This window comes from Mesorhizobium sp. YR577 (assembly GCF_900116595.1).
Classification (GTDB): domain Bacteria; phylum Pseudomonadota; class Alphaproteobacteria; order Rhizobiales; family Rhizobiaceae; genus Mesorhizobium_M.
In genome coordinates this window covers 115,344-171,818 of record NZ_FPBI01000016.1, presented here as the reverse complement: position 1 = coordinate 171,818, position 56,475 = coordinate 115,344, and the positions used below count along the sequence as shown (strand labels likewise).

Annotated in this window: 55 protein-coding genes and 5 pseudogenes (1 of these 60 cut by a window edge); 35 read left to right on the top strand and 25 right to left on the bottom strand. The window is 60.4% G+C overall.

The window, feature by feature from the left end; translation table 11 throughout:
* Positions 1-258: 258 nt before the first annotated feature.
* The 9 genes from BM413_RS34025 to BM413_RS22665 all read right to left on the bottom strand — a co-directional run bounded on the left by BM413_RS34025 (position 259) and on the right by BM413_RS22665 (position 9,129).
* Positions 259-495 carry an SDR family oxidoreductase gene (locus BM413_RS34025; RefSeq protein WP_280141849.1) on the bottom strand — a complete coding sequence of 79 codons (237 nt, stop codon included), beginning with the start codon at positions 493-495 and terminating at the stop codon, positions 259-261.
* Between the two features lie 103 nt (positions 496-598).
* A complete protein-coding gene (locus BM413_RS22700) occupies positions 599-1,273 on the bottom strand; it encodes an RraA family protein (protein WP_091917132.1) in 675 nt (224 codons plus the stop codon).
* An 11-nt stretch (positions 1,274-1,284) separates the two neighbouring features.
* Positions 1,285-2,301, bottom strand: a complete 1,017-nt coding sequence (locus tag BM413_RS22695; RefSeq protein ID WP_091917131.1) for a hydroxyacid dehydrogenase — start codon at positions 2,299-2,301, stop codon at positions 1,285-1,287.
* Complete coding sequence (locus BM413_RS22690) at positions 2,294-3,169, bottom strand: HpcH/HpaI aldolase/citrate lyase family protein (protein WP_175544407.1); 876 nt, start codon at positions 3,167-3,169, stop codon at positions 2,294-2,296. Before BM413_RS22690 ends, BM413_RS22695 begins: the two co-directional genes overlap by 8 nt.
* Positions 3,166-4,389 carry a CaiB/BaiF CoA transferase family protein gene (locus BM413_RS22685; protein ID WP_244537971.1) on the bottom strand — a complete coding sequence of 408 codons (1,224 nt, stop codon included), beginning with the start codon at positions 4,387-4,389 and terminating at the stop codon, positions 3,166-3,168. The genes BM413_RS22690 and BM413_RS22685 overlap by 4 nt, the downstream gene beginning before the upstream one ends.
* A 9-nt stretch (positions 4,390-4,398) precedes the next feature.
* Complete coding sequence (locus tag BM413_RS22680; RefSeq protein ID WP_091917130.1) at positions 4,399-5,475, bottom strand: ABC transporter ATP-binding protein; 1,077 nt, start codon at positions 5,473-5,475, stop codon at positions 4,399-4,401.
* Positions 5,468-7,186, bottom strand: coding sequence for an ABC transporter permease (locus BM413_RS22675; protein ID WP_091917129.1), 1,719 nt, complete (start codon positions 7,184-7,186; stop codon positions 5,468-5,470). Before BM413_RS22675 ends, BM413_RS22680 begins: the two co-directional genes overlap by 8 nt.
* Positions 7,187-7,252: 66 nt before the next feature.
* Positions 7,253-8,395, bottom strand: coding sequence for an ABC transporter substrate-binding protein (locus BM413_RS22670; RefSeq protein ID WP_210188954.1), 1,143 nt, complete (start codon positions 8,393-8,395; stop codon positions 7,253-7,255).
* Positions 8,392-9,129 (bottom strand): IclR family transcriptional regulator, encoded by a 738-nt coding sequence (locus BM413_RS22665; RefSeq protein ID WP_091917128.1) that lies wholly within the window; start codon positions 9,127-9,129, stop codon positions 8,392-8,394. Before BM413_RS22665 ends, BM413_RS22670 begins: the two co-directional genes overlap by 4 nt.
* Positions 9,130-9,353: 224 nt before the next feature.
* On the opposite strand from BM413_RS22665, the gene BM413_RS22660 reads away from it, so the two are divergent.
* Both BM413_RS22660 and BM413_RS22655 read left to right on the top strand, forming a co-directional pair.
* Complete coding sequence (locus BM413_RS22660) at positions 9,354-10,238, top strand: SMP-30/gluconolactonase/LRE family protein (RefSeq protein WP_244537970.1); 885 nt, start codon at positions 9,354-9,356, stop codon at positions 10,236-10,238.
* The gene (locus BM413_RS22655; protein ID WP_091917126.1) at positions 10,235-11,098 is read left to right on the top strand and encodes an aldose 1-epimerase; all 864 of its coding nucleotides are present in this window, start codon (positions 10,235-10,237) and stop codon (positions 11,096-11,098) included. The genes BM413_RS22660 and BM413_RS22655 overlap by 4 nt, the downstream gene beginning before the upstream one ends.
* Here the strand turns inward: BM413_RS22655 and BM413_RS22650 are convergent.
* The 4 genes from BM413_RS22650 to BM413_RS22635 are packed head-to-tail and all read right to left on the bottom strand — an operon-like array spanning position 11,095 to position 14,692.
* Positions 11,095-11,844 (bottom strand): SDR family NAD(P)-dependent oxidoreductase, encoded by a 750-nt coding sequence (locus BM413_RS22650; RefSeq protein WP_091917125.1) that lies wholly within the window; start codon positions 11,842-11,844, stop codon positions 11,095-11,097. The genes BM413_RS22655 and BM413_RS22650 overlap by 4 nt on opposite strands.
* Positions 11,841-13,124 (bottom strand): TRAP transporter large permease, encoded by a 1,284-nt coding sequence (locus BM413_RS22645; protein WP_175544406.1) that lies wholly within the window; start codon positions 13,122-13,124, stop codon positions 11,841-11,843. Before BM413_RS22645 ends, BM413_RS22650 begins: the two co-directional genes overlap by 4 nt.
* Complete coding sequence (locus tag BM413_RS22640; RefSeq protein ID WP_091917139.1) at positions 13,121-13,636, bottom strand: TRAP transporter small permease; 516 nt, start codon at positions 13,634-13,636, stop codon at positions 13,121-13,123. The genes BM413_RS22645 and BM413_RS22640 overlap by 4 nt, the downstream gene beginning before the upstream one ends.
* Before the next feature lie 51 nt (positions 13,637-13,687).
* Positions 13,688-14,692, bottom strand: a complete 1,005-nt coding sequence (locus BM413_RS22635; RefSeq protein WP_091917123.1) for a TRAP transporter substrate-binding protein — start codon at positions 14,690-14,692, stop codon at positions 13,688-13,690.
* Positions 14,693-14,891: 199 nt separating this feature from the next.
* Between BM413_RS22635 and BM413_RS22630 the strand changes: the two genes are divergently transcribed.
* The 3 genes from BM413_RS22630 (at position 14,892) to BM413_RS22620 (ending at position 17,291) form a co-directional block, all read left to right on the top strand.
* A complete protein-coding gene (locus BM413_RS22630; protein WP_091917122.1) occupies positions 14,892-15,572 on the top strand; it encodes a GntR family transcriptional regulator in 681 nt (226 codons plus the stop codon).
* Positions 15,569-16,738, top strand: coding sequence for a mandelate racemase/muconate lactonizing enzyme family protein (locus BM413_RS22625; RefSeq protein WP_091917121.1), 1,170 nt, complete (start codon positions 15,569-15,571; stop codon positions 16,736-16,738). Before BM413_RS22630 ends, BM413_RS22625 begins: the two co-directional genes overlap by 4 nt.
* 181 nt (positions 16,739-16,919) lie before the next feature.
* Positions 16,920-17,291, top strand: coding sequence for a hypothetical protein (locus BM413_RS22620; protein WP_091917138.1), 372 nt, complete (start codon positions 16,920-16,922; stop codon positions 17,289-17,291).
* 316 nt (positions 17,292-17,607) lie between these two features.
* Here BM413_RS22620 and BM413_RS22615 read toward each other — a convergent pair whose 3' ends face one another.
* Positions 17,608-18,564 (bottom strand): LysR family transcriptional regulator, encoded by a 957-nt coding sequence (locus tag BM413_RS22615; RefSeq protein ID WP_091917120.1) that lies wholly within the window; start codon positions 18,562-18,564, stop codon positions 17,608-17,610.
* A gap of 131 nt (positions 18,565-18,695) precedes the next feature.
* Between BM413_RS22615 and BM413_RS22610 the strand changes: the two genes are divergently transcribed.
* The 8 genes from BM413_RS22610 (at position 18,696) to BM413_RS22575 (ending at position 27,737) form a co-directional block, all read left to right on the top strand.
* Positions 18,696-20,096, top strand: a complete 1,401-nt coding sequence (locus BM413_RS22610; protein ID WP_091917119.1) for an amidase — start codon at positions 18,696-18,698, stop codon at positions 20,094-20,096.
* Positions 20,097-20,219: 123 nt separating this feature from the next.
* Entirely contained in the window at positions 20,220-21,446 is a 1,227-nt protein-coding gene (locus BM413_RS22605; RefSeq protein WP_244537969.1) for an ABC transporter substrate-binding protein, read from the top strand.
* Positions 21,447-21,520: 74 nt separating this feature from the next.
* Positions 21,521-22,321, top strand: a complete 801-nt coding sequence (locus tag BM413_RS22600; RefSeq protein WP_091917117.1) for an ABC transporter ATP-binding protein — start codon at positions 21,521-21,523, stop codon at positions 22,319-22,321.
* Positions 22,318-23,043, top strand: coding sequence for an ABC transporter ATP-binding protein (locus BM413_RS22595; protein WP_091917116.1), 726 nt, complete (start codon positions 22,318-22,320; stop codon positions 23,041-23,043). The genes BM413_RS22600 and BM413_RS22595 overlap by 4 nt, the downstream gene beginning before the upstream one ends.
* 5 nt (positions 23,044-23,048) lie before the next feature.
* On the top strand, positions 23,049-23,936 hold the full coding sequence (locus tag BM413_RS22590) for a branched-chain amino acid ABC transporter permease (RefSeq protein ID WP_091917115.1): 888 nt from the start codon (positions 23,049-23,051) through the stop codon (positions 23,934-23,936).
* Between the two features lie 7 nt (positions 23,937-23,943).
* Positions 23,944-25,011: a branched-chain amino acid ABC transporter permease gene (locus BM413_RS22585; RefSeq protein ID WP_091917114.1), complete on the top strand. Its 1,068-nt coding sequence runs from the start codon at positions 23,944-23,946 to the stop codon at positions 25,009-25,011.
* Between the two features lie 8 nt (positions 25,012-25,019).
* Positions 25,020-26,603: a GMC family oxidoreductase gene (locus BM413_RS22580; RefSeq protein WP_091917113.1), complete on the top strand. Its 1,584-nt coding sequence runs from the start codon at positions 25,020-25,022 to the stop codon at positions 26,601-26,603.
* A gap of 30 nt (positions 26,604-26,633) precedes the next feature.
* Entirely contained in the window at positions 26,634-27,737 is a 1,104-nt protein-coding gene (locus BM413_RS22575) for a class II histone deacetylase (protein WP_091917112.1), read from the top strand.
* A gap of 13 nt (positions 27,738-27,750) precedes the next feature.
* Here BM413_RS22575 and BM413_RS22570 read toward each other — a convergent pair.
* Positions 27,751-27,954 (bottom strand): annotated as a pseudogene (locus BM413_RS22570) (gamma-glutamyltransferase); the annotation flags it as partial.
* Between the two features lie 840 nt (positions 27,955-28,794).
* Between BM413_RS22570 and BM413_RS22565 the strand changes: the two are divergent.
* From BM413_RS22565 to BM413_RS33700, 4 genes and pseudogenes are all read left to right on the top strand, one after another.
* Positions 28,795-29,814: a helix-turn-helix domain-containing protein gene (locus BM413_RS22565; RefSeq protein ID WP_244537968.1), complete on the top strand. Its 1,020-nt coding sequence runs from the start codon at positions 28,795-28,797 to the stop codon at positions 29,812-29,814.
* A gap of 287 nt (positions 29,815-30,101) precedes the next feature.
* Positions 30,102-30,731 carry an outer membrane protein gene (locus tag BM413_RS22560; protein ID WP_091917111.1) on the top strand — a complete coding sequence of 210 codons (630 nt, stop codon included), beginning with the start codon at positions 30,102-30,104 and terminating at the stop codon, positions 30,729-30,731.
* A gap of 359 nt (positions 30,732-31,090) precedes the next feature.
* On the top strand, positions 31,091-35,638 hold the full coding sequence (locus tag BM413_RS22555) for a putative Ig domain-containing protein (protein WP_175544405.1): 4,548 nt from the start codon (positions 31,091-31,093) through the stop codon (positions 35,636-35,638).
* Between the two features lie 104 nt (positions 35,639-35,742).
* Positions 35,743-35,950: pseudogene (locus BM413_RS33700) on the top strand (IS6 family transposase); the annotation flags it as partial.
* A gap of 479 nt (positions 35,951-36,429) precedes the next feature.
* Here the strand turns inward: BM413_RS33700 and BM413_RS22545 are convergent.
* Positions 36,430-36,582 (bottom strand): annotated as a pseudogene (locus tag BM413_RS22545) (LysR family transcriptional regulator); the annotation flags it as partial.
* Between the two features lie 60 nt (positions 36,583-36,642).
* Here BM413_RS22545 and BM413_RS22540 point away from each other — a divergent pair.
* Positions 36,643-36,800: pseudogene (locus tag BM413_RS22540) on the top strand (cyclophilin-like fold protein); the annotation flags it as partial.
* 218 nt (positions 36,801-37,018) lie between these two features.
* Here the strand turns inward: BM413_RS22540 and BM413_RS22535 are convergent.
* Together BM413_RS22535 and BM413_RS22530 are read right to left on the bottom strand one after the other, a co-directional pair.
* Positions 37,019-37,687, bottom strand: a complete 669-nt coding sequence (locus tag BM413_RS22535) for a hypothetical protein (RefSeq protein ID WP_091917109.1) — start codon at positions 37,685-37,687, stop codon at positions 37,019-37,021.
* Complete coding sequence (locus tag BM413_RS22530) at positions 37,684-38,262, bottom strand: TetR/AcrR family transcriptional regulator (protein ID WP_091917108.1); 579 nt, start codon at positions 38,260-38,262, stop codon at positions 37,684-37,686. Before BM413_RS22530 ends, BM413_RS22535 begins: the two co-directional genes overlap by 4 nt.
* A 69-nt stretch (positions 38,263-38,331) precedes the next feature.
* Between BM413_RS22530 and BM413_RS22525 the strand changes: the two genes are divergently transcribed.
* The 9 genes from BM413_RS22525 (at position 38,332) to BM413_RS22485 (ending at position 43,011) form a co-directional block, all read left to right on the top strand.
* The gene (locus BM413_RS22525) at positions 38,332-38,709 is read left to right on the top strand and encodes a nuclear transport factor 2 family protein (RefSeq protein WP_091917107.1); all 378 of its coding nucleotides are present in this window, start codon (positions 38,332-38,334) and stop codon (positions 38,707-38,709) included.
* A gap of 159 nt (positions 38,710-38,868) precedes the next feature.
* The gene (locus BM413_RS22520) at positions 38,869-39,234 is read left to right on the top strand and encodes a nuclear transport factor 2 family protein (RefSeq protein ID WP_091917106.1); all 366 of its coding nucleotides are present in this window, start codon (positions 38,869-38,871) and stop codon (positions 39,232-39,234) included.
* A gap of 98 nt (positions 39,235-39,332) precedes the next feature.
* Entirely contained in the window at positions 39,333-39,614 is a 282-nt protein-coding gene (locus BM413_RS22515) for a putative quinol monooxygenase (protein ID WP_091917105.1), read from the top strand.
* Between the two features lie 322 nt (positions 39,615-39,936).
* Complete coding sequence (locus BM413_RS33695; RefSeq protein ID WP_244537967.1) at positions 39,937-40,242, top strand: hypothetical protein; 306 nt, start codon at positions 39,937-39,939, stop codon at positions 40,240-40,242.
* A 433-nt stretch (positions 40,243-40,675) separates the two neighbouring features.
* Positions 40,676-41,062 carry a hypothetical protein gene (locus BM413_RS22505; RefSeq protein WP_091917103.1) on the top strand — a complete coding sequence of 129 codons (387 nt, stop codon included), beginning with the start codon at positions 40,676-40,678 and terminating at the stop codon, positions 41,060-41,062.
* A 31-nt stretch (positions 41,063-41,093) separates the two neighbouring features.
* Entirely contained in the window at positions 41,094-41,621 is a 528-nt protein-coding gene (locus BM413_RS22500; RefSeq protein ID WP_091917101.1) for a hypothetical protein, read from the top strand.
* A gap of 37 nt (positions 41,622-41,658) precedes the next feature.
* A complete protein-coding gene (locus BM413_RS22495; RefSeq protein WP_091917100.1) occupies positions 41,659-41,916 on the top strand; it encodes a hypothetical protein in 258 nt (85 codons plus the stop codon).
* Between the two features lie 338 nt (positions 41,917-42,254).
* On the top strand, positions 42,255-42,587 hold the full coding sequence (locus tag BM413_RS22490; protein WP_091917098.1) for a YciI family protein: 333 nt from the start codon (positions 42,255-42,257) through the stop codon (positions 42,585-42,587).
* A 25-nt stretch (positions 42,588-42,612) separates the two neighbouring features.
* Entirely contained in the window at positions 42,613-43,011 is a 399-nt protein-coding gene (locus BM413_RS22485) for a YybH family protein (RefSeq protein WP_091917096.1), read from the top strand.
* A 43-nt stretch (positions 43,012-43,054) separates the two neighbouring features.
* Here BM413_RS22485 and BM413_RS22480 read toward each other — a convergent pair whose 3' ends face one another.
* From BM413_RS22480 to dctP, 3 genes are all read right to left on the bottom strand, one after another.
* Positions 43,055-43,459, bottom strand: coding sequence for a hypothetical protein (locus BM413_RS22480; RefSeq protein ID WP_175544404.1), 405 nt, complete (start codon positions 43,457-43,459; stop codon positions 43,055-43,057).
* A 184-nt stretch (positions 43,460-43,643) separates the two neighbouring features.
* Positions 43,644-44,327: a GntR family transcriptional regulator gene (locus BM413_RS22475; RefSeq protein WP_210188953.1), complete on the bottom strand. Its 684-nt coding sequence runs from the start codon at positions 44,325-44,327 to the stop codon at positions 43,644-43,646.
* Positions 44,328-44,449: 122 nt separating this feature from the next.
* Positions 44,450-45,481 (bottom strand): TRAP transporter substrate-binding protein, encoded by a 1,032-nt coding sequence (dctP, locus tag BM413_RS22470; protein WP_091917092.1) that lies wholly within the window; start codon positions 45,479-45,481, stop codon positions 44,450-44,452.
* A 188-nt stretch (positions 45,482-45,669) separates the two neighbouring features.
* On the opposite strand from dctP, the gene BM413_RS22465 reads away from it, so the two are divergent.
* The 3 genes from BM413_RS22465 to BM413_RS22455 all read left to right on the top strand — a co-directional run bounded on the left by BM413_RS22465 (position 45,670) and on the right by BM413_RS22455 (position 50,076).
* Positions 45,670-47,757: a TRAP transporter large permease subunit gene (locus BM413_RS22465; protein ID WP_091917090.1), complete on the top strand. Its 2,088-nt coding sequence runs from the start codon at positions 45,670-45,672 to the stop codon at positions 47,755-47,757.
* Positions 47,758-47,818: 61 nt separating this feature from the next.
* The gene (locus tag BM413_RS22460; protein WP_091917088.1) at positions 47,819-48,727 is read left to right on the top strand and encodes an NAD(P)-dependent oxidoreductase; all 909 of its coding nucleotides are present in this window, start codon (positions 47,819-47,821) and stop codon (positions 48,725-48,727) included.
* Positions 48,724-50,076 carry an MmgE/PrpD family protein gene (locus BM413_RS22455; RefSeq protein ID WP_091917086.1) on the top strand — a complete coding sequence of 451 codons (1,353 nt, stop codon included), beginning with the start codon at positions 48,724-48,726 and terminating at the stop codon, positions 50,074-50,076. The genes BM413_RS22460 and BM413_RS22455 overlap by 4 nt, the downstream gene beginning before the upstream one ends.
* A 34-nt stretch (positions 50,077-50,110) precedes the next feature.
* Here the strand turns inward: BM413_RS22455 and BM413_RS22450 are convergent, their stop codons facing one another.
* The 3 genes from BM413_RS22450 to BM413_RS22440 are packed head-to-tail and all read right to left on the bottom strand — an operon-like array spanning position 50,111 to position 52,529.
* Complete coding sequence (locus tag BM413_RS22450) at positions 50,111-50,896, bottom strand: SDR family NAD(P)-dependent oxidoreductase (RefSeq protein ID WP_210188952.1); 786 nt, start codon at positions 50,894-50,896, stop codon at positions 50,111-50,113.
* 19 nt (positions 50,897-50,915) lie between these two features.
* Positions 50,916-51,698 carry an SDR family oxidoreductase gene (locus BM413_RS22445; RefSeq protein ID WP_091917082.1) on the bottom strand — a complete coding sequence of 261 codons (783 nt, stop codon included), beginning with the start codon at positions 51,696-51,698 and terminating at the stop codon, positions 50,916-50,918.
* Positions 51,699-51,713: 15 nt separating this feature from the next.
* Complete coding sequence (locus BM413_RS22440) at positions 51,714-52,529, bottom strand: N-acyl homoserine lactonase family protein (RefSeq protein ID WP_244537966.1); 816 nt, start codon at positions 52,527-52,529, stop codon at positions 51,714-51,716.
* A gap of 182 nt (positions 52,530-52,711) precedes the next feature.
* Between BM413_RS22440 and BM413_RS22435 the strand changes: the two genes are divergently transcribed.
* From BM413_RS22435 to BM413_RS22415, 5 genes and pseudogenes are all read left to right on the top strand, one after another.
* Positions 52,712-53,125, top strand: coding sequence for a carboxymuconolactone decarboxylase family protein (locus BM413_RS22435; RefSeq protein WP_091917078.1), 414 nt, complete (start codon positions 52,712-52,714; stop codon positions 53,123-53,125).
* A gap of 27 nt (positions 53,126-53,152) precedes the next feature.
* The gene (yihU, locus tag BM413_RS22430; protein ID WP_091917076.1) at positions 53,153-54,097 is read left to right on the top strand and encodes a sulfolactaldehyde 3-reductase; all 945 of its coding nucleotides are present in this window, start codon (positions 53,153-53,155) and stop codon (positions 54,095-54,097) included.
* A 124-nt stretch (positions 54,098-54,221) separates the two neighbouring features.
* Positions 54,222-54,341: pseudogene (locus BM413_RS32680) on the top strand (transposase); the annotation flags it as partial.
* Positions 54,342-54,743: 402 nt separating this feature from the next.
* Positions 54,744-55,112: an IS110 family transposase gene (locus tag BM413_RS22420; RefSeq protein ID WP_091917072.1), complete on the top strand. Its 369-nt coding sequence runs from the start codon at positions 54,744-54,746 to the stop codon at positions 55,110-55,112.
* 173 nt (positions 55,113-55,285) lie between these two features.
* Entirely contained in the window at positions 55,286-55,618 is a 333-nt protein-coding gene (locus tag BM413_RS22415) for a hypothetical protein (RefSeq protein ID WP_091917070.1), read from the top strand.
* Positions 55,619-56,139: 521 nt separating this feature from the next.
* Here the strand turns inward: BM413_RS22415 and BM413_RS22405 are convergent.
* Positions 56,140-56,475, bottom strand: partial view of an SMP-30/gluconolactonase/LRE family protein gene (locus BM413_RS22405; protein WP_139238639.1) — the 3' end only. It continues 552 nt past the right edge of the window; the window shows 336 of its 888 coding nt (coding positions 553-888); its start codon lies off the right edge, out of view; it ends in the stop codon at positions 56,140-56,142.

The window sequence follows — 56,475 nt, the reverse complement described above, 5'->3', positions numbered from 1 at the left end:
CGTCAGGCCAGGAACCCGAGTCACAAAGAACCACGGTCGATCAGCAGGCGAAACGCTTGTCACAAGCGCCATTGCCGCGCGAGCGGCTTAGTCCTTCCACGCAATCGACAGCTCTCGCCGCGCGTGCGCGTGTTCATCGATTGGCTCAGCAGGATTTTCGGCCAATACGCTTAGGCCGAGTTCGCTGGTCCAGACATCCTCCGGGCCCAATGGTTTTCCGTCGCACGAAACAAGGAATTTGTGTATGTCAGCAGGTAACTACGCCTCGCGGCATATGTAGCCACCGTCTATGGGCAGCGACACTCCCGTGATCATCGAAGCCGCATCGCTGAGAAGAAAGACAATCGGGGCGGCGATTTCCTCTAGCTGGCCCAGCGGCCGAGCGGCATCTGCTTCAAGAACGGCTCCGGAACGCCCAAACGTCTTCACGGCGCATTTACAAGAGGGAAACTGATCCCTACCCTCCAAGCGGGCTACAGGTATGATTGCTGGCATACCGAGTTGCCGATTATCCTCACAACGGACGTGCCGAAGCCATGCGCACGGAGATCGTCGGGCTTTTCGTTTCTGCTACACCGAAAAACTTGTTTTCACCCGATCATAGATAGACGCAGCCTTTCTGGGCGAGGACTTTGTCGATCCAGGACTTGTCTACAGCACCCTCTTCAGTCTGCTGCATTTGCAACTGCTCTGCCGCGTGCTTCTTGCGCGCTCCTGCCAGCACAGCTTCAAGATCGGCGCGTGCAACGCTGACCACCCCGTCCAGATCACCCAGAATAAGATCGCCTGGCTCAACGGTCATGCCGCAAAGGCTGATCGGCAGGCCGATTTCGCCGGGACCATCGCGATAGGGGCCGCGATGGGTGATGCCGAGCGCATAGACGGGCAAATTGCGTTCAAGAAAGGCTTCGGCGTCGCGGATCGCTCCATTGAGCACGAAGCCGGCGACTCCGCGCTGGATGGCGTGCGCCAGCATGAGTTCGCCCATCAGCGAGTTCGTCACGTCCCCGCCGGCATCGACGACAATGACGTCGCCGAGCTCGGCCATCTCGATAGCCTTGTGAATCATCAGATTGTCGCCCGGACGCGCTTTAACGGTGAGTGCAGCACCTGCGAGCACTCCGCTGCGGTGCATGGGGCGCAAATTGGCGCCGCCGGAAGCGAGACGGGACATGACATCGCTGACCACGGAAACGGGCAGCTTCGCGAAATCATCCACGAATGCACGGTCCAGACGGTTCCATTGGGTGCGAATACGAAAGCCGGCGGTCATGAGAAGTCCTTTCAGGAAGCGGAAAGTTCGGAGGCGAGCGCGAGCGAGCGCTGGTCTGGTGCGTTGCCGTCCAGAACCGAGATGATGTGACGCGCCGCAGTTTCAGCCATCTGGATGGCTGAGCCTTTTGTGACGCCAGCGACGTGCGGTGTGACGATCAGATTGTCGAGCGACCATAGCGGGCTGTCGGCAGGAGGCGGTTCGACGCTGAAGCTGTCGAGTGCCGCTCCGCCGATGCGCCTTTCGCGCAAAGCTTCGAGCAGTGCCGTCTCGTCGATAATGCCGCCCCGTGCAGTGTTCACCAGCAAGGCGTCCGGCTTCATTTGCGACAGGCGCTTAGCGTCGATCAGATTGCGTGTCTCGTTGGTCAGTGGGCAGTGAAGACTGACGATATCGGCACTCGTCAAAAGCTCATCGAGCCCGGCCGCAACCTCGAAGCCGGATTGACGCATGGAATCAGCTGAGGTCATAGGGTCGAGCACCAGAACACGCATGCCAAGCGCCTTGGCCAGCCGACCTGTCTCGCGCCCGATGGCACCGAAGCCGATAAGGCCGATGACGGAACCGGCTATGTCTCGACCTATGAAGGTGGGTTTTGGCCACGCGCCGCCTTTGATCGCGCGATCGAGCGGCGCGATCTGCTTCAGGAGCGTCAGCGCAAGCGAGATGGTATGTTCCGCCACCGCAAGCGCATTCGATCCCATGGAGCGCAAAACTGGTACGCCGCGCGCGGTCGCAGCGGCAATATCGACATTGTCAACGCCGACACCATGCTTCACGATGACCTTGAGCGCCGGCGAAGCGTTGATGACCTCGGCATTGATCTTGCCCTGCCGCACCATGATCGCATCGACGCCAAGCGTCGTGCAGCGCGCGGCGACCTCATCGGAACGCGTGTAGGGCGGCGAGAAATAGACGTCGATATCGTTGTCGTTCAGAAGCCTGATGGCGCTAGGAGCGATCTTGTCATGCGTGACCAGAATTTTGCGTCCTCGATTTCCCGTCGCGGACGGCGTGACGTCAGCCATGTGCAGTCTCCGAATTTTTATCAATGCTGTCTGCCAGCACGAGAATGGCCTGCGCGCGCGCGACGATCGGCGCATCGACAAAGTACCCATCGATGGTGTGCGCACCCTGGCCCACATCTGCCGCGATCTTGTCGGCGGCGATTACCTTGCGCGCCCAGTCGATCTCTTCCGGCGACGGCGAAAACGCGGCATTGAGTATGGGCACAACCGAAGGATGGATACAGCTTGCGCCATCGAAGCCGAACAACCTCGCCTCGTTTGCCGCATCGCGCATGCCGTCAAGATCGGCGTAATCGGCGACTGTTCGCAGGAGGCCGAAAGACAGAACGCCCGCTGCCTTTGCGGCGAGATGGATCAATTGCTTGGGCAGGTTCAGAACCTGCGGCAAGGGCTTCGCACCCATGCTGGTCGCCAGATCTTCGCCGCCGCCACTCAATGCGAAGACGCGCGCACCACGCCCGATCTCGGCTGCAGCAAACACACCGGCAGGTGACTCGATCAGCGGCACGAATACTGTCCGCTTGCGGCCGAGTTCACGTTCGATCGGCTCCAGATGCGTGGCCAATTGCTGAAGCAGTGCCCCAGTTTCGACCTTGGGCACATACAGTCCGAAGGAACCGGCGCGGCAGGCCGCTTCTGCATCGGCAAGCAGCCGTTCTTGGGTATTGTTGACCCGCACGAAAACCGGTGTGCCGGCCTTTCCAGCCAACGGAACGCTCTGCGCCAGTGCATCGCGAGCCTCTGTCTTCATCGAGGCCGCGACCGCATCCTCAAGATCGACGATGATCGCGTCGGCGCCGCGCGTGTGCGCCTTTTCGATGAAGCGCCGATTACTGCCCGGGACGTAAAGGAGCGAGCGGATGATCATGTTCCCTCCCCGCCGGCCAGGATCGATGCGATATCGCTTTCCGAAACGCCCGCTTCTTTCAAAATATCGCCCGTGTGTTGCCCGAGCGCAGGCGCCGGACGACGCCAGACGCCCGGTGTGCTAGAAAGGCGAGGGAGGATGTTGTGCATCGGCAACGTACCGTTGTCCTCATCCTCGACATCGACGATGATGCCGCGTTCGGCGAAGTGAGCATCCTCGGCGATGTCTGCAATATCGTAGACCGGGCCGACGGTTGCGCCTGCAGCGCGCATCGTTGCCAGGGCTTCGGCGCGGTCCCGCTCTTCGAACCAGCCTGCCACGGCGGCATCGACAAGATCCCTGTGCCTGACACGCTCGACATTCGTGAAAAAGCGTGGATCCGTCTTCATGTCGGGCCGACCGATAATGTCGAAAATCCGCATTGCGACAGTCTGCGTCGAGCCTGACAAGGCGGCGAACTTGCCGTCACGGCATTTGTAGACATTGCGCGGCGAGACGGTGTTCGACGCGCTGCCCGAACGCTCCTTGACCTTGCCGGTTACCTTGTAGATCGACGCCTCTGGTCCCAGAACGGCGAACATGGGCTCAAGCAGCGACAGATCGATGACCTGTCCACGCGACTGGCCCTTTTCGCGGGCCAGCAGCGCCATCGTCACTGCCTGCGCCCCGAAAATGCCGGAGATCATATCTGCCAATGCCAGCGGCGGGAGCACCGGCTCGCGATCGGGAAAGCCAGTGCGCGCGGCAAAGCCGCTCATCGCTTCGACCAGCGTGCCAAAGCCCGGATTTTGCGCGTAAGGACCAGTCTGTCCGAAACCGGATATGCGCACCACGATAAGATCAGGATTGATCGCGTGCAGGATTTCGGGCGCAAGCCCCATCTTTTCCAGAACGCCCGGCCTGTAATTCTCGATGAAGACATCCGCGCTCGGCAAAAGTGCTTTCAGCGCTGCCATCGCGACGGGCTCGCGCAAATTGAGCATCACCGAACGCTTGTTGCGGCCATAGGTCTTCCAGTGAAGGGACTGTCCCTCGTCCGTCCAATCGCGCAGCGGATCACCCACTGGCGGCTCGATCTTGATCACGTCCGCGCCGAAATCGGCAAGCTGAACGGACAGCATGTTGCCCGCGACCAGCCGGGACAGGTCCAGAACCCTGACATCGGAAAGCGGGCCTTTGGCGTCCAACGAAAAGCGTATCGTCTTCGAATGATCCATCATATCCTCGTCTCAGGCCGCGTCCGGCCTGTCGGCATAGACAGCGGTCGCTTCCGGTGGGATGCGCACATGGATCTTGCCCGGGGCCACATCGGCGTTCGTCACGATGCGCAATTCCGACCCGGCAACATCGACGGCGTATTGGTAGGTAGAGCCGAGATAGGTGCCACCGCCGATTTCGGTTTCCACAGTGTTGTCGGAAGCAACCGAGACGATTTCGACTCGCTCGGGCCGAATGGCGACGACCAAACTGCCGTCCGCGCCTGCTTTTCCGGGCGCGGTCTTCAGTCGTACGCCGTTTTTCAACTCCACGACATTATGGGTACTGCTTTCCTCGATAAGCTTTGCGTCGAGGAAGTTGGATGAGCCGATGAAGTCGGCGACAAAGGAATCGGTCGGTCGCTCGTAGATATCCTTCGGGCTGCCGAGCTGGCGCAGATTGCCCATGCTCATCACCGCGACGCGGTCCGACACCGCAAGAGCCTCCGACTGATCGTGCGTGACATAGATCGTCGTGATGTTGAGGCGCTCCTGGAGTTCGCGCAGCCAGACACGGGCGCGTTCGCGCAGCTTGGCGTCGAGATTGGACAAGGGCTCATCGAGAAGCAGTAGGCTCGGTCGATAGACCAGCGCCCGCGCGAGCGCCACGCGCTGTTGCTGCCCGCCCGACAATTCGAACGGATAGCGCTCTGCGTAAGGCAGCATTTCGACCAGCGACAAGGCTTCCTTGATGCGTTCGTCGCGCTCCGCCCTGCCCATCTTGCGCAGCTTGAGTGGGAAAGCGAGGTTTTCCGCGACCGTCATATGCGGCCAGAGCGCGTAGCTCTGGAAGACGAGGCCGATATTGCGATGCTCCGGCGGCACGACCGTGTTGGTTGCACTGTCGAACAGGATCTTGTCGCCAATGCGGATGGTGCCGGACGTCGCATGGTTCAGGCCGGCGATCGCAAACAGCGTCGTCGACTTGCCGCAGCCGGACGGGCCGAGCAGGGTCAGGAACTCCCCCGATGCGACGCTGATCGAGATGTTGTTAACGGCAGTGACGTTGTTGTAACGGATGGTCAGATTTTCGAGAATGAGATCAGCCATAGATCCGGGCTCCCAGAACGCGGCGTGCCAGGAAGACGAACACCGCTGTGATGATAACTTGGATGGTTGCAAGTGCGGATACGGGACCGTTGTCGCCTTGCGCCACAAGTTGCAGCATGGTCGTGCCGATGATTTCCGATCCGGGCTGGAACAGGAAAGCAGCCGTCACATATTCCTTGAAGAAGTGAATGAAGAGGAGCGCGAAGCATGAAAACAGCGCGGGCTTCAGGATCGGCATGATGATCCTCGTGACAGTAGTCCACCAGTCCGCGCCGGAGATGCGCGCGCCACGATCGAGTTCCTCCCCGATTTGCGAGAGGGCCGGCGAAATCGTGCCAAAGCCGACAGGGATGTAGCGCAGGATGAAGGCGACGATCAAAATCCAGATCGTTCCGCGTATCGCGTCAAGCCCGGGAAGCCATACGACGGCATAGAAGAACCCGAGACCAGCGATGATGCCGGGTACAGCGCGCGGAAAGAGCGCCAGATATTCGAGCGGGCGTCTAAAGCGGAACTCCGAACGACGGGCGACAAGGGCGATGATCGCAACGAAGAACGTACCAATCAAGGCGCCGATCAGCGATATGATGACCGAATTGTAGATCGACCGCATGTAGTTGGCCGATGCGAAGATCACGTCGAAATTCGCGGTGGTCAAAAGCTTCCAGAACGGTATCAGAGGCGTCAGGAAGCTCACCCCGGCGCGCAGGAAGATGCCGGCAAAGATGGTGATAATGGTGAAGAACACGAAAGAGAAAACGAGCGCAAATGCCGGCCAGCGCCATTGTCCAAGGTTCAGCAGCGCCGGACGGCTGGCCTTACCGCGAACGGTTACGAAACGGCCGCTTCCTCTGAGAAGGTAACCTTGCAGCCACACCAGAAAGGCAACGACAACCAGAAGCATGACAGCGACCGCGCCGACGATTCCGTATTCGGGACGCACAGCGGCGTTAATGCCCTTGTCGTACAGAAAGGTCGTGACGGTCTGGATTCCGCTCGGACCACCGAAAAGCAGAGGGATAGCCAGCATCTCGATGCCGATGACGAAATTCAGAACGGCCGAATAGATGATCGCCGGGCGCATCATCGGCACTGTGATGGACCAGAGCGCGCGGAATGGGCCTGCGCCGGCCGAACGGGCCGCATCTTCGAGCTGCGCGTCGGCTTTGGTGACGGCGCCGACGCACATCAGAAAGGCGAGCGGTGCCTGGCTGAGACCGGCGACGATGCCCATGCCGGTAAGCGAGTAGAGGTTCCACGGCACGACGCCGAACCACGAGCGCATGGCAAGGGTGATAAAGCCGGACGGCCCGTACATGGTGAACCAGCCGAAGGCGATGACGAGGTTGGAAACGAAAAGCGGCCAGACGAATATCTCGCCGATCCACTGGCGGCCCGGCAGATTGGTGCGGCCGATGATTACCGCCATGACCGCCCCGCAAACCTGCGCCACGATCATCGTCAGGACGGCGAAGAACAGCGTGTTGAAGACGACCTTCAGCATTCCCGCTTCCTGGAAAAGGCGCGTGAAATTGCCGAGCGTGGCTGCCGCATCGCTTGCGTAGAGAGGCTTGTCGAGAAACGCCTGGATGACGATCGGCGCGATGGGACCGATGACCAGCACGGCCGTCAGCAGCGATACGCCCCAGAAGATAAGGTTCGACCGGTCAAAGGACCGTGCGCGATCCTGTGTCATGGTGGTGTCAGACATATTGAATAATCCGTTTGCCGCAGGTCTGGATCGGGCAGCCATTTGCGGCTGCCCTTTCCAAGGGGCTTATTTGCCCTGCAGTGCAGCGTTCCACTTGGTCACGAAGTCGGAGGCGTCCTTGATGAGGCCTTCATCGAACCCGGCGACAATGAGATTGTCGGCGCCGATCTGCTCAGTAATGCCCTGATAGGTGTAGCGCACCGCAGCCTCGTCAACGTCGTCGCGGTAAGGCACCAACCCGCCCTTTCCGACCAGCGTCTGGCCGGCATTGCTGAGCGCGTAATCGACAAAGAGCTTGGCCGAGTTCGGATTGGCGGCATCCTTGGGAATGCCCATGCCGCGCAGCATCATGATGGTGCCGTCATCGGGAAACGAGAAGCCGAGGATTTCTCCGCCCGGCTGTTCCAGGCGCGGGAAGATGGTGATGCCCGAAACCGCGATGCCGACGACATATTCGCCTGTTGCGATCTTCTCGTTCATCGGCCCGCCGGAGGTCTCACCGCGGATCATCTTACCGATCTGGCGCAGATTGTTCCAGCCTTCGTCGCCCTTCTTGTTCATATAGCTGTACCAGGCGGCGAGGCCGAAGGAGTTGCGCGCGGCATCATATGTGGTGATCTTGCCGTCGAACATTTCCGGAGCTGCAACAGCATCTTCAACCAGCGATTTCATGCCGGTCGGGCGCTGTTCTTCCGGCAAAAGTGCTGCGTTGTAGGTGATGACCAGCGGGTCGGCCGAAAGCACGTTCACGCCGGGATAAGGATTGGAAAAATCCGGCAGCTTGGCGAGTTCCGGGCTCTTGTAGTCGAGCAGCTTGCCGCCCTCGACGCCGTAGCTTGCCCAGCGGTCGTTTGCGCCCGACACGAGGATATCGGCGGAACGCGAACCGCTTCCGGCTTCAGCTTCCCAGCGCGAATGCACGGTGCCGGAACCGAGATCCAGCGTCTCGACATTGATCCAGGGGTACTGCGCCTTGAAACCTGCGATTAGCGGCGCCCAGTTGTTGTCGGCCATGTTGGAGTAGATGACGACGCCCTTCTCCGCCCGCGATCCTTCGACGATGTCCTTGTATTCGGCCGGATAGTAGTCCGGCACGGCAGCCGTCTGCGCATGAGCGCCGCCGATGGCGATTGACGATACGGCGAGCGCAAGGGCGCTCGATCTGACGAAATTCAGCATGTGATCTATTCCTCCGGTTATCACATTCATTTTCTTTTCCGCTGGGCCACTTCGTTCGAAACGGCCCCGGCGACACTCACGACGGCATCCCTGATGCGATCGAGATCGGCGATAATCCGGTCGCGCGGACCGGAAATATTGATAGCGGCGACCGTGCGGCCATGCGCATCCCTGACGGGAGCGGCAATGCCGGCAGCACCTTCGACGACGCCGTTGAGATTGACGTAGTAGCCGTCTGCGCGCGCACCTTCGGTCGCAGCCAGAATGCCGGACCATTGGTCGGCAGGCACCTGCGCCTCGGTTAGATATCGCTCGAGGTCCTGCGGCGCGAAGTCCGCCAGCATCACCAGCCCGCTTGCAACCTGATGAGGCAGACGCGTCGGCACGATATCGCGGTCGTAGCGGATTTCGCGCTTGGGCAGGATCTTGTTCAGGTAGCGGATGCGCTGGTTGTCGAGCACGGCGACGAAACCGGTTTCCTCGATCGTCGCGACTGCGTCACGCAGATGGCGGTCGGCAAGGCGCAGGATCGTGCCCCACGTATCGCCACCGCCGAGCATCTCGCCGGGAAGCCTGACGAGCACGTAGCGATTATTGGGAAGTCTTTGAACATAGCCCCTGGCAACCAGAAGCCGCAGCAAGAGCAGCGCGCTGCTCTTGGGCACATCAAGCGCTTGCACGAAGTCGGTGTAGGTCACTGACGAGGTTGTCGTGGCGAACCACTCGACCGCGTCAAGAATACGTTCGGCGCCTCGTCCGCTCATGAACTCCTCCCAAGTTCAGTATATTGAACTAGTACAATATACTGATTACCTAAAACGAGAGGTCTTGCGAGTCAAGCCGGCATCATAAGAGGAGGAACTGTGTCCTTGGGTGGCATGACCACCAAAATCCTCGCACTGACCGATGCACTGGGCAGCCGGGTGGCAGATTGACAAGAACGGCGACCGAAGGCATTTATATTTGATCAAATATATAAGAGTTTATGATGATCACCTTTGCCGCCTTGGTTGGCCCGCCCGCCCCGATCCGAAAGCTTTTTGATGGCCTGCAATGGGCGGAGGGACCTGTGTGGGTTGCTCATGATCGACGGCTCTTGGTCAGTGACATTCCTGCCAATCGCATTTTGTCGTGGACCCCAGAAGCCGGTGTTTCGACCTATCGATCGGACTCCAACCGCGCAAATGGAAATGCGATCGACACGAAGGGGCGATTGGTAACCTGTGAACACGCCACTCGGCGTGTGACGCGGACCGAAGCGGACGGAACAATCACCGTCCTTGCCGACCGCTTCCAAGGCGCTCGCTTCAATTCACCCAACGATCTGATAGTGCTCCGCGATGGTACCGTCTTGTTCACGGACCCTGACTATGCCCTGCTCTCCAGGCTCTACATAATCGAGGGCACCCACGAGATCGGCGCCAATCATGTCTACCGCATCGACCCGGAGAGCGGCGCGGTGACGATCCTCCTGGCTGATTTCGACAAGCCCAACGGCCTGGCCGTTTCACCCGACGAAACCTTGCTTTATGTCGCCGACAGCGGCCGTACCCATCGCTTGAACGGTCCTCATCACGTGCGGACCTTCTCCCTTTCACCACGGTACGAACCGATGGAATGCGGGCCGACAATCGTAATCGCGCCGGGCGTGCCCGACGGGCTCAAGATCGACAGCTTAGGCAATCTCTGGATTTCGGCGCATGATGGCGTGCATTGCCACGCTCCTGACGGGCGGTTCCTTGGCAAGATTGACGTGCCCGAGATCGTCGCCAACCTTGCCTTCGGTGGCGATGGAGGCAACACGCTGTTCATCGCGGCTTCTGCCTCGGTTTACGCCAAAGATCTGAAGGTCAGAGGAGCGGGGTGGTCATGACGAAGGTCGACCGCTTACTCCATCTGGCCCACGGTCCGTTTGCGTGCACTCTCGATCCACAGATGGGCGGAGCGCTGCACAATCTCACTTATGCAGGCCGGCATTTCTTGCGGTCGGCATGGCGACCAGTCTCGGCCGCTGAAACCGCGTGCTTTGCAATGCTGCCGTTCTGCAACCGAGTCTCGGGCGAAGTCCGAATGAACGACAAAGCGTGGCCCATCGCCCCAAATTTCGGCACTCCGCCGGCCCCATGCCACGGCGATGGTTGGCAATCCGTCTGGAAAATCGACGAGTATTCGATCCACTCGGCACAGCTGTCGCTCGCCTCTCGGCACCCGCCGTTTGCCTATAATGCCAGCCAGACGCTCAACTTGAGCGACGAGGGTCTTCGTATGGAGCTTTCGATACGCAACGAGGCTGAGGAGGTCATGCCCTTCGGCCTGGGCTTTCATCCCTATTTCCCTGATCCGGACATGGCCACGCTCAAATTTACTGCGCATCGCATCTGGCTAGAGGGACCTGACCGGTTGCCAACCGAGCCCGTTTCCGTCCCACCCGAACTGGATCATGCGTCAGGTGGCCCAATCTCGCCGCACTGGCGAAACAATTCCTATGATGATTGGGCAGGGCTGGTGCAGATCGACTGGAGCGATGGACGTCGCCTGTCCATGCAGGCCGATGCGATCCTGTCGTTCCTCCATGTCTATCGTCCACCCGGCCAGCGATTCTTCTGTCTCGAACCGCAAACCCACGTCAGCGGAGCGATGGGCTGGGCGCATGGAGCCATGCACGGCATTGCGCAGTTGGCGCCGGGCGCCACCCTCCAGGCGGCCATCACGCTTTCCCCATCGTTGCCTTAACGCAGATAAAGGCCGCCATTGACGTCGAGGATGACGCCGGTCAGATAGGAAGCCTCGTCCGATGCTAGGTAGACGGCAGCGGCCCCGATATCGGCGACGCTGGCCAGCCGGCCGAGCGGCACCTGTGCTTCCAACGCCTTCACGCCCTCGGTTCCATGGGTGGAAAACAGCATGTCGGTTTCCACCAGCCCCGGGGCGATCGCATTGACGGTAATGCCCAGCGGAGCCGCCGTACGCGCCAGCGTACGCGTGAAGCCGTGTATACCGCTCTTGGATACTCCGTAGTGCAGGTGACCCTTGAGCGCTCCTTGATGCCCGACTACCGACCCAAGTTGGATTATCCGCCCACCGGGCCGGTGCCGCATTCGCTCCATCGCGCTACGCGAACACAGAAACGCACTGGTGAGATTAGCCGCAAGGATATCGTTCCAGCTGTCCAGCGTCATTTCGAAGATGGTTTCGGCCCGTGCCGCGCCGGCATTATTGACCAGAATGTCCAATGCGACACCCGCGCTGTCGAGCGCGGCAAAAACCTCTTTTACTTCGTGTTCCACCGTTAAGTCGGCGCCGAACACCGTGGCGTCCCCAAGCGTGTCCGCCAGCGCCTCGAGTTGCGCGCGGCTGGAGGCAAGGTCCACCAGTACCAGTTTCGCCCCAGCCGCATGAAAGGCCGTGGCGATGCCAGCTCCAATGCCGCGCGCGGCACCGGTCACCAATGCGGTTTTGCCATTGAGCCGGAAGTTCACTTAAGCACCCCTGGTAGCCACAGGGTCAAAGGAGGCCAGAACGCGACGATGACCGGCACCAAGGTCAGCACGCCGCACAACAACCAGACCAGCCGACCTTCTACCATATGCTTGACCCCTCCCGCCGTTTTGGCGACATAGAGCAGAACTCCAACGGGTGGGGTGATCCCGCCCACCATGACGCACAGGATCACTACCAGCGCCAACTGGATCTGATCCACCCCGAGCGCCGTCGCGACCGGCGCCATCACCGGCACCAGGATGATCAGGATCGCCAGCCCGTCAAGCGCCAGGCCAAGCAGCGTGACGATGACGATCACCACCAGCATCATGATGACTGCACTGCTCGATATCGCCTGGATGGCCGAGACCAGCGAAACCGGGAACTGGTCGATTGCCAGTATCCACGACAGGATGGAGGCTGGAGCTATGACCAGCAGAATTGCGGCACTCGACAAGGCAGCATTGGAAAATGCCTTGTAGAGCCGGGCCCACGTCAGATCACGATAGATCAAGGCCAGCACCAGGGCGAAGATCGAGGCGATTGCACCGGCCTCCGTGGCCGTGAACGCCCCCACGGCAATGCCTCGGAAGATGACAAGCGGCAGCAATAACGGCAGGGCCGCTCGTTTGAACACGCGCCACAGCTCGCCCCTTTCGCGCTTTGGCGAGCGCGCAAACCCCATGCGATGCGCAATGATTGAACTGGTGACCATCAGCGCTGCCGCAATCATCAGGCCCGGCAGGATGCCGGCCAGAAACAGGCTGGCGATGGAGACACCGCTGACCATGGTGGCATAGACGATCATGATGATACTGGGTGGGATTATCGGTCCCATGGTCGCGGCGGATGCGGTGATGGCAACCGAAAACTCGTCTCCATAACCAGCCTTGCGCATCGCCGGCACCATGACCTTGCCAAGGGTTGCGGCGTCGGCCATGGCAGAGCCGGAAATGCCCGACATGAAAACGCTGGCCAGGATTGTCACGTGCGCCAGCCCGCCGCGCAGGCGTCCGATCAGCACGGTGGCCAGGTCGATCAAGCGCTGCGTGATCGAGCTCGATCCCATCAGCTCGCCGGCCAGAATGAAAAGAGGAATCGCGAGAAGCGTGAAGCTATCAAGGGAGGCGACCATGCGCTGCGCTACGATATCGGCCGGCACGCGTCCATCTATGAGGATGGCGAGCAACGGCCCAAGTGTCATGGCGATGGCCACCGGCACGTTCAGAACGAGCAAGACTGCGAAGGCAAGAAAGACAGTAAGAGTGATGACGGTCAAAGCTGCAACTCCTCGTGCCGCCGGTCGACACCGGATTGGGGATCGGTAAAGGACACCAGGAGGCGCGCGATGGCATAGAGTGCGAGGATCGCAGCACCGACCGGAAGCGCCCCCGATATCCAGCCGGTGGAGATTTCCAGGGCCGCCGTATGCGCGTCGGCGGTGCGTGCCGTGAAGCTGCTGCCGACGATGACCATGGCTATGGCGAAGGCCAGTATGATCCCGTCGCCCAGCCTGTATAGCCAAAGCTTGCCGGTAAAGGGCAATCTGGTGGAGAGATAGTCGACACTATAATGAAGGCCCTGCTTGAGCGCCGGCCCCATCAACAGGAAGGCGGTCCAGACTAACAGATTTCGGGCGAGTTCCTCGGTCCACACCATGGGGATGCCGAAGACATAGCGGATCAACACCTGGAGCAATGCCACGCCGAACACGAGCACCATCAATAACACTCCGATATGCCGCAGCACGGCGTCGAGCCCTTCCAGGGCTCTCGTCAATATCTTTCTCATGATCGTCCTTTCGCGACGAAAGGCGGCAGCCGATCGCTGCCGCCCAAGTCTTCAAGCGGCTTGGATAAGGGCAACAAGATTGCTGGCGCCTGCAGTCTTGCCGGTTAGCCGGCCCCATACCGGCTCAACAGCTTTCCGCAGCTCTTCACGGTCGACCTGAAGCAGTTCGAGCCCGTTTTCCTTCAGTTGCACGGTCGCGGCGGCGTTGGCCCTCTTCATCTCCTCGCGCTCCCATAGGGTCGCGGTCATGATTGCCTTGGAGATCGTTGCCTGCTGCTCGGAGGTAAGACCCGTCCAGAAACTCTCCGATACGATGGGCGATCCGACAGTATTGATGTGCTGGGTCTGCGTGACGTATTTGCCAACTTCATAGAGCTTGCTGTTGATCATGCCTTCGGGCGTGGTTTCTACGCCATCGACCAGCCCGGTCTTCATCGCCGGATAGACCTCGCCCCACGGAACTGGCACTGGTGTGGCACCGAGCGCCTTGAACATTTCCACGAAGCTCGCGACCTCGGGGGAGCGGAACTTCAGGCCGGAAAAATCGCCGATTGCAGTAACCGGCTTGTCTATCGTCATCATGTCGCGGAACCCGATATGCAGCCAGGACAGCGGACGAAGACCTTGGCTGGCGACCAGCGCGTCACCCAGGGTTCTTGCGACGTCGCCATCGACCACGCGCTCTACGTGTTCCCAGTCTCGGAACACGAAGGGCAAGTCCATCACGGCATATTGCGGCACCAGGTTCGATAAATAGGGCGGATCGCCAAAACACATTTGCAGGGTTCCGAGCTTGACCTGCTCCAGCAATTCGCGCTGGCTGCCCAGTTGTGCGGCCGGATAATGGCGCACGGTGATCTCCCCGGCGCTGGCAGTTTCCACCGCGTTCTTGAACTGCAGGACGGTGTTGCTCAGCACCGAATCCACGGCGTTGTGGTCACCGAAATTGATCATTACGGGGGTTGCACCCCGCGCAATGTAAGGCATGGCCACAGCACCCATTGCGGCACCGGCCCCCAGCTGCAGGACTTTGCGGCGGGACATAGATAACGACATGGCAGGACTCCTCTCTGACCGACGGCTGAAGCGCCGTCATTCCTCCCGACGGTGCGGTTTTCTATAAACTGTATATTTGATCATATTTCAAGATAGAATATATTTGATCAGATTTTATTGGCGTGTTAGGTCGTTCGTAAGTGTGATGATCTCAACAGATCGTCGCCATTTGTCCTGTCCCGCCGCTGCGGAGTAATCGATGCCCAATCCTGATGACCGAAAAACGTCCATGTCGGAAACCACCACCGCCCGGGTGAAGGCCTCCATACGGCTGGATATTCTCGTGGGCGTGTTGCTCCCTGGGTCGCGCATAAAGCTGCAGGAACTGACCGATCGATACGAGATCAGCGCCATCCCGATCAGGGAGGCGGTGCGCGAATTGGCCGGCGAAGGCCTGGTAGAACTGCATGCGCATAAGGGCGCGGTGGTACGTGGAGTGGATATCCGCTTCGTACGCAATATGTACGACATCCGTTCGGCCCTCGAGCAGATGTTGGTCTCAGCTGCGGTTGAACGGCTAGATGCTGACGATATCGACGCTATCCGAACCGCTGCGGCGGACTATGAAACGGCGAGCAACGCCGGTGACGTGCAGGCGATGCTTGCTTCCAACGCCCGCCTGCACCGCACTATCAACACTGCCGCAGACAATCCCGAGGCGCTTCGCATTCTCGAACAGGGCTGGGAGCTGGTGCTGGCGCTGCGCTTCCGCTTCGGTTTCGGCGACGATCGCATCGTGACCATCCGCGAGGAGCACACGGCTCTGGTTGACGCCATCGAACGCCGCTCGATCGCCGACGCCGTGGCGATCACGCGGGCCCATTGCGAGAGCGCCTGTCGCGATCTCGTCCAGCAAATGAAAAAAGCAGAGTTTCAATGAAGATCGAGACCGTCAAGACCTTCGTTGTTGACGCCTATCGCGCCAACTATGTCTTCGTGAAGATCATTGCCGATGATGGCACATATGGCGTCGGAGAAGGCACGGTCGAACATCGCGAACAAGCCGTCGCGCATGCAATCGGCGAATTCGAGCCCCTGCTTCTCGGACGCGACCCATTCGCTACTGATGCGACAGTAGAGCTCCTCAGCCGCGACAGCTATTGGCGCACCGGCGTGGTGATCCGCAGCGCCATCGCCGCCATCGAGGCGGCCCTGCTCGATCTCAAGGGTAAAGCCCTTGGCGTGCCGGTTTACGAGCTGCTCGGCGGCAAGCAGCGAGACTGCGTGCCGGTGTACGGAAATGCCTGGTTTGCCGGCGCGCGTACCGCCGAAGACTTCGCCGAAAAAGCACGCCTTATCGTCGCCCAAGGTTGGCGCGCCCTCAAATGGGATCCGTTCGGTCAAAACTACCTGCGCCTGGAGCGGACCGAGCGAATGCGCGCGATCGGTATAGTGGAGGCGGTCCGCGCTGCCGTTGGCCTCGATGTCGAACTCATGATCGAAGGTCATGGACGGTTCGATGTCTCGACAGCTATCTCTGTCGCCAAGGATCTGGCTCCGTTCCGCCCCTACTGGTTTGAGGAGCCAATCCCACCCGAATCCATACCGGCACTCGCCGACGTTCGCTCCAAGTCACCTGTGCCTATTGCGGCCGGCGAGCGCTATTATGAAATCCAGCGCTTCCAGGAGCTGATTGCGGCGCACGCCGTCGACTATCTGCAACCCGACGTCAGCCATGTCGGTGGTCTTGCCGAAGCCAGGCGCATTGCTGCAATCGCCCACGCCCAATATCTGCCGATCTGCCCGCATAACCCGTTGGGGCCAATCGCCAATGCCATGACGCTGCATGTCGCCGCCTCTACGCCCAATTTTGCCTGGCTAGAAACCATGGTGTCCGACGTGTCATGGCGCTCGGAGATTGTGCGCGAACATGTCGTCATCAGGGACGGGCATATGGTCATTCCAACAACGCCAGGTCTGGGCATCGATATCAACGAAGACGCTTGCGCCGAGTACCCGCCGAAGCCTTACCTGCTGCGCCACTACAATGGCAGTCTGACCAACATACGTCCTGCCGCTTCAGTGCCGTTCTACCAAACAGCGTAAACAATGATTTTTGTCCCGAGGCCGCCAGTAGTGGAGCAGACTTTATTAGCGACCCTTCTGAAGTCGCAGTTGCGCATGCTGCGGACCTCCCCGGACGCTACTGCCAAGGTCGGGCGACACTGGCCGTTTGGTTGGGTGTCGACATCATGGGTTCACCAGAGGGAAGATCAGGATGTTCACAATGAAGAAGTTGGTTGTGCTGATTGTCGCCGCAGGAAGTGCCTTGGCCGGAGCGCTCGGGCAAGCTCATGCCGAGCCGCTGAAGACTATGGATGATGTCGGTGAAGCGCTTCAAGCCTGTTGGTCACCTCCAACGGGTATTTCGGGCGCATCCGTCACGTTGAGCTTCAGCTTCAAACGTGATGGTAGCCTGATCGGTCCACCGAAAACTACCGCCGTCAATGTCCAAGGTAGTGAGCAGGACCGGAAGACATTTGTCGATGCTGCAACCAAGGCAGTGGGAAGTTGCGTGCCTTTGGAACTCGCTTCGAGCCTTGCAAACGGCATTGCTGGTACCGTCTACACGATGGAGTTCACATCCGCCAATCGGTGAATCCTTTTGGCGGCGGTCGTGAGGTTGCGCCGAAAACTTTCGTGACACAGTTCCGTCTGGTCGCTCTCTCGTCGGTCCTGCCAGCAATCGCGCCAACTCCGCGCAAGCGCCCACAGCCGAACGGCATCAATTGCGTTTGCCTCCGTCGGCAAGGCCATCAGCGACGCAGTGCTCGAGGTGTTCGACGGCTTGATAGCTGAGTACTTTTCAGGGACGTGGTTCTCGGAGGGCTGCTGCCTTCTCTCGAAGCTGAATTTTCCGTGATCCAACTGACGACCAGCACAGTGCTTCACTATAGACCTACCGTCGTTCACAGTCAGCCGAACAACAGCGCGTCTTCGCGTTCCTTTATCGTCACGGAAAAGCGCGATGGCCCGATCTCTTTGAAAAATCGACGCAATATTTCAATAAAAAGCCGAACGAAAAGGGGTTTGGAACTTCCGTACAGATCGAGGACAATCAACGTCGGCGGTGGCAATTCATCGAGGATTGGGCGGCGAATGATCGTCTGACCGTCCACGGTCGCCCGGCCGATGGGGCGCATATTGAGGATGGACATGCCGAAGCCGGAGGCGACCGCCGAGCGTACGGTTTCATAGGATCGTGTGTGAAAGCGCACCTCGGGCCGCTTTGCGAGAATATCGAAGAGCGTGAGCAGGTATGTTGCCGTCTGCGGCATATCGAGCAGCACGAAGGGCCGTGTCGCGATGTCGGAAAGCCAGACCGCCTCCCGCGCCGCGAGCGGATCGTCGACATGCAGCACCGCATGGGCCGGAACCTTGCAGATCTTCGTCATCGTGCCGGTGGTGATCGGGCCGATGTCGTAGAGGATCGCAAGATCGATGATGCCTTCCGCAAGCCAAGTCTGTAACCGCACCTGATCGCCCTCGACAAGGTCGATCTCAACGTCGCCGACATTGTCGACATACATCCGCAGCATTTCGGGCATGAAGAGTGCGCCGAACGGCTCGAAACAGCCGATGCGCAGAACCTTTGGCACGCGGTCCGCAAGGTCACCGATCGCTCGATCGAATTCCGTGGAAGCTGACAGCATGATGCGGGCAGCGCTGATGAAGCGTTCGCCGGCAGGCGTGATCTGGACGCCGCGCGCCGGCCGCCGCTCGAAGATGCGTGCGCCCATTTCACCTTCGGCAAGTGTAATCGCGGCGAGGATGGACGACTGGGAGATGTGCAGCGCCTTCGACGCGGCGTGCACGCTGCCTAGGCTTGCCACTTCGCAGACATAGCGCAGTTGCCGGATCGTCAGGTTCATCGGCGGTTTGTTCCATAAAATGTAGAAACTTATGTGAGAGAATACATTTTGTGAAAGCGAAGGAAAGGTCCAGTCTGCTCCCCAACAAAGTAGGCCTGCCGCAGATCGGGCAAGGCCAGGGGAACGACAGAATGCCTTTTCACAACCCTCTCGAAGGAGCGGGCGAGCTGTGCCGCATGGATGCCGCTGTGCTGGCAAAGGCCTATCGCACGCGCTCCCTTTCGCCGGTCGAGGTCGCCAAGGCCGCGATGGACCGCGCGGAAGAGGTCAATATCGATCTCAACGCCTTTACCCATATCGATCGGGATGGAGCGCTTGCTGCCGCTGCCGCCTCCGAGCGGCGCTGGAAGGATGGCGCATCCCTTTCCGAGGTCGACGGCGTTCCGACCACACTGAAGGATATCGTTTGGGTGGAAGGCTGGAGCGTGCGCTACGGCAGCACCACCACGCCGGCGCAGCCTTACGCGGAAGACGCGCCCTCCGTCGCTCGGCTGCGCAAGGCGGGCGCGGTCTTCATCGCGCAGACCACCACTCCGGAGTTCGGCTGGAAGGCGGTCACCGACAGCGCGCTCTTCGGCGCAACCCGCAACCCCTGGAATAAGGCGAAGACACCAGGCGGTTCCTCCGGTGGGGCGGCCGTTGCCGCAGCCGTCGGCGCTGGTGTCTTCCATCTGGGCACAGATGGCGGCGGGTCGATCCGCATTCCGGCGTCCTTTACCGGCATTGTAGGCCACAAGCCTACCTTCGGTCGGGTTCCGGCCCACCCGCTGAGCGCCTTCGGCACGGTCGCCCATATCGGGCCGATGGCTAGAAGTGCAGCCGATGCCGCAACCATGCTGAAGACGATGTCCGGCCGGGATCTGCGGGACTGGAGCCAAGGTGCTGGAAAACTGGCACCGCTTGACCACGAAGTGCCGATCGACCTCTCAGGCAAGCGTATCGGCTACTGGTCGAAGCCGGCTTCCGGAACGCTCGATCCGGAGGTTGCCGGCGTCGTGGATGCCGCAGTCGCCAGATTGTCGGCCACAGGCGCGATCGTGCAGCCGGTCGACCTGCCGGCGGACAATCTACTCGACCTCTTTCACCATCATTGGTTCACGGGTGCGGCCGCGCGCCTCTCCACGATCCCCGATGCCGACCGCAAGGCCATCGATCCCGGCTTTCTGGAGGTCGCTCGCGCCGGTGCCGCCTACAGCTCGACGGATCTCGTTCTGGCGCAGGGAAGACGAGCGGAATACGGCGCAGCGATGGATCTCCTGCTCGTCGAGTACGATTTCCTCGTTTCGCCCGGAACGGCACTGCCGGCGTTCGATGCGGGGCTTGAGGTTCCGGCAGAAAGCGCGTTCGGCCGCTGGACCGAATGGGCCGGATTCGCCTTCCCTATCAACCTCAGCCAGCAACCAGCCTGCGTCGTGCCCTGCGGCCTCACCGCAGCGGGCCTTCCTATCGGCTTCCAGATCATTGGAGCGCGGGGCGATGACGCCCGCGTTCTTTCCGCAGCTGCCAGCCTGGAGGTAATTTTCTCCAGGTAAGCACCGATCGACGCATGACGAACACAACCAACCATAAAAGGGGTAACCGTTATGATGAATAGACGTGCAATGCTTCAGGGAGCTCTGGGAGCCGGCGCAGCCGGCGGGATGCTCCTTGCAGACATGAACAAGTCCGCCATGGCGCAGGGCGGCGAGACCATCCACGTCGGCGCGGCGCTGCCGATGTCCGGGTTCGCCGCTGCAGACGGCATCGAGTTCAAGAACGGGCTCGAACTGGCCGCAGCGGAAATCAACGCCGCGGGCGGCATTCTCGGTCGGCAGATAGAGCTTCACATCGAGGACACCAAGGAGCAGGGCGCCGACCTGGTTTCGCAGGCGATGCAGCGCCTTGTCGACCGCTACAACACGCCGGCGATCATTAACGGCTACAACCTCGGCACCAACATGATCGAGATGGATGTCGCTGCCGACAACGACATCATCATGATGCACTACAACACGCTCATCTCGCACAATGAGAAGTTCAAGACCGATCCGGAGCGGTACTACGGCTCCTTCCAGGGCGATCCGCCGGAATTCTGGTACGGCCCCGGCTGCCTCAACTTCCTGAAGACGCTTTCGGAAGGCGGCAAGTGGACCGCGCCGAACAAGAAGATCGCCATCATTCCCTCGGCCAACGAATATTCGATCGTCATCGCCAATGCAATCCGCGATCAGGCCAAGGATTTCGGCTTCGAAGTGAGCCTGTTCGAGACCGTGCCCTTCCCGACGAACCAGTGGGGCCCGACGCTCGCCAAGCTGCGCCAGGATCCGCCGGCGGCGATCATCGTCACCCACTTCCTGCCGCAGGATCTGGCCCAATTCATGGTGCAGTTCCTCGCGCAGCCGACAAACAGCCTGGTCTACATGCAGTACGGCCCGTCGCTTCCCGCCTTCCGCGAGATCGGCGGCCAGAATATCGACGGCGTCATCTATTCGACCGTTGTCGGCTGCCTGCCGGACGAGTTTTCGAAGCCGTATCGCGAATCCTATCGCGCGAAATTCGGACCGACTTCGGCCTACATCACCGGCTCGCAGACCTATGACGGTCTCTGGATGTGGGCTATCGCTGCGGCGATCGCCGGCGGTCCCGGCGAGCCCTTCAACAAGGAGCAGGTGGGCAAGGTTGCCGCCGTGATGCGGCGCAATGTCTATCGCGGCGTCAACGGCACCTACCGCGCCGACCCAGCGGGCCAGTCGGCCTATTGCTACCCGACGCAGGTCGCCGACCCGTCGCTCGGCATGCCGCACCAGTTCCTGCAGCACCAGGACTACAAGACCGATCCCAAGCTCATCGCCCCGGTGCTCTATGCGACCGATGAGTTCCTGTTGCCGCCCTGGATCAAGTAGGCAGACCGTCAGGACGCTGGACCTGCGCATCGGCCGGGACAACCGGCCGATGCCGATGAAGGAAGGAGCGGATCATGGAAAACGGCAGGACACCCTTGCTGGAATGCGAAAACGTCGTGAAGCGCTTCGGCTCGCTTTCTGCGGTCGACGGCATGGCGCTGACGGTGAACCCAGGCGAGATCGTCGGCATCGGCGGCCCGAACGGCGCAGGCAAGACGACCTTCTTCGACGTGGTGACGGGCGTGACGCCGGCTACGGAAGGCCGGATCGTCTTCGATGGCCACGATATTTCCGGGCTCGGGGCGGACAGGGTATGCCAGTACGGCATCGCCCGCACATTTCAGCTGAACGCCGCCTTCGAAAGCCTGACGGTGCGCGAGAACATCGACATCGCCGCCTATTTCGGCCGCAGCCGCCGCACAATTCCCGGCCTCAAACTCGGCAAGGACGTGCGCGAGCAGACGGACGAAGCGCTCGCCTTCGTCGGCCTTGCCGACAAGGCGGATGCGCCCGTGGCGCAGCTGCCGGTGCTCGACCGCAAGCTCCTGATGATTGCAGGTGCGATCGCCACCAAGCCAAAGCTGCTCTTCCTAGACGAGCCGGTCGGCGGGCTCAACACGACCGAAATCGACCATATCATCGGGCTCGTGGAACGGCTGAAGGCGGGCGGCCTCACCGTCGTGCTCATCGAACACGTCATGCGTTTCCTGCTGGCACTCTCCAGCCGAGTCCTCATCATGCATCACGGCAAGAAGATCTTCGAAGGGCCTCCGAACGAGGTTGCGGAAGACCCGGTCGTCGTCGAGACCTATCTCGGCGAGGGCACGCGCAAACGTCTCAAGACGTTTTTCTCGGAAGGCGAGGTGCAGGCATGAGCAATGCTGCCAAACCGCCCCTTCTCAGGCTCGCCAACGTGGTCTCCGGCTACAGTGAGCTGAAAGTCCTCAAGGGCATCTCGTTCGACGTCGCGGCCGGTGATTTCATTACCGTGGTCGGCCCCAACGGCCATGGCAAGTCGACGCTGCTCAAGACGATTTCCGGCCTCGTGCCGCTGACGTCCGGCGCGATCAGCATCAATGGCGGGCCGACGCTCGCCAAGCCGCACGCGATCGCCGCGCTCGGAATTGCCCATGTGCCACAGGGCGACATGCTATTCCCGGAGATGAGCGTTCTGGAAAACCTGCTGATGGGCGCTTACCTTGCGCCGTCGAAGGCGGAGATCGATCGCCGGCTCGACGAAGTCTACGCGCTCCTGCCAAAGCTTTCCGACCGGCGCAACCAGATCGCCTCGTCGCTTTCCGGCGGCGAGCGCCGCATGGTCGGCATCGGGCGCGGCCTTATGATGGGCGGGCAAATCCTCCTGATCGACGAACCTTCGCTTGGCTTAGCACCCCTCATCATCGAGCAGATCTACGGCGTCATCGCGGAACTCTCGAAGAGTGGGCGCACCATCCTTCTCGTGGAGGAAAACCCGGCCCGCGTCGCCGATCTTGCGAACCACCTCCACCTGCTCGACGACGGCGCGATCGTGTGGTCCGGCCCACCCGCCGAACTTCTCGCCCGTGACGAGCTCCTGACAACCTATCTCGGAGGCTGACGATCATGCTCGACACCCTCATCGCCATCCTCATTGCCGGCTTCACGACGGGTGCGCTCTACGCGCTCGCGACCGTCGGTCTGTCCCTTGTCTGGGGCTCGATGGGCATGTTGAACATGGCGCATGCCGCCATGCTGACGCTCGGAGGTTATTCGGCCTATACGTTCTCCACCGCGCTCGGCCTGCCGGTCTTCGTCGGCTTCACGGGCGCCATCGTCGTCGGCGCCATTGCCGGCGGGTTGCTCTACATCCTGATCGTGCGCAACCTGTTGAAGAACGACAAGGCGACGTTCGAATCCAACGTCATGATCGCCACTGTCGGCATCGGCATCGCACTCGAAAACACCATCCTGCTCACCTACGGCGGCCAGCCGCTGAAGCAGCCGATCTCGGCAACGGGATCGCTCGTCCTCGGGCCGGTCAGCCTGCCCTACCAGAACATGCTGATCGTCTTCGTCGTCATAGTGCTGATGGCGGTCATTGCGCTGCTGCTGGGCCGAACGCGCATGGGCCGCGCCATCCGCGCGACGGCGCAGAACCGCGACGCCGCGCAGCTGATGGGCGTCGCCGTCAACCGCGTCTATTTCCAGGTGCTAGTGCTGTCGGGCGCCATTGCCGGCGTCTGCGGCGTGATGGTGAGTTCCATGACGCAGCTATCACCACCGCTCGGCAACGACCCCATGCTGAAAGCCTTCATCATGTGCGTGGTCGCCGGCCTCGGCAACCTGCCGGGTGCGGTCGCAGCCGCCTTCGGCCTCGCGCTGCTCGAAGCCTTCGTCCAGTACGTCGCAGGCGCGCGCTGGGGTTTCCCGACGCTGCTCTTCGTCGTGATCGCCGTTCTGATCTGGCGACCCGCCGGCTTCTTCGGCCGGGTCCAGATCAGTCGCATGTGAGGCAGCCATGACCCAGATTTCAAGATCCAAAGGCATTTCCGGCTCAGCCCGCCTCGACCTCCTCGTCAGCCTGCTGCTCATCACAGCCGCCGTGGCGCTGCCCTTCATGGTCGACAGCCGCTACGTGCTCGGCCAGATCGTGCTGGCGCTGTTCTATGCCACCATCGCCTCGCAGTGGAACCTGCTGTTCGGCTTTGCCGGCATCTTCTCGCTGGCCCAGATGGCGATGTTCGCTTTTGGCGGCTACGTCACCGCGATGATCTGCTTCTACTTCGGCTGGAATGTCTGGGCGGCACTGCTGCCCGGCGCGCTTGCCACCGTCGTCTTCTCTCTGGTCGTCGGGCTTGCCTGCCTTCGTCTTACCGGCGTCTACGTCGCGCTGCTCACCCTTGCGATCGCGCAGACCATGTATCTGCTGATCGTCACCGATACCGAATGCTTCACCATGGTGGGTTCGATATGCCGGCAGTTCACCGGCGGCGCCGTCGGCTTCGCCCGCTTCGGTGATCTCGGCACGAGGGCGCTTTTGAAAGGCCAATGGCTGGTCGGCAACTACGCGATCATCGCCACCCTCTTCACTGTTACGATGATCGTCACCTACATCATTGTCAAAAGCCCGATCGGGCTCGCCTTCAAGGCATTGAAGGACAATCCGGGCTATGCGGTGGCGCGGGGCGTCAATCGCTTCCAGGCGCAGCTTCTGGTGTTCGGCATCTCGGCCTTCTTCACCGGCCTTGCCGGGGGCTTCTACGCCGCGCATTTCCAGGCCATCGGCCCGGGCATCCTGTCGATGTCGCAGCTGATGTTCATCATAGCGATCACGGTCGTCGGCGGCGTGGGTACGTTCTGGGGACCGCTCGTCGGCACCATCGTGCTGGTCGGCGCGGACGAGTTGATGCGGGAAGTGGGCGAGTTCCGCACGCTCGGCCTCGGTCTCATCATAGCGTTGTCGATTCTGCTCATGCCGAAGGGCCTTGTCGGCCGGGCCGGCGATCTCGCGCGTTGGCTGCGTCATCGCAATATTGCGGGCCCCGGGACCAAACTTCAGGAAAATCAGGCCGCGGCCGGGGAGTGAGGAGTATCATGTTCGACACGATCATCATCGGCGCCGGCTCGGCCGGCTGCGTGCTCGCAAACCGGCTGAGTGCCGACCCTGACCGCAAGGTCCTCGTGCTCGAGGCGGGACGGGCGGCACCCATGGCCTCCGACATTCCGTCCGACTGGGTGACCATGTTCAACACGGGATCGGACTGGGGCTATTACACGGAGCCGCAGGCAGGCTGCCGCGGACGCCGCATCTTCTGGCCGCGCGGCAAGATGATCGGCGGCTCGGGCGCCCTCAACGCGATGATCTATATTCGCGGCCTGGCCTCCGACTATGACGCATGGGAAGCGATGGGGTGCGCTGGCTGGGGCTGGAAGGACGTCTTCCCGGTCTTCCTCCAGTCCGAAGCCAATGCCGACATCAAAGACAGTCCCTACCACGGCAATGACGGTCCCCTGCACATCGGCAACGTGCCCTATGTCGACAGATACGAGCGGATGTGGATCGAGGCGGCGGAAGCTGCAGGCTATCCCTACAATGCCGACTACAACGGCGTAACGCAGGAAGGCGTCGGCCTCTTTCAGTTCACCATCAAGAACGGAGAACGCTGGGGCACCGGGAAAGCCTATTTGCGTCCAGCGCTGGAACGCCCCAACCTGACGATGAAGGCCGGTGTACTCGTCACCGGGCTCATCATCGAGAACGGCCGCGTAAAGGGCGTCAAGTATCTCATCGATGGCGTGCCGGAAACGGCCGATGCGGACAGTGAGGTCGTTCTCTCCTCCGGGGCCATCGGGTCGTGCCAGCTCCTCATGCTATCGGGCATCGGTCCCGCCGACGAACTGAAAGCCGTCGGCATCAATCCCGTTCATGACCTTCCGGGCGTCGGCAAGGATTTGCAGGACCACCTAAATATCCCGATCACCTTCTACACCAAGGAAGCGCTCGGCATCGGCGCCTGGACGGACGAGATTATCGCCGACAGCCTCGAGGAATGGCGCGACCGGCGCACCGGGATACGCACCTCGCCCTGGGTCGCGTCCGGCGGTCATGTGTGCAGCCGGCTCGGCGTCGAGCCCGATTTGCAGCTCTACGGAGCGATCAGCCCGCACCGCGACTATGCCCGCTTTCTCGGTGGCCAGTCGGGCATCACGACGCATTCCACTCTCCAGCGGCCAAACAGCCGCGGCGAAATCAAATTGCGCTCGGCGAACCCGATCGAATATCCGTCGATCGACCCTAAATATTTCGTCAGCGATCCGGAAGGCCTCGACCTTGCGACCATGGTGGAAGGCATCAAGATCAACCGCCGCATCATGGGCCAGTCGCCGATCCGGGAGCTCGTCGACTACGAAGTAAGCCCCAGTGCGGAGTGCAGGACGGACGACGAGATAGCCAACTATGTCCGCAGCCATATGACGACGCTCTACCACCCGTCGTCGAGCTGCCGCATGGGCACGGACGCTATGGCCGTCACCGATCCCGCGACGCTGAAGGTCCGCGGTCTCGAAGGCATCCGCGTCGCAGACGCATCCGTCATCCCGAAAATGGTTTCCGGCAACCTGAACGCACCGACCATCATGGTCGCCGAGCGCGCCGCCCGGATGATCCTCGCCGGTTGAGGCGAAACGGCAATTGAAATGGAGCAGACAATGAAGACGGGCTGGAACTTCCACGAACTCTATCTCTGGCATGACACGGGTGCTGCCGCGCAGTTCTTTCCGGCGGGGCTTACCGTCGAGCCCGGAGAACATGCGGAAAACGCTGAGACGAAACGGCGCTTCCGCAATCTCATGGAGGTCTCCGGCCTCACCGAGCAGCTCGTCAGCGTCAAGTCGACGCCCGTGAGCGAGGACGATCTCGCCCTCTTCCACACGCGCGACTACATCCGCCGTATCAACGCGCTGAGCGATGATCGCGGCGGCGATGCGAGCTACCTCACGCCCTTCGGCCGCGGAAGCTACGAGATCGCCTGCCTTGCCGCCGGCGGTACCTCAGCGCTGATGGACGAGGTTCTCTCCGGCGAGATCGACAACGGCTATGCACTCGTGCGCCCGCCGGGCCATCATGCCGAAAGCGACAAGGGCATGGGCTTCTGCCTCTTCGGCAACGTCCCGGTGGCGATCCTGAAGAATCGCAAGAAGCATGGCTTCGAGCGTGTCGCGACAGTCGACTGGGACGTGCACCACGGCAACGGCACGCAGGCCGCCTTCTGGACGGACCCCGGTGTTCTGACCATCTCGCTGCACCAAGAGCGGCTCTATCCGCACGACAGCGGCGATCGCGAGGAACGGGGTGCCGATGCCGGCTACGGTTACAATCTCAACATCCCGCTGCCGGCCGGCTGCGGCCATGGCGCCTATATTGCAGCGTTTGAACAGGTCGTGTTGCCGGCGCTGAAAGCCTACAAACCGGACCTCATCGTAGTGCCCTCCGGTTTCGACGGGTCGGGCGCCGATCCGCTCGGCCGCATGATGCTTCACAGCGATACCTATCGCGAGATGACACGCATGCTGATGGAAACGGCCGACGAGCTGTGCGGCGGCCGTCTCGTGATGTCACACGAAGGCGGTTATTCCGCAGCCTACGTGCCCTATTGCGGCCTCGCCGTCATGGAACAGCTCTCCGGCATCAAGACCCATATCGACGATCCCTTCCTGCCGGTCTTCCAGAGTTATCGCGGGCAGGACCTGCGGCCATGGCAGCAGGACGCCATTTCAGCCGCTGCCGCTCTTGTCTCTGGCATCCAATGCTGATTGTGCGCTTGAGCGGTCGCTTCCCCGACTCCAGCGAGATGGGGAGTCCTGGCTTCAGCCAGAACATCTGGGCTTGCGAATTGAGTGCGAAGCCCAGTCCGGGGATCACAGGCGTAGATTGCAGCCAGCCTCCAGATGGCGTGGCGGATACCATATTGCCCCAGCGGTCGATGACATCGAGATGCACAGTGTCTTGGGAAAGATGCGCCATGGGAGGGCAAACGTAATACGTTTGCGGCTGCGGCCTGACTTTAGCCTACCTTCGGCCAACCGGTGGGCAGCCGTCACGCCAATATTCCTGGCACAAACGCAGGGCTATCAACAGTGTTAGCTCCATTTTTTGAAAACTGTTGCGAACCGTCGCTGCACCGAATTTTGTGGCTGCAACAGATTAGCTAATTATGGAATCACTGTTGGGGTGGCACGGGGTCGACCGATTATCGAAAACCAGCCGGCTATCGAATATGTGTTTGAGCGGACGCTGCTCAGGCCTTCGTTGTCGCCATTGATGTTTGGGCGCAGCAATGCCGACCCGGATCGGCCAAGGAGCCCAGCCTTCGCCAGTCGAATCCTGCGGTTCGATCACGCTATCGGCGGCGATCGCGAGACCAAGTCCGAGCAAGCGCTCAGAGCCGAACGGGATCCATTGCGTTTGCCCCGGTCGTCCAATCTTCAAAAGCGTAGCGACCGTAATCCCACGGTTCGATCGATCACGAAAATAGCGATAAAAGTCAGGAAAATACTGAGCGTCGCGTTCGTCATCGGCGCGGCCTCGCCGGTCTGTCAGGGCCCTCTACACCGCGTGGTGCCAGTACGTCACCCCATCCAGCATGGGTATGAGTTGGAAGCTGATTCTCACCGTGCCGCGCGGGAATCGGCGGCGTTCGCGTAGCCGTCTCGCAGGATATCGTGCTATGATGTGGAAGCGCCGGGGCTGGCGGTCGCGGCGGGATTCGAAGCTATTTCATTTGAGATGACCTCAATAACGAACCGCCTGCTTGGCCTGTCTCCAGCTTGTGGTAGAGATTTACTGCACACGAGACGAGGAAGGGGCGACATGATGAAGGACGACTACCCCACCCTTTTGTTCAAAACCGATACGCGCGCGATCTCTCTAAAGAAAGCTCTTGAATTCTGGGAAGAATCGGCCGGTTCTCTCTACGATTTCAACATTTTTCAGACAAATGAATTTCACACCACACATTGTACATTTCGCTTCGGAGAAGTGTTACTTACACACTGCGCCAGCGTGGCCCAGAGACTTAGTCGTTCCAACTATCGCATTGGCGCGGATGGTTACGACCACTTCGAAATACAGTTTTTTATCGATGGTCGTTGGCGACGCCATGACGGACGAGAAGAAAACTACGCCGGGCCGGGGGACGTGATCGTTCATGACGCGGCGCAGGCCCATGCGGGGTCAGCTAGCAATTTCTGCAATCTTACTCTCTTCGTCCCCCGCCCACTCCTTGCGCGATTGTTGATCAACCCCGATGAGCACAATATGCGCGTCCTCGCGGCTCACGAGCCGATGGTCGGCTTGCTCCGCAACCACATCGACAGCCTTTTCCGGATATTGCCGCAACTCGACGAGAAACAGGCCGCGACGCTGGTGGCGCCGACGCTCGAACTTATCGCCGCCGCTCTCAATGGTGTCCCGAGAGAGGATTCTATACAAGGAATAGCTGGGGCACAACTTGCAAGCATCCGACGCTATATCGATGGTCATGCACTGGAACCGGATTTGTCTCCCTTTCGGATTGCAGCAAACTTCACAATATCATTGCGCAAGCTCGCCTATCTCTTTTCGAACGATGGCGGTGTTGCTTCCTATATTCAGGAGCGGCGCCTGAATATGGCGCGCAGTGCACTTCGCGATCCGGCTCAGGCACACAAATCCATCGGAGAAATCGGCCTCGAACACGGCTTTACCTACCCTCATAACTTCACGCGCGCTTTTCAGCGCCTTTACTGCATCACGCCGCGCGAAACGCGGGCCGTAGCGCAAAGACATCGGATGGCCGGGACGAGCGAATCGCAAAATTGGTTCGACCGAGCTTCCCAATGGGGTCGTTGATAGTTGCTATATGTGCTCGCGAGCAGCGAGCTGACTTTGCGTAGTGTGATTATTTTCAAGGGTGCCGTTTGCGCGCTCGGATAGATTCACCCGGTCGCTCTCATTCATACTTACTATCAGCTCCGAAGTGGTGATTGTCTGGGCCCGTTGGCGCCCGCTGGAAGGCTTTCACGCGCTCCATCACCACAGGACGTCTCTTCAAGGGACTTAAATCACACGATGGCTGGCTGCGAGGCCGGCGGATCAACAATTCAACGATAATTTCGCACGGAATCGGAGCCGACCACATGAGAACATGCCTTCTATCCACACTTGTTTTGCTCACCGCATCTAGGGCGATGGCGGCCGATCTCACTCCCGAAAATTCAGCACCGTCCGTTGCCGTCGATGCATCGACTTTTGTGTGGTCGGGAGCATATCTCGGCATTCAGGGCGGCGGCGGTTGGGCCAAAGGTGAATTCTCCGGTTTCGGCATCGCGGGATCAGAGGATACCAATGGTGGCCTCTTGGGTGGTTTCGCCGGCTACAATTACCAATTCGACAACAGGCTCATCGTCGGCGTTGAAGGCGATCTCGAATACAATTGGAACGAAGAGAAAATCTTCGGCGCAGATTTTGGTACCGATTGGGTGGGCTCGGTGCGCGGACGCGTTGGCTATACCTTCGATCGCGCGCTCATCTATGCCACAGCCGGTTGGGCGGCGACGCGTGGTTATGTCGACGTGCCGGGATTGGGCAAAGACGCAGCAACATTCAACGGCTACACGGTCGGCGCCGGTTTGGATTACGCCCTCAACAGCAACATGTTCGGCCGCCTCGAATACAGGTACAGCGACCACGGGGATAAGAACCTGCAGGGCATCAACGTCGATGTCGACCAGCAGACCATCAAGATCGGCCTGGGTGTAAAATTCTAGTGGCCGGACGGAGATGACGAAATCCACCGAGGTTGGAAAACCCCTCCCTCGTTGGCGTCCGAGCATCATCAGGCTTTTGTGGCCGACGGGTCTTGCCGGACACTGATGATCGCCGGTCCGTCTCGGAGCCGGCGGTAGTCGCCTGCCGTGGTGACGATCATGGGTGGCGCCGGTTCCATCCGCGGGAGGCCACTCAACTGCATCAATGAAGGCTGCGCGCCTTCTTATTTCCGACTGAGCTCCTTCGTATGATCCCGACTGAGACCTTTTTCTCTAGAAATCGGCGCCTCCATGCTACACACTGGGATTTGTCACCGGCGTGGAAGAATCTGAGACGCGGCTGGTCAGCATTTCTGCTGGTGGCGCTCGTGCAATTATGTAGCTCGCCGACGCAAGCCGCACCTCCTTTTATTACACAGCATCCCCAGGACGTGACGGCGGGGGCTGGGCAATTCGTCTCGTTTTCCGTCACAACCAGTGCTAGCGAAGCGACTTTTCAATGGCAGGTCAGTACCAACGGATTTGATTTCTCGACAATTCCGGTTGCCACCGAGAGTACATACACCTTCAAGCCCGTTCGGGTCAGCGAAACCGGCACACTCTATCGCGTTGTTGTCAGCAAGGACGGTGAGAGCGCCTATTCAAGACCGGCGACGTTGACGATCACAAAGGCAATTTCGATCGTGTTGGTAGACGAACTGCCGCAAGGCAGAGTCTACGGCCAGTCGGTCCAGATCAAGGCGATCGTCATAGGGACGAGCGCCAAGCCGAATGGCGAAATTACCTTCATGGACGGAAACACAAGGATTGGCGATCCAGTTTCGTTCGATACCAGCAATGGGGCCAACCTCACGATAACAACCAATGAACTAGGCGCTGGCCAGCATACCATCACGGCTATCTATTCAGGCGACGAAAGCCATGAACCTAGCGTCAGCAGTGGCGTTGTCATCGATATAGCCAAGGCAGACCAAAGCATCTATTTCGACACAGTTCCACCTAGGCAGGCAATTGTCGGTCAGACGTATGAAGTGACCGCTCACACGATACGCGTAAGCCAGAGCGTGCCGGTCGAGGTCAAGGTAGAAGGCGGTGACATATGCACTGTTTCCAATGGTGTTGTCGCTTTTCTAAATGCTGGTGATTGCGTGGTGAGTGCCCAACATATGGGAGACGCCAACTTTAACGACTCGCATCAGGCTACACAGACAGTCCCGGTGATTGCGGCGCCCGCCCAGGACCACACGGTTTCCTGGTCATCCAACGGCCCGGGCCGTGTTACCAATGTCACCTTCAATGACGATCCGCAGACGACGATCAGTAGTCCTGCGGAAGTTTCCGAAGAGCGGATAATAGCGTTCTGGAACGTCTCACCGGATGCGGGTGCGACATATCGTGAGCCCAGCGGATGCGGTATTCATGCTGTGGGCGCTGCATGGTACACCAATCCGATCACGGTGGACTGCTCGATTTCTTTCAGCTTTGAGGAAATTACCATCTCGCCTGCGGCGTTGGTCAAGGCAATAGTCGGCGCCACCTTCAGCCAGACGATCGCCGCAAAGGGCGGTCATCTGGATTTTGTCTATACGCAGACCGGCGGCACGCTGCCCGCAGGTCTGACGCTGACCGATACCGGCGAACTGTCGGGGACGCCCACGGAGACGGGTAGCTTCACCTTCACCGTTCAGGCGGCTAACGCGCGTGCCCATTCGAAAGAGATAGCCTATACGCTTACAATCGAGGCAGCAGCTCCGTCACCTGCGGTTACATCCGTAACCGGCCCAGCCGATGGCTATTACGGTGCCGGAGACAGCCTGGTTCTCACCGTCCATTGGGGTGGAAATATCGAGTTTAATACGGGCGGAGGGACGCCCTATATTCCTTTGACGATCGGCACCACTACGCGCCATGCGAGCTATCTGTCAGGAAGCGGAAGCAGTGCTTCTGTCTTCAGATACACGGTTCAGCCGGGGGATGCGGCCCTCGGCGGCATCAGGGTTGGAACGGCAATCGTGGCGAACGGCGGCACCATTCAGGACGTTCAAGGGACCGACGCGGATCTCACGCTCAACAATGTAGGCACGACCAGCGGCGTTCTCGTATACGCCGTAAACCCTGAGGTTGTTTCGTCCAGGGTGGTCGGAACCCCCGCGCCCGATGCCGAAAGCGTGACGTTCGAAGTCACGTTCTCCGAGGCCGTCACGGATTTTACCGGATCCGACCTGGTGCTGACATCAACCGGCACCGCTATCGGCAGGCCGGCGTTGATACAGACCTCGGACAACATTCATTATACCGTTCGAGTCGACGATATAGCCGGATCAGGCACCATTCGCCTTGATGTCCTGGCAAATGCCGTCAACAACATCGCAGGAAATAGCAATCCGGCTTTTATCCGCGGAACACCTTGGAATGTGTCTCCCGCAATGATCCTTACGCCGCCGGACGGTTCGACCCTGTCGAGCGGCCTGGTCGGTGCTGCGTACAACGATGGTTCGATTTCCGCGACAGGGGGCGTCGGCACCATCACGTATGGTGCCGCCGGCTTGCCAGTCGGCCTATCCATTGATCCTGCGACCGGTGCGATCACGGGAACGCCGACGGCCGATGGAACGGTCATCGTTGCGGTCACCGCGACCGGAGCCACCTCCGGCACGGCCACCGCGAGTTATACTATCGTCGTTGCGACGGCCCCACTCCCCATATCCCTGACACCGGTCGACGGCTCTACATTGACCGCGGGTGTGGTCGGTGCCATCTACAACGATGATTCGATTTCCGCGACGGGCGGTCTCGGCACCATCACCTTCATCGCCACCGGCTTGCCAGCCGGTCTGTCCGTTGGTCCCGCAACCGGCGCGATAACGGGAACGCCGACGGCCGATGGCACCTTCACCGTTGCTGTTACCGCAACCGGGGCAACCACCGGTACGGCCACCGCGAGCTATACCATCGTCGTAGCGCCAGCCTCGCTGTCAGTTTCCCTTACGCCGGCTGATGGCTCTGCCTTGAGCGCGGGCGTGGTCGGCACTACCTACAACGATGATTCGATTTCTGCGTCTGGTGGTGTCAGCACCATTACGTACAGTGCTACTGGTCTGCCATCCGGCCTCGTCATCGACGGAGCTTCCGGTGCGATCACGGGAACGCCAACTGCGGATGGTGCCTTCACCGTCAACGTCACTGCAACCGCTGGAACCTCAGGCTCGGCTTCGGCCAGCTACACGATTGTTGTAGCTCCTGCTCCGCCGATCCTGGCGGGGATTTCTCCTGCAACCGGTTCCACGATGGGCGGAACCGCACTCACCATCACCGGCAACCATCTGACCGGCACAACTGGCGTGATGCTCGGCAGCGTGGCAGCAACAAGCATCGCGGTTGTCAGCAATACACAGATCACCGCTATCGCACCGGCCAATGCCGCGGGTTCGGCCGATGTTTCAGTGACAGCTCCGGGCGGTACGGCCACTTTGGCTGCCGCCTTTACGTACGTCGCACCTGCCAACCTTACCTTCTCGCCGGCGTCAGGTTCAATTACAGAAGGGACCGCCGGCGTCGAATATACCCGGGCTGTTTTAGTAACGGGGGGCACCGCACCCTACAGTTTCTCTGCAACCGGACTGCCGGAAGGGATGGGCATCGACCCGCACAGAGGCACGATCCACGGCTTGCCGACCACGCCTGGGAACTACACCATCATCGTCAAAGTGCGCGACCAGAACGGACTGAACGGCACGGCGACCTACAGCCTGACGCTCGGCGGCATCTATCGCCCCGATCCATCGCAGGATACGGAAGTGATCGGCCTCATCAACGCGCAGGCACAGGCTGCTCAGCGTTTTGCCACCACTCAGATCAGCAATTTCAACGATCGTCTGGAGCGACTCCACAGCGACCAGAGTCGACATGCGCAATCGCTGAGTATTCGTATGGGCGTCACGCAAAAGGCCGACCGGACCAAACCTATGAGACCTGAGGGGGAAAGACCGGGCAACGATCCGGCCGGTCGCGCCATGGGACCGCCTCACAAAGAACCAGCCGCGGAGGTCGGCGATGCAGCACAGTCGCTAAATGGCCTCTTTGGCGATACGGCCTTCTGGACTGGTGGCTTCGTCAATTTCGGGACTAGTGATCGCGGCAACATCGATCTCGGGTACACCCTCGCCGGAGTCAGCGGTGGCATCGATCATCGTTTTGCACCGGACTTCGTCGCCGGCTTCGGTTTCGGCTACGGTCGTGACAGGACCGACATCGGTTCAAGCGGCACAATAAGCACCGGACATGCTCTCAGCATTGCGCTCTATGGCAGCTATCATCCCACACCGTTCTATCTCGACGGTCTGCTGGGAGTGAGCCGTCTCGACTTCCACAGCACCCGCTATGTCATATTGGCCGGCGACTCCGCCACCGGCAGCCGGGATGGCACACAATTCTTCGGATCGCTATCGGCCGGCTATGAGCACAGACACGAAGGCCTGCTGTTCTCCCCCTACGGGCGAATCGAGGCCGCTCACACCCGGCTGGATGGCTTTGCCGAGATCGGGGCGGGACCGCATAGCCTAGCCTTTAGCGGTCAGTCGTTCGAATTGCTGGCGGGCGTGGTTGGCATGCGCGCCGAACACGCAATTCCGATGGGCTGGGGTGTGATCAACACTCGCGGACGGCTGGAATACACCTACGACTTCGCCGGATCTAGCCAGGCTAACATGGGGTATTCCGATCTCGGCACCATGCCCTACACGCTCGATCTCGACCGCTACATGCGCGATTACATGACGGCCGGGCTTGGCGTTGACGTCAAACTCGGCAACGACATGACGCTCAGCTTCGACTATCGCACAGCTTTCGGCTTCGACGGCAACGCGCAGGACCACACATTCGGTATTCGTATCGGCGGCAATTTCTAGGACAACGACCTGACCACTGTGAACAATAGCGAGCCTGCGTATCGCGGCTCCCTGGGGCATCGTCAACTTAACGGAACGTGGAATTCGATGTGAGATGACGGGCCGTGACAGACCGTGATCCGCTATATCACCGCCATCGCTTTCCGCTGAAATCATTGCCCAAGCCGTGTGGCTTTTTTCCGTTTCCCTCTCAGCCTGCGGATGGTCGAGGACTTGCTGGCTGCCCGTGGGGTCATTATCTCCCATCAGACCGTCCGACTGTGGGCGGAGAAATTTGGGCGGACCTTCGCCAACGACATCCGTCGCCGCTCATCCGGCCAGCGACGGTGTGACAGATCCTGATCGCGACAAAATCTAGGTCGAGTGAGGCGTCGGATGTCGGCGGCGACTTTGCGGAACCGCGACGTTCCTCTACCGGCTCTTAGTGTCCCCACTGGTGATGTCCGCTCCCAGGGCAAAACAAGGCCGCCGCCGAACGACCGAAAATTGGGCGCGAAGCGGTCGCTCAAGACTATGCGACGTCTTCATAGGCAAAAAATCGATCAAGCGACCGTAAGCGATTCGAACTTTTTCACCGTCAAACACCGCCAATTCTACGCATTTTCACACACATGCTATCTCCCGCTCTTTGCACAGGCATGGTCTCAGTGGCCATAGCGTACTGTGGAAGGCAATCGGCGGTATTTGGCGCGCCGTGCCGGGTGATTATGAGAACTATGTCTACTCTATCGCCCTCTAGAGCCCTCCCAAATGGGGCGTGAGCTAATCGCGCGGGTTTAGATCCTCCCGCTTCAACTCCGATGTCGTAGCGCATCGATGATGACCTTGAACGCGGGAAGATTTTGACGGCGGCTTGGATAGCAAAGGAAATAGCCGTCGAAGAAGGGCGACCAATCGAGAACCCGCACTAGCAGGCCAGAAGCGATGTGCCGTTCCACGATGTTGCCTATCTGCCGCGCAAGCTCACCGAGGGAAGGCAGCGGCCGGCTCGGCAATGAGGCGTCGGCGATCTCTGCTACTACGCCCCTTGGGGCAATCTGGCGATGTTTCATGGTCCCTATCGCTGGTCGCGCGGTCTGATCCGGCTCGGGCGGCTGGACCAGGGGCCGGCCCGCTTCTGGTGCGCGGAGAACATCTGCTACGCGTCGAAATGCTTTCTTGAACCGGGAAGGTTGCTGCGCATCAGGAAAATGCCGCGGGTGTCAGACAAAACCGAAGCAGGTTTCGAGTGAACGACGCACGTAGACCAAGTGGTATGGCACGCGCCTGCTGACCGCGATCATGATTTGACGCGAATGATGCTCGCACCTGCAGCTACATCCCTTTCAGACCCTCTTTTTGAAAGAAGCGCGGCTTCGCTCCCCGTTTTGGCCTGGGCCGCTATTCAGCGTTCCTCAGCATGTGATCCGCCAGGCTGTAGCAGTGGCTCGCCTGATAGGCGTTCCTGCCTCTGTTCATGTGCGTCAAGTTGAACGCCCGAATGGCCCGCAACGCTCGGCTCGCTGCGAGGAATTTGCCGATCGAGGAGAAGCGGCGGACATTGACGCCGAAAATGTCCTCGCCTCGGGGGAAGAAATAGCTGACATCTTCCGGCGTCACGACACAGCGCTCAAGGAAGGCTTCGTCTACTTGCCCGTGATTGAGTGAGTGGTTGGTGGTGAAATCAGAAAGATGCACCACGAAAAGCGCGCGGATGCCCTCGCCGTCCGCATAGAGCGAGAAAAGCTCCATCCAACTCGCATTGATGCGAACGAGCGCCTTGCCCGGAGTCGACGGCAGACAGGAAACCGACCAGTAGTGCCGCTCGGTCCGGCGGGGGATCGGGATGCAGTCGCGACAGTAGCGCCGGAGAACCTCCAGAACCTCTGGCGCCTGCTGCCGGCGCTGCAGCTTCTCAAACCGGGCGACATATTTGAATCGCAGTTCCAGGGATTCCGAGCGCTCGTCGGCGTCGCGCAGGATTGTCTTGCCCTCTATCCAATCGCGCTGCTGCTGGAGATCCAGGAATTGACGCAGACCGGCGCTGCTTGGGGGGCGAGCGGCGCTCATCGGCGGTCCAGCAGTCTCGTCACCGACTCGCGGACAAGGGCGGGGACGCTGTCGGCATCATCGAGATAGGCACTTTCCAGCAGGCCGTCGGAAAGCGCGACGAGGAGGGCAGCGGTGACGGAAGGAGCTGGATCGCCGTCCTTTTCGAGAAGGTTCTGGAGGCTGTCGTGATACCAAACGCGGCGAGCATTGATCGCCCGCCGCACGGGGCTGGCCGGATCGGGGTATTCGGCCGCCGCGTTGAGGAACGGACACCCCCGCCAGCCTCCGGCGGTCACAGCCTCGCTGATACGCCCCATGATAGCCGAGATCATTTTCCGAGGAGGCTGCTTTGGAAGCGCGGCCACTGCCGCCCGGCCGAGTCGGTCTATCTCTTCGAGATAGGCGACGACGAGGTCATCCTTCGAGGGAAAATGGTTGTAGAAGGTCGCTTTGGCCACGCCGGCTTCCGCGATGATGCGGTCGATACCGACAGCATGGATGCCGCCTTCGTAGAAAAGCTGTGTCGCGGTGTCCAGCAGACGACGACGCGGGGAACCTGCTTCAGGCTGGCTATGAGAAATTTTTATTTTCATCGCTTGACTATAACAGACAGGTCTGTATGTTTCAACTGCTAGACAGACCTATCTGTATGGGAGAGTGTCATGCAAGCGAGAGACACAGCCGAAGTCATCCGCCGGTTCAATCAGGCGCTTGAGGAACACAATCCTGCGATCTTCGAGGACCTGGTCGCACCGGATTGCGTCATGGAGTCGATCCAGCCGGCACCGAACGGCACGCGCTACGAAGGCTACGATGTGAATCTGACGTTCTGGCAGGCGATGGCGGCCGACCGCGTTAACCTCTTTGAGGTGGAAGACATTTTTGTGATGGGCGACCGCGCCAACATCCGCTGGCGCTTCCATTTCGGCGACGATGGCTCAGTCCGCGGGGTCAGCCTGATCCGTGTCCGCGACGGTCGGATCGTCGAAGCCCTGGCTTACGCCAAAATACCCGGTCAGTCGGCGCCCTTGCCCAAGTGACCGTTGTATGCCGCCTGTCGCCCTACGTCATCCGGGGCAAGGATGACAAAACAAGTGAGAGTCGCAAGCATCGTCGTTTTTTGTTCAACCGGAGCCTAGCTCATCATCGGCCACACGCACGGGATTGACAGCGGCTCTATCGTCCAACGAGGTGAGAAAATGACCGGTGGCAGCAAAGTTACCCGCGACATCGTGGAACGCTTCCACAACGCATTTGAGAAGCATCGCCCCGAAGACCTCGATGATCTCATCGGCGAGGGCTGTATTCTCGAAAATACGGCGCCGGCGCCGGATGGAGCACGCTACGAGGGGCGTGAGGCTTGCCTCACTTTCTGGAAGGGAGTGGCGTCGTCCGCCAACCTTGTCTTCAAAGCTGAGGAAATCTGCGTGATGGGCGACCGCGGGATCATCCGCTGGCAGCTTCGCTGGAGCGAGCGCGAAGCGGACCGGATTCGAGGCGTCAACATCATGCGCGTCCGGGACGGAAAGATCGTCGAGGGTCTGGGGTACGTGAAGGGCGGCTGACGTTCCGATCGCGAACCGACGATCTCGCAGGTCGCTATCCCAGACCATGTACGGCGCCGTGCCGCCGGAATAGGGCGCCAGCCCGAAGGAGCAGACCCATGATAATCATAGCCGGCTACACCCGCACCAACGCTGAGAAGCGGGACGGCGCTGTGGAAGCCTTCAGGGGGATGGTCGAACGCGCGAGGGCGTACGAGGGCTGTCTCGACTTCTCCATAAGCGCGGATGCGGTCGATCCGGAGCGCGTCAATCTCTTCGAATGCTGGCGCGACCAGACCACGTTGAACGCCTGGCGCAAGGTCGCGAACGGGCCGCGCGGGAAACCTCGAGAGGTCGCCGTAAGCCTCTATCGCACCGACAAGGCCGAAAAGCCTTTCTGAGGACGAGACGCCGCGGACCCGCCGCCGGTCTCTGAAGATGGATTTGGCGATGATCGCTGCGGATCTCGTGGTTATCTGACAGGATGAAAATGGCGGCCTAGCTGCCTAAGTCGGAAACCGCTCACCGACCTATCGGAAGCTCGTAGGCGATAATGCGTTGATCGCCGCGCGCCGGGTCGAAGCCGCCAGACGCAACAAGGTCACGCCGCGGCCGCCTCTGAAATCCAAGGCTCTCGTAGAGCTTGCAAGCCGATTTCATGAACTCTGCCGTGTGTAGCGCCAAGGCTTCCGCCTGCTGCTCGCGGGCACGATCAATGCACCATTGGCAAAGCTTCCGACCATATCCATGGCCTTGTGCTTCTGGAGCTACGACGAGGGTTCGAAGCCCGGCGTAGCCGGACGGCCAGCCCATGCCTTCACGCTGCGCATCCTCGTAGTAGGTCACCGTTCCGACGATCCGGCCCGCACGTTCTATCACCGCAACCGCGGCATCATCCGATGCCGCGGCGAGATCGCTGGCATCGGCGACTTAGGGCTCGAAGATATGTGGCGGCAACGATGCCCGAAAAGATTCGAAGGATGCGGCAATGATCGCGCCGGCTTCCTCGAGTTCGTCGAGTCGGGCTAGGCGGACTGTTGGAACCTGGTCGGACTGCATCTGGGAAGTATCCGATATCGCGAAATTGAATGACCGCCCCGCCCCGCGCAGTTCGGCTTTACGTATAGCGTCGTTGAATACACTGACCTAATCGGAGACGTCGAGACGCTCATGAAGTCGACACAACGCATTGGCAGAAAAGTCGATATCTTTGTCGTATCTGCCATCGACTCTCGTCGATAAACTTGAGGGAAGGAGATTTAAATCGGGCGAAGGCGGAGGCCAGGCTCGTCTCCAGGGGCCAGCGAAGCGAGAACCTCCCTTGTTGCGATCGGTGGCATCAGCGATACGCCGACTATCCCGGCTGACGAGCGGCATTTTTTGTGCCCATGTCGAATCCGACGGAGCCCATTCGTCGTTGTTGTATAGCCCCGTTCTTGCCGACGCGGAGAGGCAGGAGAACATGCAACATCGCTATAGCTACCGCCAGCTCGCCTTCTTTGGCCTTATGGGCCTGCTGGGAGGTCTGCCCTCGGCTTTCGCCGAGGTGCCCGCAGAATTGCAGGGCAAATGGTCGAACCATCCTGGACGTTGCGAGCCGGTCAGCGGTGAGGTCGATGTGCTGACGATGACAGCGGCCGATCTCGGTTTCTATGAGGTCGGTTGCGAGATGGGCAAATCGACCCATTCAGGGACGAGCCTGAGGTTCGACGCACAATGCTTCAAGGGCGGCAGCCCGGTCACATCGGGCAAAGTCGTTCTCCAACGGCACGCACCTAACGAGATTGACCTCACGCTGGAGGGCTTCTCCTGGATCGCGGCGGAACCGCAGAGCTATCGCCGATGCTGACCGGAGCCGCCATCAGCAACAGGAGGTGGAGATGACGCCGAGATTCGCAATCGGAATAATTTTGACGTTTGGCTTCGCTGCCGCTGCTTTGCCACTGCCGGACTTCGACGACCAGGCCCGCGCAGCGCCCGAAGCCGACCTTGCCGCCGTCTGTGCCCGTTTGGGGAATGACGACAGCATTCGTGACTACGATCCCTCGCTTCGCACGCGCACGACCTCGGCTTTCAAGAAGCTGTTTCGCTATGCCAAAGGCATGCCGGATGGAACCTCCTGGGAAACGCAGGCCCAGTACCGCTGCATGAACGGCAAGGTCATGGTGTGCTTCGTGGGCGCGAACCTGCCCTGCGTCCAGATGAACGCGAAGCGCGAAAATCCCGGCGCCGACGTGTTCTGTCGGGACAATCCCCACGCGGGGAGCGTTCCGGCCTATGTGCTCGGTCACGACAGCATCCACGCCTATCGGTGTCGGAATGGGAAGGCCGAGGTGACGGAAACCACGCGGCAACTCGACCAGAGGGGCTTCGCCAAGGACCTTTGGATCGAATTGCCGGCTCGATAGACCGCTGCTCTCCGGCATGTTGATGGGAGAGAGAACAATGACTGAAATCGTTTCTGAAATCATGCTGACAATCGACGGTGCGGCGCGTGGCGAGAAATCGCCAGCCAATTACGGGTACACTGGACCTGAATTCATGGAATGGTTGGCGCAGAAGAGCGCGCAGCCTCATCGTACCCTGATCGGCCGCAAGACCCTTGATGCCCAGAGTGGCGTACCCGAGGCCTATCAGGATGATGACTATCGCCGGATGACCGAGAATCCAGGTGGGCCGTCTCCTCCAAACTCAGCAAAGTGAGCTGGTCGGGGCTGACAGTGCTGGGCTCCGGATTTCTCGATACGATCCGCGCAGAGCGCGCGAGCCATGGTGCTGAAATCCGGACGATGGGAAGCCTGTCCATCGTCCGTCAGCTTCTCGCGGCAAACCTGCTGGACCGGCTGCGCCGATCTATAGCCCGCTGATCCTGCCGCAGTCCGGCGTCGAGCCCTTCTTCAAGGGGATGCCGGACCAGAAAGATCGAGGATCATCGGATTCTCGATGGCGAGATCGTTATGCTCGACTACCGGTCCGATGGCAGGCCGCATTATGCGTGATGGCGCGCAGTTCGCAGCACACCGCCTGAAGGAGATTAGACCATGCCTAAGTTCATCACAATCGGATATGGCGACCCGGCCGACTACGACCGCACGCCCCGACCCGTCAGAGACGCCGCGCATGCCCAGGACGCAAAACTACGGTCCGAAGGTGCCGTGATAGGGATCGCCGGCACCCCGGTCCAAGTCCGCAATCCCGAGGCGCGTGGCATGGAAACTCTCGACGGACCATTCATGTCGTCAGCCTTGCCGATTGCGGGATTCGCCATCATCGAGGCCATCGACTTGGCCGACGCCATCGAGAAGGTTTCACTCGTGCCCTGCGCGGTTGCCCACGGCGTCGTCGAACTGTGGCCATTGAAAGAGGCGCCCTGAGCTCATCAGACGAAGGAGATTGGATATGCCGAACCTCGAACAACAGGAGATCGAGACAATCGTGCTGGGTTGGGCAAAAGCGGTTAGCGCAGGTGACCGCGACGGCATACTCGCCCATCACGCTCCTGACCTATTGATGTTCGACTTCCCCAATACGGTCAGAGGAATCGAAGCGTATGACAAGACTTGGGATTTCTTTTTCGACAAACCTAGGGGACCGATCACTTACGCACCGACGAATCTGGATATCACGACCGGACAGGACGTGGCCTTCGTCACCTGCGAGGTCCATTGCGATGGCACGTCGGCTGGATCACTCGATTTCCGATTGACCGTCGGGCTTGAACGGCAAGATGGACAATGGGTCATCACTCACGAGCACCATTCCATGCCGACGACCGAAGAGCGCTTCATCGAACAATGAGGCGGGTTGGCAGAGCTACGGCATCGGCCACCCCCCGCGTGGCCTACTCATTTCTCTGCAGACGTCCACACAGGCACGAACGAGACGCCGCGAAGATCGGCATTCCGGACCTTTTCAACGAAACTGTCGGTGACATAGACGGTCGAGGCTCGCATCGGCAGCTTGAAGAGCTCCGCAGATCCGATTTCTCTTGCCGGAATACGTGACGCTCGATCTCGAGGATGTCTCCGTTGTCGAAATAGACGATCCGCGACTGGTCATGATCGAGGACGTCGAGGACCGTCGTTGTGTTGAAGAGCCAGACCTCCTCGCCCTTGAGCGGCAAAAGCTGCCCGTATCGTGTCAAAACCGGCGCCAGGGCGTCGACAGCGGGCTTTTTCAGAATTGGCACATGTTCGCCCAGCCAAGGGAAGTCCGAGTAGCTTTTCTCCTCCTTATAGATCGTCATGACAGGCACGTCCCAATCCCGGATGACGCGTCCGTCCAAAGCAAAAAGGTTTCGTAATTGTCGTCATGGGGCTCGCAGCTACCGATGTCGACATTCGCTGAAAGTGACGATCTGATTGCGCAATTTCTCGTGTCGCATACTGCGCGAAGGTCCCATCACTGGCGGTTATCACAGGTCGATTCTTCTAAACTTTGCCAAGCGAGCGAAGCGCAACATTTGCGGCATTGGTGACATGCGCCACGGCAAGCTTGCGTGCGGTGGTGGGGTCACGGGCCATCAGCGCGTCGACCAGAGCGCCGAGTTCCTTGATGCTCTCCTTGATACGCCCCTCGGCCTGAAGCGAGGTCGCACGCAGCAGCATGATTCGCGAATTCAGAAAGTGCAGGCTGGTGCCAAGCGCGCCATTGCCGGAGCCTTCCATGAGGCTCTCGTAAAACGCATTCTTGGCCTTCAGGCGGTCAAGCGTGTTTTCGCTCTTGGAGGCAATCTTGAGGACCTCGAAAGCCGATTTGAGTTTTGCGCGGGCTACATCAGACGCGACTTCCGCAAACAGCTCGCTCGCCAGCCCCTCAAGCTCGGCACGGACACGATAGATATCCTCGGCTTCCTTTGTCGTCAGGCTGGCGACGATCGGGCCGCGATGCGGCACGACGTCGATGAGACCTTCCGACTCCAGCTGGCGCAAGGCTTCGCGCACCAGAGTGCGGCTCACGCCGGTTATCTCGCATAAGAGCCGCTCGGGCAGGCGCTCGCCAGGCTTGAAATGGCCGATGGCGATGGCATTGCGGATACTGTCGGTTACACCGTGGCGTAGCGGTGCAGCAATGCGTTCCACCTTGAGGTCGAGAGAAGCGTTGATGTCTGTCACCCAGATTGTCCGATTGTGATATTGATTGAATCACACTCTAGCGAAGGCGTGGGTACAACAAAAGACAAGAAATCCGCGCCCTGCAACGGGCGCGGATTTCAGTTCACCAAAAAGACGGTAATTTAGTTCTTGCCGAGTGCCTGTTTGATGCGAACGACATAGGCCTCACCGTCGAAACCAAGCTCTTTCGCGCGGGCATACCACGATGCATAGACCGGGTCGGAATATTGCGGCGCGCTGGCAGCGGCCTTCAGTTCATCCGATGCAACCCAATATTCCGAACCGAGCGACTTCACTTTTTCAACCGCGCGATCGAAATAGGTCTGGTAGGTCGAGAAAGCCTCGTCCTGCATTTCCAGCAGCGCCGTCTGGATCTTCTCCTTCAGGTCGTCCGGCAGTTCTGCCCAGGTATCGGCGTTCATCAGGATGACCCAGCCGGTGACAGGCGACATCGCCCAATCCTGAACATATGGCGCAACGCGCGGAATCTCGAATGCCGAGCCAACGCAGATGGACGTGAAGACGCCGTCGATAACGCCACGCTCAAGCGCGGGCGTCACCTCCGAGGTCGGCATTGGCACCGGCAACGCACCAAGCGCGCTCATAAGCTCAGCAGTTTGAGGGTTGTGAATGCGGATGCGTTTGCCCTTGAAATCCTCAACCGTGCGGATTGGCGTCTTTGAGAACAGCGCGGTCGGGCACCATGCGCCGTCAGCCAGCATCACTGCGTTCCATTTGTCGGCCCAGATGCTCTTGACGTCTTCGCGCCAGAAGGCCTCGCGCACCTTGGTGTATTCGTCGATATTGTTAATCAGGCCCGGCAGGTTGAAGATGCCCATGCGCGGGTCTTCGGCAGAAATATACGTATGCAAGGCGGCCGACATCGGCAGGCGACCATCGCGCACCGCACCGGCAACCTGATTCGCCGCGACGAGCGAGTCGCTGACGGTGATCTGAACGCGGCCGTCGGTGGCCGTGGCAATGCGCTCCGGCAGGCCCTGCGTCATTGCGGTGTACACATCGCCCGGCGATGTGATGACGCCCATCGTAAAATCATATTCGGGGCGGTTCTGCGCGGTGGCAGTAAATGCCGCGCCGAGAACCAGGGCGGCAACGGCAGCACTGCCGACAAACCGCGAGATTGCAGTGATCATGAAGTTCCTCCACGTACAGATTGTCTTCGCGGTCGCGTGACGCTCGCGTCACGACCCAAGCCGCATCCCTCCACTTGCCTCCCGGTTCGTGGTACCAACATACGATAATACATTCTGTTGCCTGTCAAGCCCGCCTCGTGCTAACGGGGGCCGACAAGGAGACCGCCTGACGGGTCGGAGGAGGAAATATGGCAGACATTCTCGATGCGTATCTGAGCGAGACTGCGCCCAGCATGGCAACCAACAAGCCCAAGGACACGGGCCTTGCCGGCGGCTGGTTCATAGATGGGATAGACACCATCACCAAGGGCGCGGGCCTGCTCGCCTCGATCACCCTGTTATTCATGACATGCATCGTCGTCTACGAGGTCGTGATGCGGTCGGGCTTCAACATGCCCACCACCTGGGTGTCGGAAATCAGTGTCTATGCATTCGTCGCCCTGGTTTTTCTTGGCCTTGCCGTGGGTCAGCGCGAAGGCGCCCATATCCAGGTAGAGGTGCTGATCGACAACGTCTCACCCCCGCGCCGCCAGCAACTGGAGCTGATCGGAACGTGGCTCGGCCTGCTGTTTGCAGCGGTGACCGGCTGGGAGATGTATTGCTTCACCGTGTCGGAATATATCAACGGCACGCGCGACTGGGGTCTGCTCGCGACACCGCAGTGGATACCCGAAATACCCGTCATCATTGGATACGTGTTGTTCTGCACCGCGCTGCTGCGGGACATCTGCAAGAAATCCGCTCCCGGGAGCCGCGCGCTTCAAGCCGCGCTGCCTTTGATCCTGCTGACGATTCTCGTCGCCCTCGCCTATATCGGCCGCACCGACATCCGCGTCGCGGGCACCCGCATGGATTGGGCAACGCTAGTCATCATGGGCGGCCTGCTGCTTGGCGCCTTCGTGTGGAGCGGCTGGCGCGTCGGCCTCGCCGTCCTGCTGATCGTGGGCATCATCGGCGGCCTGTTCTATCTGTCGCTGAGCATGTCACTGCTGATGACCGGCCTCATCCTTGTGGGCGCGATGATGTTCCTGCTGTTCATCGGCGTGCCGGTCGGGGTTACGATGGGGCTCATCGGCCTTCTTGGACTGCTTTTCATGATCAGACAGCCGCAACTGCCGATGTTGTCGGACCGTTCGTGGACGTCGATCAACTCATTCACGCTGACTGCCGTTCCGACCTTCGTGCTGATGGGCTCGCTGCTTGTGCATAGCGGCGTGACGGTCAAGCTTTTCGACATGCTGGTCGTCTGGTTTGGACGCACGCGTGGCGGGCTCGGGCACGCAACCGTCGGTGCGTCGGCTGTTTTTGCCGCCGTGTCGGGATCGAGCCTTGCAACGGCGGCCACGCTGGGTCGCGTCGCGGCACCGGAGATGACAGCGCGCGGCTACTCGAATCGCCTTACCTACGGTCTTGTTGCCGCAGGCGCTACGCTCGGCATCCTGATACCCCCCAGCATCGCCATGATCATCTATGGCAACACGGTCGGTGTTCCCATCACCGTTCTGTTCGTCGCCGGCATCGTTCCCGGCCTGTTACTCGCAGCACTTTTCGCAGCGACCGTTCTTGTCTGGTCCTATATCAGCCCTAGCTCGGTTCCGGTGGGCGAGCGCTATCCACTTTCGGCAAAGCTCAAGTCGCTCGTCGGGGTGCTCCCCTTCCTTGCCCTGATCACCGCCGTCCTCGGCTCACTCTACTTCGGCATTGCAACACCAACGGAAGCCGGCGCCGTCGGCGCCATCGCCGCGCTGGTGCTGTGCATCCAGCAGGGTAAGATGAACCTGCAGCAGCTCTACAAGGTTCTGTACGATACCGTCACGGTCACTTCCTTCATCATGCTGATCGTAATCGGCGCGTCGATCTTCGGCTGGGTCTTCGACTTTCTGCGCTTGCCGCGCGAGATGGTGTCGGTAGTAACCAGCTGGGATCTGGCGCCTTGGATGGTCGTGGTCATGATCGCGATTTTCTACCTGATTCTGGGCATGTTCATCGAATCCATCTCGATGATGCTGATGACGCTGTCGGTCACCTTCCCGATCATCGTGGCGCTGGGGCTTGATCCCATCTGGTTCGGCATCGTGCTTGTGATCTTGGTCGAGATCGGCCTGGTGACGCCTCCCGTGGGCATCGTGCTGTTCATCCTGCGTGGCATGAGCGGAGTGCCGTTGCGCGATATCGTCAGCGGCGTGACGCCCTTCATCCTCCTGATGCTGGCCTTCATCGTCCTGCTCTACGTCTTCCCTGAAATCGTACTGTGGCTGCCAAGCCGAATAAGCTGATGGGGCCGCCACCATGGGCCGCCACGCTGCGCGCCAAATCTTTCAATACCGGAGATAGAAAATGACTAAGAAACTCGGTTTCATCGGCATTGGCCGCATGGGAGCGCCGATGGCTCGCAGATTGATCGCGGCGGGCTATTCGGTAACGGTCTTCGATCCAAGCGCTGATGCCATCGCCGAACTTGTCAAGGCTGGTGCACAGGCTGCGTCCAACCCGGCCGAGGTCGGCTCTGCTGCGGAAATCGTTCTCCTTTCGCTGCCGACCCCGGAGATTGTGAAGGACGCGGCACTGGGCGCCAACGGCCTGACGACCTCTGCAGGGCTTCGCATCGTGATCGACCTGTCCACCACTGGCCCGCGCGGCGCCAAGGCGCTGGCGGAAGGACTGGCTGCCCACGGCGTAGGCACCGTGGATTGCCCGGTTAGCGGCGGCGTGGCGGGTGCGGCAGCCGGCAAGCTTTCGCTGATGGCTGCCTGCGCACCGGAGCTGTTTGCCGAGGTCGAGCCGATCCTGCTGAATTTCGGCAAGATCACGCATGTCGGCAATGAACCCGGGCAGGCACAGTTGATCAAGGTCATCAACAATTTGATGTCGGTGACGGCACTTGCCATCGCTTCGGAAGGACTGGTGCTGGCACAAAAGGCCGGCATCGATCCGGCAATGCTGATGCAGGTTGTGAACACCGGCAGCGGCCGCAGCAATGCGAGTGAGGACAAGATCCCGAAATACGTGCTGACCCGTTCGTTCGATTTCGGCTTCGCGCTCGGTCTTTCCGCCAAGGATGTCCGCCTGTGTCTCGACGAGGCCGAAGCGCTCGGCGTTCCGATGATCGTCGGCAGCGCGGCGCGCCAGCTTCTGACCGTCGCGAAAGGCCAGCTTGGCGCTGACGGCGACCTGACCGCACTCATCAAGCCGATCGAGGATTGGGCCGGCGTAGAAGTCGGCGACGGTTTCGGCAGCAAGGCATGACCGCCTCAGCGGATCGTCCGCAAGACGTTTCGGCGCAGTTGGCGGCGTTTGTCGCCGGCGGTGCGCCTGTCCCGAAGCATGTCCGTGACGAGGCGATTCGCTCGATCATGAATGGCTTCGCGACTGGCCTTGCCGGCTGTCGCGACGCCGCGACGACCCATGCCAAGACGGTGATGGGCCGCTTTTCGAGCGGCACGGATGCGTCTGTCATCGGCCATGCCGACGGTTACGACATTCTGACCGCGGCATTCCTGAACGCGATCAGCATCAACGTCTTCGACTTCGACGATACGCATCCGGGAACCATCCTGCATCCCACGGCCCCTGTGTTGCCGGTGCTGTTGGCGCTGGCCGAGACAATGCCACTATCGGGTCGCGATTTTCTCGACGCATTTGCCATCGGGGTCGAGGTCGAGTGCCGCATAGCCAATGCGGTCTCTCCCGGTCACTACCGCCGAGGCTGGCATATCACCGCCAGCTGCGGCGTATTCGGCGCCGCGGCGGCGGCCGGGCGCATTCTCGGGCTCGATGCGGACAAGATGCTTTATGCACTGGGAATTGCTTCTGCGCAGGCCTCGGGCTTGGTCGAAACGCTCGGCTCCATGGCCAAGAGCGTCGGTGTCGGCAATGCCGCACGCAATGGCATCGTCGCCGCCCTGCTGGCGCAGGACGGCATGCGCGGTCCGGCGTTGCCGCTGGAAGGTCCGCGCGGCTTTCTGCGGGTAACCTGTGACGATCCCAAATTCTCGTGCCTGACGGACGGCCTCGGCGAAAGTTGGGAGCTGCTGCGCAACACCTACAAACCATATCCGTGCGGCGTGGTCCTCAATCCGGTCATCGAGGCCGCACTTGGCCTTGCCTCGGCACCAGGATTCGACCCTTCTTTGGTAATGACGGTGACGGTCCGCGGTCACGCGCTCCTTGCCGAACGCGCTGACCGCCCGGCAATAGGCGAAGGTCGCGAGGCGCAGGTCAGCGCCCAGCATGCGATTGTGGTCAGCCTTCTTCACGGCAAGGCGGGATTGCCCGAATTCAGCGATGCTGCCGTGGCAGATGCTGCGAACGCCGCATTCCGCAAAAAGGTTCAGGTGGTCGTCGACCCTGAAATGCCGGTCGGAGCAGCGCAGGTGGAACTGCATATGGCCAGCGGCGAGACTTTGGTTTCGCGCATAGACAAGGCGCGCGGCGACAGCGAACGCCCGCTGACCAATGCCGATCTGGAGCGCAAGCTGCGTGATCTGGTGGTGTTTGGCGCCCCCGGCGTGAAGCCGGATCCATTGATTGCGGCTATCCTCGCCATCGGCGCGACGGACGATATGTCCAGGCTTGCGCGGCTTGCCACACCTTGAGAAACGGACAGGCCCCGATGGCCCCCTGTCTACCTCAGGCTGCCTGTAAAGGCTGGTCCCCGGCCATGACGCCGCCGTCTATGACGAAGCTTCCACCGGTCACCATCGCGGATTCGTCCGAACACAGATAGATGGCCATTGACGCCACTTCCGCCGGCTGGATCATGCGTCCGATCGGCTGGTAGCGCGACAGCGCCTCGAGCCGCTGTTCTTCCTCGCCCGGGTAGTACTTCGTCAGATAATTCTCGATGAAAGGCGTGTGCACGCGCGCTGGGCATATGCAGTTTGCCCGGATGCCCTGCCCCACATAATCGACTGCAATCGACCGCGTCATCATGGCGATCGCGGCCTTCGAGGCGCTGTAGGCAAATCGCTCGTGCATGGCGCGGACCGAGGCCAGCGAGGCCATGTTCAGCACCGTGCCCCCTCCCCGCGCGATTATGCCCGGCAGGAAGCCTTTCGTGACGTTGAAAAGTCCCTCGACATTGACCCCGAACACCAGCCGCAAATCCTCGACCGTCGCATCCAGAAGCTTGCCGATAGTGATGGCTGCGGCATTGTTGACCAGCACGTTGACGAAAACACCCTCCGCCGCGAGCTCGGCCTCGAGCGCAGCAATGCCATCGGGATTCGTGACATCGAGACGACACGACAGAACTCGCTCGCTGCCGGCCAGCGGCGCACAGCGCTCGCGCAGAAGTTCCGCATCAAGGTCGGTGGCTATGACAGTCGCACCTTCCGTCAAAAAAGCCTCGACCATGGCCAGTCCGATGCCGCCGCACGCGCCCGTGATCAGGCAGGTCTTGTTCTTCAGTCTCATCATCTTCCTCCAGAAATAATCAGATGGCCGACCAGCCGCCATCGATCGGGATGTTTGCGCCCGTGATATCGGCAGCTTGCGAGCCGCACAGAAACGCCACCAGGGCGCCGACCGCCTCGATCGAGACAAAGCGTCCGGTGGGGTTGCGCCCATCAAGATAGGCCGTCTCGGCCTTCTTCATGGTGATGCCGGAAGCTTCCGCCTGACCGGCAATCCGCGTCAGGATAGCTTCGGTCGGCACGGTGCCTGGGCTGACTGCGTTGCAGGTTATGCCCGTGCGCGCCAGTTCGATGGCCAATGCACGCGTCATGCCAAGAAGTGCCGTCTTGGTCGTCACGTAGTCGATGCGGTTTTCCGCACCCCGCACGCCGTAGATCGAGGACATGTTGACGATACGTCCCCAGCCGGACGCCTTCATGGCCGGAACGCAAAGGCGTGCCAGATGAAAGGTCGATGACAGATTGACCGCCAGCGAAGCGTCCCATTCAACGCCCGTGAAATCTTCGACGGGTTTGAAATGGCGCAGGACCGCGTTGTTGACGATGATATCCGCCCGCCCGAACCTGTCGGCAACGGCAGTGACCAGGCCCTCGATCGCCTCGACCAAGGTGAGGTCGGCGCCCGAGAACATCGTCGTAACCTCATATTCGCGGGCAACCCTGGATGCTGCCGCCTGTCCTGTCTTCGTATCGCACAGACCGTGGATAACCACATTGGCTCCCGCCGCGGCGAGCGCTTCGGCCACGCCAAGTCCAAGCCCGGCAAACGAGCCGGTCACCAGTGCCGTCTTGCCCTTCAACATGAGGTATTCCTTCGTTCAGCTTTCGCGTGGGGGGACGTCGAGGCGCACGGCTATCCCTTCCAGAGCCGGTGAGAGCGCGGGATAAAGCCGCATCACCATGGGATCGTGGCCCGGGATGACATGATCGTCCGAATCGGCAAGGCGGCGGATCGTGCGATAGCCATCGAGCAATTCGCCAACATGGTAGACCGCTGGAAAAGCCAGATTGCTGCGGTAATTTGCATAGAGATGCGTGGCGTCCGATGCGATCACGACCCATCCACGGCGGGTCCAGACACGTACCACCTGCAATCCGCCGGAATGGCCTCCGGTGCGGTGCAGGGTCAGCCCGTCCGCCAGTTCCGTCGTCTCGTCGTGAAAGGCGATGCGGCCGGCAAAGTTGAGCCTGACGAAGCTGACGATATCCTCGACGTCGAAGGGATGCCGCAGGAACGAATGGCACATGCAGGGGCCTGTGGAATAAGCGGCCTCCTTGGCCTGCACATGAAAACAGGCCTTTCGAAAATGGCCGAGCGTGCCGGCATGGTCGTAGTGGAGATGCGTCAGGATAACCTGATCGACATCCGCTGCTGCAATGCACAAACGGCCTAGCGCCTCGGCGGGCAGGCAGTCCAGTTCCCTGCCCCGTTGCTTCGCGGCGTCCGGACCAAATCCCGTATCGATGACGAACAATTTGTCCGATCGGCGCGCGACCCAAACATAATAAAACAGGTCGGAGCCCGCCTCGTGCAGGTCGCCGCCGATGAAATTGTCGTTGGCCTTTCGTCCGCCATGCCGGGCATATTTCAGCGCGAACAGCTCGAATGGCTCGGGGCCGGTCATATCTGGCATCGTCTTTTCTCCACCTCAGCCGGCCCGTTTATGCGCCGAGCCAACACCCTCGCTTAAACATCAACTGTCAAGAAAATTCAACATACGATACTACCATAATACAAACTTGACGCTGGTTCATCGAATTGTATGATCGCCCGCAGATTTGGAAAGCCCGGCAGCGGGCAAAGGAGCAGACCTAGATGAGCAGACGTCCCGAATTTCAAGGTGAAAAGTTCGAGAAGGGGCTGGCTATCCGGCGTGAGGTTCTTGGTGCTGCCTATGTCGACCGGTCGGTCGATGCGGCGACGGACGTCACCGCTCCGCTTCAGAAACTGGTCACCGAATGGTGCTGGGGTGAAGTCTGGGGCCGGCCAGGCCTGGATCGACGCACGCGCAGCTTCCTCAATCTCGCAATGCTGACGGCACTGAATCGCCCGCACGAGATCAAGCTCCATGTGCGCGGCGCATTGAACAACGGCGTTACCCGCGAGGAGATCGGCGAAGTGGTGCTTCAGGCCGCGATCTACTGCGGCGTACCAGCTGCGCTCGATTCGCTTCGCGTCATCGGCGAAGTCTATGCGCAGATCGATGCGGAAGCGAACGCCAGCGCCTGATTGAGCGGCTTGGGAGGAGTTAGAACTATGTCAGAAAATATCGGCTTCGTCGGCCTCGGCACCATGGGGTTGCCAATGGCTTCAAACCTCGCGCGTGCAGGGTTTGCGGTGAAAGGCTTCGACCTGTCGGCTTCGGCGACGGAGGCGCTCGTCGAGGCCGGCGGTACGAGCGCAGCATCCGCTGCCGAGGCGGCACGTGATGCGGGTTTCGTCATCACCATGCTGCCGACCGCCAAGCATATCGAGGCAGCACTTTTCAATGCTGGCGGGATCGTTGAAACGATCGCGGCAGGTTCGATCTTCATCAATATGTCGACGATCCTGCCGGAGGAAACCGACCGGATCGCAAGCGCCTTGGGCGAACGCAACATCGCCATGATCGATGCGCCGGTGGGGCGTTCGGCCATCGAGGCGGCACGCGGCGCCCTGCTCATCCTCGCGAGCGGCGCTCCTGAGGCGATGAAGCGTGCCCAATCGGTCTTCGACGTTATGGGCAACCAGACCATCGACTGCGGTGCATTGGGCAACGGCTCGCGCGTCAAGGTCATCAACAACTTCATGGGCGTGTCGTTGAACGCGCTCACCGCCGAGGCTCTTACCCTCGCCGAGGCATCCGGGCTCGATATCCGGCTGGCGCTGGAGGTTATGCGCGGGACGATAGCAGGCATCGGCCACATGCGCGTGACCTACCCGAACAAGGTGCTCAAGGGCGACCTGATCGCCGGCTTCCCAGTGGATCTGGCGCACAAGGACCTGGGGCTTGCGCTGCAGCTTGCCGCACAGGTCAATGTGCCGATCTATATGGGCAGCGCTGCGGCGCAGACCTATTCGATCGTGCGCGCCAGCGGTCGCGGCAGGCAGGACTATACGGCTGTCTACCCCGTACTGCGGGAACTGGCCGGGCTGCCGCAGGAGATACCCTACGACGCTTCGGGCGACGTGGAGTATAATCCGTTTGCGTCGGATAGATGAGCCTCTGCGGGGGTGCTTACCAACATCCAATGGTCTCACCATCTAGTGGAGGCCGTCGGCATGACCGCGCCAGCGCGAACCGGCTTATCCATCGACGCTTGACGAGGTGGCGGCACGTCGAAACGTGTGCCGGCATTTCATGACGATCCCCGGCGGTGGTCTAGTGACAGCGCTCTCCTTCATGACGGCGATCGACAATCCCTTGCGCTTCCGCCGCTTGCGCCACGTTGCGGTCTACTTCGGCCGGCGACGCCGATGTCCGGCGCGCGCTCTACAACAGAACAACGGCGTCGAAACGCAGCACGATCACAAAACGGCGGACCGCGCCCGATTGCCTGTGACGATGCCCCGTCAGTCCGATGGTAAATTGCACCGCGACGGTTCGGGCGCTGCAATATGCAGCCAAAACACCCCGTCGCAGCGTGCGGAAGAGTGCACGGCGCATCGGAAATCCAGGCCCGTGAGCACAAGTGCGTCAGAGAGAGAACAGCTTCGTATCTCAGGCGAAAGCAGAAACGACGATGGATGCAAAGTCCGCCGATAAAAGTGACCACGTAATTGAGCTCAACACCCAGACGCTCCCTCGACGGCAGAACTCGCGCAGGATGGTGATCCCCGATCACCCCGCCGAAGATGAAGACTTCCGATGAAACTTGATGCCACCACCACCACCACGGCGATCTGCATCGTCAACCGCCGCGCCGGCACGATCGTGGTGGAGACGGGCGTGCCGACCGATCCCGATGCGACCTTCGGCGTACTCGAGCCCTATGCGTCGACACTGCATCTGGTCGGGCACGAAGCGACCGGATGGTCGGCCTGGCTGCATCGCGAACTGGAAGCCCGCGGCATGCCGATGGTGCTGCTGGAGACGCATCATTCGGCCCGCATGCTGGAGGCGCAGCTCAACAAGACGGACCGCAATGACGCGCGTGGCCTGGCGCAGCTCGTGCGCTCGGGCTGGTTCAAACCGGTGCACGCCAAGAGCGATGCAGCCAACCGGACGAAGCTGTAGCTGGCGCATCGGCGCGAGCTCAGACGCAAGCTGATGGATATCGAGACCGAGGTCCGTCACGCACTCAAGATGTTCGGGCTGATGGCCGGTCAGCGCGTCCAGCGCAGCTCGTTTATCACCCGCATCCGCGAATTGGCTATCTGAGATGCGCTGCTCGAGGTGGCGACCGAAGCATGCTGGCAGGTGCTCTGAGTATCGCTAGCTGCACAGGGTTCTGGTCCAGCTTCGTTGGCCGGAAGGATGCCGGGGCATTCGTGGTCACCCCGCATCCCGAATGGTACGGGCTGACGGTGGCGGACGCCGCGACGATCCCCGGCGCGCATGCCGTCGAGGTCTACAATCACACGAGCCAGGTGCGTCAGGCGCGCGGCGGCGGCGCTTACTATCTCGACGACCTATTGAAGAGCAGCCGGCGCATCAATGCCCTGGCAGCCGACGACGCCCACTGGGTGGTCGAGGGTGGTGAGAGCCGCGACGCCTTCGGGCTGGGTGATGGTGAAAGCTGAAGAACCGGAAGCTCTCGTGACGTCGCTCAAGAAGAAGTTTGCCGGCGACTGGTGCCGCATCATGGTGATGGCAGTCGACGGAAGCTCGCCTGGTCGAACCCGATCTATCCGCGATGATGACCCGCATATCGTCGCAAAGCTGGGTCCTGGCCTCGACCAGAGTTCTGCGGTCAGCCTTTCGTTGACGGGAATTCCTCGAGCCAGCGCACGAGATGATAGAACGCAAAAGGCCGCCCCGATGGTTAGATCGGGACGGCGATTGATTTATGAAGAAAGTGGTTGCCGGGGCGCGCAACCACCGAGAACGACAATTGCTTCGAGTCGCAATGTGATATGGCAAGCGTCATACAGATGGAGGTTTCTATTAGGGTGGCCCCTAAGCCCCGATGCAGAGACCCCGCGCCGGAAGCAACCGGAAGTGCTCATTGGCCGCATCGATAAACAAGAAAAGGCGGTTGAGCCCCGCGTGGCGTCGGCGGACCACAGCATGATGATGAACGACTGGTCCTGATCTCGCCTCGTCAGAAGCCTACGCGAAATTCCGCTTTTCCCAGGAAGCCCACATCCAGCATCAGCACCCGTCCGGCCAGAGGCTCCCGTTCCAGTTCTTCGGAAGATAGAGGCTCAAAGGCGGAGGTCACATACAGCGTGCGAAAATCCGAACCGCCGAAACAGCAACAGGTTGGATATGTCGCCGGTAGGTCGATCGTCATAGATATCTCGCCCGAAGGAGCATAGCGGACCACACGGCCACCGGCATATTCGGCGTTCCAGAGATAGCCCTCGGCATCGATGCAACTGCCGTCCGGCCTTGCGGGTGCGGTCGTTGTGGCGAAGGTTCTTTGCCTTCCGCCACC

Bases quoted from the DNA above. Each gene is read 5' to 3' on its own strand.
- BM413_RS34025 (WP_280141849.1), bottom strand. From the start codon at position 495: ATGCCAGCAATCATACCTGTAGCCCGCTTGGAGGGTAGGGATCAGTTT.
- BM413_RS22700 (WP_091917132.1), bottom strand. From the start codon at position 1,273: ATGACCGCCGGCTTTCGTATTCGCACCCAATGGAACCGTCTGGACCGT.
- BM413_RS22695 (WP_091917131.1), bottom strand. From the start codon at position 2,301: ATGGCTGACGTCACGCCGTCCGCGACGGGAAATCGAGGACGCAAAATT.
- BM413_RS22690 (WP_175544407.1), bottom strand. From the start codon at position 3,169: ATGATCATCCGCTCGCTCCTTTACGTCCCGGGCAGTAATCGGCGCTTC.
- BM413_RS22685 (WP_244537971.1), bottom strand. From the start codon at position 4,389: ATGATGGATCATTCGAAGACGATACGCTTTTCGTTGGACGCCAAAGGC.
- BM413_RS22680 (WP_091917130.1), bottom strand. From the start codon at position 5,475: ATGGCTGATCTCATTCTCGAAAATCTGACCATCCGTTACAACAACGTC.
- BM413_RS22675 (WP_091917129.1), bottom strand. From the start codon at position 7,186: ATGTCTGACACCACCATGACACAGGATCGCGCACGGTCCTTTGACCGG.
- BM413_RS22670 (WP_210188954.1), bottom strand. From the start codon at position 8,395: ATGAATGTGATAACCGGAGGAATAGATCACATGCTGAATTTCGTCAGA.
- BM413_RS22665 (WP_091917128.1), bottom strand. From the start codon at position 9,129: ATGAGCGGACGAGGCGCCGAACGTATTCTTGACGCGGTCGAGTGGTTC.
- BM413_RS22660 (WP_244537970.1), top strand. From the start codon at position 9,354: ATGATCACCTTTGCCGCCTTGGTTGGCCCGCCCGCCCCGATCCGAAAG.
- BM413_RS22655 (WP_091917126.1), top strand. From the start codon at position 10,235: ATGACGAAGGTCGACCGCTTACTCCATCTGGCCCACGGTCCGTTTGCG.
- BM413_RS22640 (WP_091917139.1), bottom strand. From the start codon at position 13,636: ATGAGAAAGATATTGACGAGAGCCCTGGAAGGGCTCGACGCCGTGCTG.
- BM413_RS22635 (WP_091917123.1), bottom strand. From the start codon at position 14,692: ATGTCGTTATCTATGTCCCGCCGCAAAGTCCTGCAGCTGGGGGCCGGT.
- BM413_RS22630 (WP_091917122.1), top strand. From the start codon at position 14,892: ATGCCCAATCCTGATGACCGAAAAACGTCCATGTCGGAAACCACCACC.
- BM413_RS22625 (WP_091917121.1), top strand. From the start codon at position 15,569: ATGAAGATCGAGACCGTCAAGACCTTCGTTGTTGACGCCTATCGCGCC.
- BM413_RS22620 (WP_091917138.1), top strand. From the start codon at position 16,920: ATGAAGAAGTTGGTTGTGCTGATTGTCGCCGCAGGAAGTGCCTTGGCC.
- BM413_RS22615 (WP_091917120.1), bottom strand. From the start codon at position 18,564: ATGAACCTGACGATCCGGCAACTGCGCTATGTCTGCGAAGTGGCAAGC.
- BM413_RS22610 (WP_091917119.1), top strand. From the start codon at position 18,696: ATGCCTTTTCACAACCCTCTCGAAGGAGCGGGCGAGCTGTGCCGCATG.
- BM413_RS22605 (WP_244537969.1), top strand. From the start codon at position 20,220: ATGAACAAGTCCGCCATGGCGCAGGGCGGCGAGACCATCCACGTCGGC.
- BM413_RS22600 (WP_091917117.1), top strand. From the start codon at position 21,521: ATGGAAAACGGCAGGACACCCTTGCTGGAATGCGAAAACGTCGTGAAG.
- BM413_RS22595 (WP_091917116.1), top strand. From the start codon at position 22,318: ATGAGCAATGCTGCCAAACCGCCCCTTCTCAGGCTCGCCAACGTGGTC.
- BM413_RS22590 (WP_091917115.1), top strand. From the start codon at position 23,049: ATGCTCGACACCCTCATCGCCATCCTCATTGCCGGCTTCACGACGGGT.
- BM413_RS22585 (WP_091917114.1), top strand. From the start codon at position 23,944: ATGACCCAGATTTCAAGATCCAAAGGCATTTCCGGCTCAGCCCGCCTC.
- BM413_RS22580 (WP_091917113.1), top strand. From the start codon at position 25,020: ATGTTCGACACGATCATCATCGGCGCCGGCTCGGCCGGCTGCGTGCTC.
- BM413_RS22575 (WP_091917112.1), top strand. From the start codon at position 26,634: ATGAAGACGGGCTGGAACTTCCACGAACTCTATCTCTGGCATGACACG.
- BM413_RS22565 (WP_244537968.1), top strand. From the start codon at position 28,795: ATGATGAAGGACGACTACCCCACCCTTTTGTTCAAAACCGATACGCGC.
- BM413_RS22560 (WP_091917111.1), top strand. From the start codon at position 30,102: ATGAGAACATGCCTTCTATCCACACTTGTTTTGCTCACCGCATCTAGG.
- BM413_RS22535 (WP_091917109.1), bottom strand. From the start codon at position 37,687: ATGAGCGCCGCTCGCCCCCCAAGCAGCGCCGGTCTGCGTCAATTCCTG.
- BM413_RS22530 (WP_091917108.1), bottom strand. From the start codon at position 38,262: ATGAAAATAAAAATTTCTCATAGCCAGCCTGAAGCAGGTTCCCCGCGT.
- BM413_RS22525 (WP_091917107.1), top strand. From the start codon at position 38,332: ATGCAAGCGAGAGACACAGCCGAAGTCATCCGCCGGTTCAATCAGGCG.
- BM413_RS22520 (WP_091917106.1), top strand. From the start codon at position 38,869: ATGACCGGTGGCAGCAAAGTTACCCGCGACATCGTGGAACGCTTCCAC.
- BM413_RS22515 (WP_091917105.1), top strand. From the start codon at position 39,333: ATGATAATCATAGCCGGCTACACCCGCACCAACGCTGAGAAGCGGGAC.
- BM413_RS22505 (WP_091917103.1), top strand. From the start codon at position 40,676: ATGCAACATCGCTATAGCTACCGCCAGCTCGCCTTCTTTGGCCTTATG.
- BM413_RS22500 (WP_091917101.1), top strand. From the start codon at position 41,094: ATGACGCCGAGATTCGCAATCGGAATAATTTTGACGTTTGGCTTCGCT.
- BM413_RS22495 (WP_091917100.1), top strand. From the start codon at position 41,659: ATGACTGAAATCGTTTCTGAAATCATGCTGACAATCGACGGTGCGGCG.
- BM413_RS22490 (WP_091917098.1), top strand. From the start codon at position 42,255: ATGCCTAAGTTCATCACAATCGGATATGGCGACCCGGCCGACTACGAC.
- BM413_RS22485 (WP_091917096.1), top strand. From the start codon at position 42,613: ATGCCGAACCTCGAACAACAGGAGATCGAGACAATCGTGCTGGGTTGG.
- BM413_RS22480 (WP_175544404.1), bottom strand. From the start codon at position 43,459: ATGACGATCTATAAGGAGGAGAAAAGCTACTCGGACTTCCCTTGGCTG.
- dctP (WP_091917092.1), bottom strand. From the start codon at position 45,481: ATGATCACTGCAATCTCGCGGTTTGTCGGCAGTGCTGCCGTTGCCGCC.
- BM413_RS22465 (WP_091917090.1), top strand. From the start codon at position 45,670: ATGGCAGACATTCTCGATGCGTATCTGAGCGAGACTGCGCCCAGCATG.
- BM413_RS22460 (WP_091917088.1), top strand. From the start codon at position 47,819: ATGACTAAGAAACTCGGTTTCATCGGCATTGGCCGCATGGGAGCGCCG.
- BM413_RS22455 (WP_091917086.1), top strand. From the start codon at position 48,724: ATGACCGCCTCAGCGGATCGTCCGCAAGACGTTTCGGCGCAGTTGGCG.
- BM413_RS22450 (WP_210188952.1), bottom strand. From the start codon at position 50,896: ATGAGACTGAAGAACAAGACCTGCCTGATCACGGGCGCGTGCGGCGGC.
- BM413_RS22445 (WP_091917082.1), bottom strand. From the start codon at position 51,698: ATGTTGAAGGGCAAGACGGCACTGGTGACCGGCTCGTTTGCCGGGCTT.
- BM413_RS22440 (WP_244537966.1), bottom strand. From the start codon at position 52,529: ATGCCAGATATGACCGGCCCCGAGCCATTCGAGCTGTTCGCGCTGAAA.
- BM413_RS22435 (WP_091917078.1), top strand. From the start codon at position 52,712: ATGAGCAGACGTCCCGAATTTCAAGGTGAAAAGTTCGAGAAGGGGCTG.
- yihU (WP_091917076.1), top strand. From the start codon at position 53,153: ATGTCAGAAAATATCGGCTTCGTCGGCCTCGGCACCATGGGGTTGCCA.
- BM413_RS22420 (WP_091917072.1), top strand. From the start codon at position 54,744: ATGAAACTTGATGCCACCACCACCACCACGGCGATCTGCATCGTCAAC.
- BM413_RS22415 (WP_091917070.1), top strand. From the start codon at position 55,286: ATGCTGGCAGGTGCTCTGAGTATCGCTAGCTGCACAGGGTTCTGGTCC.